Below are 56,466 nucleotides of genomic sequence, written 5' to 3'. Positions count from 1 at the left end.
TGCTCAACCCGCTGGGTGTGCCGCGCCGCATGAACATCGGTCAGATCCTCGAGCTGCACCTCGGCTGGCTGGCCAAGCAGGGCTGGGACCTGGACCTCCACGCCGACAAGAAGTCGGCGGCGTGGAAGGACAGCCTGATCAAGATCCACGCCGACAAGGCCGCCCCGAACACCAAGGTGGCGACGCCGGTGTTCGACGGTGCCAAGGAGGACGAGATCACCGGGCTGCTCGGCGCCACCCTGCCGACCCGTGACGGCGTACGCCTGATCGACCAGACGGGCAAGGCCAACCTGTTCGACGGCCGCTCCGGCGAGCCGTTCCCGGACCCGGTGTCGGTCGGCTACATGTACATCCTCAAGCTGCACCACCTCGTCGACGACAAGATCCACGCACGCAGCACCGGCCCCTACTCGATGATCACGCAGCAGCCCCTGGGCGGTAAGGCCCAGTTCGGCGGCCAGCGGTTCGGCGAGATGGAGGTCTGGGCGATGGAGGCGTACGGCGCCGCCTACGCCCTCCAGGAGCTGCTGACGATCAAGTCCGACGACGTGCCGGGCCGCGTGAAGGTGTACGAGGCGATCGTCAAGGGCGAGAACATCCCCGACTCCGGCATCCCGGAGTCGTTCAAGGTGCTCGTCAAGGAGATGCAGTCGCTCTGCCTCAACGTCGAGGTGCTGTCGCAGGACGGCACCCCGATCGAGATGAAGGACGCCGAGGAAGACGTCTTCCGGGCGGCCGAGGAGCTCGGCATCGACCTCTCCCGTCGCGAGCCCAGCAGCGTCGAAGAAGTCTGATGATGCGTGGTTTCGAGGCTCGTCGCTAGCGCTCCTCACGCCTCGACCACCGATCGGTGGTCGAGGTGTGGGGGCCGCCAGGCCCGAGCCTCGGAACCACCCTCACCAGTCCACAGCCTCACCATCCAGAACTAACGAAGGACAAGCAGCCATCGTGCTCGACGTGAACTTCTTCGACCAGCTTCAGATCGGCCTGGCGACCGCTGACGACATCCGTCAGTGGAGCCACGGCGAGGTCAAGAAGCCGGAGACCATCAACTACCGCACGCTCAAGCCCGAGCGTGACGGCCTCTTCTGCGAGAAGATCTTCGGTCCCACCCGGGACTGGGAGTGCTACTGCGGCAAGTACAAGCGCGTGCGCTTCAAGGGCATCATCTGCGAGCGCTGCGGTGTCGAGGTGACCCGCAGCAAGGTCCGCCGCGAGCGGATGGGCCACATCGAGCTCGCCGCCCCGGTGACCCACATCTGGTACTTCAAGGGCGTGCCGTCGCGGCTGGGCTACCTGCTCGACCTGGCGCCGAAGGACCTGGAGAAGGTCATCTACTTCGCGGCGTACATGATCACCGCCGTCGACGAGGACGCCCGCCACCGCGACCTGTCCTCGCTCGAGAACAAGGTGGGCCTGGAGCGCGAGCGCCTGGAGAAGCGCCGCGACAGCCAGGTCGACGAGCGTGCCAAGAAGCTCGAGGAGGACCTCGCGGCTCTCGAGGCCGAGGGTGCCAAGGCCGACCAGCGCCGCAAGGTCAAGGACGGCGCCGAGCGGGAGATGAAGCAGACCCGTGACCGGGCCCAGCGCGAGCTGGACCGGCTCGAGGAGGTCTGGAGCACGTTCAAGGCGCTCAAGGTCCAGGACCTCATGGGCGACGAGATGCTCTACCGCGAGATGAAGAACTGGTTCGGCAAGTACTTCGAGGGCCACATGGGCGCCACGGCGATCCAGAAGCGCCTCGAGACGTTCGACATCGAGGCCGAGGTCGACAACCTGCGCGAGACCATCGCCACCGGCAAGGGCCAGCGCAAGGTCCGCGCCCTCAAGCGGCTCAAGGTGGTCGACGCGTTCCGCAAGACCAACAACAGCCCGCTGGGCATGGTCCTGGACGCCGTCCCGGTCATCCCGCCGGACCTGCGCCCGATGGTGCAGCTCGACGGTGGCCGCTTCGCGACCTCCGACCTGAACGACCTGTACCGCCGCGTCATCAACCGCAACAACCGCCTCAAGCGGCTGCTCGACCTCGGCGCGCCCGAGATCATCGTCAACAACGAGAAGCGGATGCTCCAGGAGGCCGTCGACTCGCTGTTCGACAACGGCCGTCGCGGTCGTCCCGTCACCGGTCCGGGCAACCGGCCGCTGAAGTCGCTGTCCGACATGCTCAAGGGCAAGCAGGGCCGGTTCCGCCAGAACCTCCTCGGCAAGCGCGTCGACTACTCCGGCCGCTCGGTCATCGTGTCGGGCCCGCAGCTGAAGCTGCACCAGTGCGGTCTGCCGAAGATGATGGCGCTGGAGCTGTTCAAGCCGTTCGTGATGAAGCGCCTGGTCGACCTGTCACACGCGCAGAACATCAAGTCCGCCAAGCGGATGGTGGAGCGCGCGACGTCGGGCACCAGCCGGTACGCCATGGTGTGGGACGTCCTCGAAGAGGTCATCATGGAGCACCCGGTGCTCCTGAACCGTGCGCCCACCCTGCACCGCCTCGGCATCCAGGCCTTCGAGCCGCAGCTGATCGAGGGCAAGGCCATCCAGATCCACCCGCTCGTCTGCGGCGCGTTCAACGCCGACTTCGACGGCGACCAGATGGCGGTGCACCTGCCGCTGTCCGCCGAGGCCCAGGCCGAGGCGCGGATCCTGATGCTGTCGACGAACAACATCCTCAAGCCGTCGGACGGCCGACCGGTGACCATGCCCTCGCAGGACATGATCATCGGCCTGTTCTGGCTGACCACGGACCGCGAGGGCGAGGTCGGCGAGGGCCGGGCGTTCGCGTCGCCGGCCGAGGCGATCATGGCGTTCGACCACGGTGAGATCACCCTGCAGAGCAAGGTGAAGATCCGCTTCGTCGACATCGTGCCGCCGCTGGAGCTCGGGCTCGAGGAGTGGGAGGAGGGTCAGTCGCTGACCCTCGAGACCACCTTGGGCCGCGCCCTGTTCAACGACACGCTGCCCGCCGACTACCCCTTCGTGAACTACGAGGTGGGCAAGAAGGCCCTCGGCACGATCGTCAACGACCTGGCCGAGCGCTACACGAAGGTCGAGGTCGCCGCGTCGCTGGACGCCCTGAAGGACGCCGGCTTCCACTGGGCGACCCGCTCGGGTGTCACGGTGTCGATCGACGACGTGACCACGCCGGACAAGAAGGGCGAGATCCTCTCGGCCTACGAGGACCGGGCCGCCAAGGTCCAGACCCAGTACGAGCGTGGTCTGGTCACCGACGACGAGCGTCGCCAGGACCTCATCGAGATCTGGACGGAGGCCTCCAACAAGGTCGCCGCCGAGATGGAGTCCAACTTCGACAAGACCAACCCGATCTTCATGATGGTGAGCTCGGGTGCCTCCGGAAACATGATGCAGATCCGCCAGGTGGCGGCCATGCGTGGTCTGGTGGCCAACCCGAAGGGCGACATCATCCCGCGGCCGATCAAGGCGAACTTCCGCGAGGGTCTGTCCGTGCTGGAGTACTTCATCTCCACGCACGGCGCCCGCAAGGGTCTCGCCGACACCGCGCTGCGGACCGCCGACTCGGGGTACCTCACGCGTCGTCTGGTCGACGTGTCGCAGGACGTCATCATCCGTGAGGACGACTGCGGCACCGAGCGTGGCCTGGACAAGCGGATCGGCGCACGCGGTGAGGACGGTGTCGTCCGCAAGGACGAGAACGCCGAGACCGCGGCGTACGCCCGCACGGCGGCGATCGACATCACCCACCCGGACACGGGCGAGGTGCTGGTCGCGGCGGGCGACGACCTGGGTGACGTGAAGATCGGCGAGCTGGTCGCGGCCGGCGTCGAGATCGTCAAGGTGCGCTCGGTCCTGTCGTGCGACGCCAAGACCGGCACGTGCGCGAAGTGCTACGGCCGCTCGCTGGCGACGGGCAAGCTCGTCGACATCGGCGAGGCCGTCGGCATCATCGCGGCGCAGTCGATCGGTGAGCCCGGCACCCAGCTGACGATGCGGACGTTCCACACCGGTGGTGTGGCCTCGGCCGAGGACATCACGCAGGGTCTGCCGCGTGTTCAGGAGATCTTCGAGGCGCGGATGCCCAAGGGCCGTGCGCCGATCTCCGAGGCCGCGGGCCGGATCGAGATCGAGGAGACCGACAAGACGCGCAAGGTGCTGCTCACGCCCGACGACGGGTCGGACGTGCAGGAGTACCCCGTGTCGAAGCGGTCGCGCCTGCTGGTGAACGACGGTGACCACGTCGAGGTCGGCCAGAAGCTGATCGTCGGCACCGAGGACCCGCACGACGTGCTGCGCATCCTCGGCGTGCGGACCGCCCAGGAGCACCTGGTGCAGGAGGTCCAGCAGGTCTACCGCAGCCAGGGTGTGTCGATCCACGACAAGCACATCGAGATCATCGTGCGGCAGATGCTGCGCCGGATCACGGTCATCGAGTCCGGCGACACCAACATGCTGCCGTCCGAGCTCATCGACCGCGTCATCTTCGAGAAGGAGAACCGACGTGTGGTGTCCGAGGGCGGCAAGCCCGCCTCCGGTCGCCCGGTGCTGATGGGCATCACCAAGGCGTCGCTGGCCACCGAGTCGTGGCTCTCGGCCGCCTCCTTCCAGGAGACGACCCGGGTGCTCACCGACGCGGCCATCCACGCCCGCTCCGACAGCCTGCGCGGCCTGAAGGAGAACGTCATCATCGGCAAGCTGATCCCGGCCGGCACCGGCCTGGAGCGGTACCGGAACATCCGGGTGGAGCCCACCGAGGAGGCCCGCGCCGCGGCGTACTCCGTCACCGGCTACGACTCCTACGACTACGAGTTCGGCAACGCCAGCCAGCCCGTGGCCCTGGACGATTTCGACTTCGGTCCGTTCCAGAATTAGGCACCCCTCTGCCGAGCCTGTGAGGCAGAGGAAAGGTGACTAGGTCGAGGAGCGTCGGCGCCCCCCGAGCTTGCTCGGGGGGCGCGACGCGTCTCGAGACCCGGTGAGCGATGAAGCAGCCTTTGCCCTCACCGGGTCTCGACACGGCCTCGCCCAGCGGCTCGGCCGGCTCGACCACCATGAACGCCGGCTCGACCACCATGAACGCCGGCTCGACCACCATGAACGCCGGGTCGGCCACCATGGAGACCGGCTCGACCAGCACGGTTCGCGTCCTGGGGGTCGACGGCTGCCCGGGTGGCTGGATCGGCGCGTGGCTGGTCGACGACGCCGTGTCCGTGGTGGTCGCGACGACGATCGCCGAGGTCGTGGCACGGGTCGAGGGGTGCGTGGTGGTCGGCATCGACATGCCGATGGGGCTGCCGGACTCGGGCGACCAGCGAGCCGCGGAGGCGCTGGCGCGCCGGCGGCTGCGGCCGGGGCGCAAGTCCTCGGTGTTCCCGACTCCGATGCGCGTGGCCTGCGAAGCGCCGACGTGGGCGGAGGCGAACGCGCTCAACAAGCAGGCGTGCGGGCGCGGGCTGAGCCACCAGGGGTTCGGGCTGACCCGCAAGATCCTGGAGGTGGACGCCTGGGTGAGGTCGGTGCCCGGCGTGACGGTGGCCGAGGTCCACCCGGAGGTGTCCTTCGCCGCGATCGACCCGTCGTGCGTCGTCGCGTCGAAGAAGACCGCCGCGGGACGGGCGGCCCGGGTCTCGGCGCTGGAGTCGACCGGGATGTCGCTGCCGGCCGTCGTCCGCGGTCCGGGGTACGCCGTCGACGACCTGCTCGACGCCTGTGTCGTCGCGTGGTCCGCCCGGCGGGTGGCCGTCGGGGAGGCCGTGTCGCTCCCGGATCCGCCCGAGGTCTTCTCCGACGGCATCCCGGCTGCCATCCGGGTCTGAACGACCGGCGCCGACAACCAACGGCGGGGACTTCGCGTCCCAGTGACGTGAAGACCCGTACCCTCGCCGCGATCTCGGCGAGCCTCGTCATCGGCGCACTCGGGATGCCGATTCCCGCCTCCGGGGCGTCGATCCCGGAGTGCACGAACGCCGACCTGACGGCGTCCTACCGCGGCGGCGACGCCGCCATGAGCCACGTCTACGGGCGGATCGTGCTGACCAACACCGGCGACCGCACCTGCGTGACAGGCGGGTACGGCGGCCTGTCGTACGTCGGCGGCGGGGACGGCACCCAGGTCGGGGCGGCCGCGGACCGGGAGGCGGGCACGGTGCGCCTGTACGTCCTCCAGCCCGGTGAGCGGGTGCACAGCCGCGTCGTCGAGACGTCGTTCGCGCCGTACCCCAAGGCCAGGTGCCGGCCGCGTCACGTCGACGGCTTCCGGGTGTACATCCCCGACGAGACCGCCTCGCAGTACATCCCGCACCCGACCACCGGCTGCGCCAACGTGAAGGTGCACCTCATTTCGCATCGCCCCTACCGGCGCTGAGACACTGGGCGGGTGACCTCGTCCCCGTTGCGCACCGACGTGCTGGTCGTCGGCGCCGGCCCCGCCGGGTCGGCGGCCGCGGCGTGGGCCGCCCAGGCCGGCCACGACGTGCTGCTGGCCGACGCGGCGGTGTTCCCGCGCGACAAGACCTGCGGCGACGGGCTCACCCCGCGGGCGGTGGCCGAGCTGCAGAAGCTGGGTCTCGAGGACTGGCTGCGCGCGCACACGGTCAACCAGGGCCTGCGGGCCCACGGCTTCGGACAGACCCTGCTGTTGCCTTGGCCGGGTGGCGCCCTGCCCGACTGGGGCTCGGCCGTTACCCGTACCGAGCTGGACGACCACCTGCGCACGACCGCGATCAAGGCGGGCGCCGAGGCGGTGGATGGCGCGCGAGCGGTCGGCGTACGCATGGACGGGTCGCGGGTGGCCGCGGTCGAGTTCGCCCGCGGGTCGCGCGACAGGTCGCGGCAGGGCGAGCGGTTCGAGGTCGCCTGCGACCGGCTGGTCGTGGCGGACGGCGTGCGCTCGCCGCTCGGCAAGCTGCTGGGCCGGGAGTGGCACCGGGAGACGGTCTACGGCGTCGCGGGCCGCTCGTACGCCGACTCCTCGATGTCCGACGACCCGTGGATCAGCTCGCACCTGGAGCTGCGCGACGAGCAGGGCGCGGTGCTGTCGGGGTACGGCTGGATCTTCCCGCTCGGCAACGGCGAGGTGAACGTCGGCGTCGGCACGCTGGCCACCGCCAAGCGACCCGCGGACGTGGCGATCAAGCCGCTGATGGCGTTCTACGCCGAGCAGCGGCGCGCGGACTTCGGGCTGGGCCAGGAGCTGCGGATGCCGACGTCGGCACTGCTGCCCATGGGGGGCGCGGTGTCGGGCGTCGCAGGCGCGAACTGGGCACTGATCGGCGACGCGGCCGCGTGCGTGAACCCGCTCAACGGCGAGGGCATCGACTACGGCCTGGAGACCGGACGGCTCGTCGTGGAGACGATGGCGACGCACCGTGACCTGTCGGCGGTGTGGCCGGCGCTGCTGCGCGAGCACTACGGCGAGGCGTTCTCCATCGCGCGCCGCCTCGCCGGGCTGGTGACGATCCCGCGGCTGCTGCCGACGCTCGGCCCGGCCGGGATGCGGTCGGACTGGCTGATGACGCTGGCCCTGCGCTGGATGGGCAACCTGGTCACCGAGGAGGACCGCGACCGTGCCGCCCGGGTCTGGCGCTGGGCGGGCCGTCGGTCGATCGCCCGCGACGCGCGCCCGCCGTTCGCCTGAGCTGCTCCGAACCACGGGTCATGGAGGGCTGGTACCGGGCGACGGGCGTCGCCACCCGGCTGGCGGTCCGGCTGCTCGACGTACGCCTGCACTACTCCGGCCTGGACAACGTGCCTCGAACGGGGCCGGTGGTGCTGGCGTCCACGCACGTGTCGTACCCGGACTTCCTCTGGATCGGGCTGGCCGCGCACGAGCGGGACCGCTGGGTGCGGTTCCTGACCCGCCACGACGTGTGGGACTCGCCGGCACGGCGGGCGATGGTCGGGATGCGACACGTGCCGGTCGACCGGGAGGCTCCCGCGGCGGCGTACCTGACCGCGCGGCGTCTGCTGCGAGAGGGCGAGGCGGTGGGGATCTTCCCGGAGGCCGGCATCTCGCACGCGTACGCCGTGCGCTCGCTGATGCGCGGACCTGCTGCGCTGGCGCGCGAGACCGGTGCTCCGCTGGTGCCGATGGCGCTGTGGGGCACGCAACGGATCGCGTCCGTGACGCGGCCGCGGCCGGACGGGACCAAGCACTCGCGGACGAGCCTGCGCCGGCACCGGCGGGTGGACGTGACGTTCGGAGCGCCGCTGTCCGTCGCCCCGGGCGAGGACCTGACCGGGGCCACGGTCCGGCTCGGGCACGCCATGACCGACCTCCTGGAGGGTCTGCAACGGCTGCCGGACCACGTGCCGGCACCGGGGGAGCACGCCCCCTGGTACCCCGCGCACCTCGGCGGGCACGCCCCGGACCGGGCCGAGGCGCTGGCCCTGGACAGCGTGCCGCGCTCGGCGGTGCCGCCGTCGTGGGGGCCACCTAGGGTGGCGCCATGACCTCGAACGACCTGAAGGCCCACCTCGTCGAGCGCCTCGGACTCCTGAACGCCTCGGTGCTCCACAAGCTCGACGGACTGTCCGAGTACGACCTGCGCCGGCCGATGACGCCGACGGCCACGAACCTGCTCGGGGTGGTCAAGCACCTGGCGAGCGTGCAGGCGGGCTACTTCGGCGCCACGTTCGGACGGCCCTTCCCGCGCACGGACGAGATGACCTGGTACTCCGACGAGAACGCCGACCCGCAGGACGACCTGTGGGTGAAGGCGGACCAGGCGAGCGAGTGGGTCATCGGCCTCTACCGGGACTCGTGGTCGCACGCGCAGGAGACGTTCGCGGCGCGGGACATCGACGCCGTGGGGACCGTGCAGTGGTGGCGGGAGCCGGAGGTCACCCTCGGACAGGTCGCGGTGCACATGGTCGACGAGACGGCCCGCCACGCGGGGCAGATGGACATCGTGCGGGAGCTGATCGACTCCGCCGTCGGCCGCCGTCCGGGAGACCCCAACATCCTCGACGGCTACGACTGGGCGGCCTACCACGCGCGCGTGGAGGCGGCTGCGCGCGAGGCCGGCTCGTGACGCGGTACGCCATCGTGGCTCCCGCGGCGATCCGCTCCGAGGCGGTCACCCTCGACGAGGACCTCGCCGCCACGGCGGACGGCGTCGTGCCGGTGGCGCCGGTCGAGGCGCTCACCCGGCCCTGAGCGCGGCGCGTGCGGCCGCCGGCGTCCCGGGCGTCGGGAACCATCGGGTGATGACGGCCGACTGCGCGAGGGTCCAGGCTCCGCTGCACGCCCAGTAGACGAGCAGGGCCAGCGGTACGACGCTGCCGGCCACGAGCAGCGAGACGGCCGAGGCCAGCGGCACCAGGTGCTGGGCGGTGGCCACCGCTTGCGGCAGCCCGTCGGTCACCGTGTTGGGCGCCACGACGTACCGCTGGGTCACGAAGGCGAGGCCGGCCGCGAGCAGGGCGAGGCCCGCCGTCACGGCGAGGTGGGCCGGGCCGAGGCCGACGTAGCCGCGGTCGGCGAGCGGAACTCCGAGGAAGGTCGCCGCACCCAGGGACGCGACCAGCGCCGGGGTCATCGCGCCGACCGACGTGCCGGCGGCCACCTGGCTGAGCAGGTGGTAGAGGGCGATCCAGACGGGCACCTGGAGGAGCATCGGCAGGCAGCCGAGGCGGGACTGTCCGTGCTCGGCGGCGATGGCGCGGCGCTCCTCCCGCAGCCGACGGATGCTCTCCAGGTCGGCGCGGTTGCGGTAGCGGTGGGACAGGTCGGCCAGCTGCGGTCGGGCGCGCGCTGCGGCGTGGGCGGACCGGACCCCGTGGACCACCAGCGGGAGGAGGGCGAGGCGGACGGTCATGACGACGGCGACGACGGACAGCGTCCAGGTGAGGCCCGTGGCGGGGTCGGCGCCGAGGGCGGTCAGGGTGGAGTGGAAGGAGGCGACGAGGGCGGCGAGGGCGTGCGACAACGGGTCGAGAACGGACATGCGAGAGCTCCTGGGGTTCGGACGGGGATGGGCTGAGGCGCTCGCGCAGGGGCGAGCGGTCAGGCCTGTCCGGGAGCGCGCCGGCGGATCGGGTGGTGCGTCGGGTCGGTGACCCGTCCCGGACCACGCCGGGGTGCGTGCGTGCGGTCCTCGACGTGCACGGTGGCCCACGCAGGAGCCAGGACGAGGCGTCCGGCGACGCAGACCATGGCGGCGACGGCGGCGGCCAGTGTCGCGACCACCAGCGTGGCCGGCGCATCGGCGCCGACGAGCAGGGTCGGCAGCACCAGGCCGAGGGCACCGGCGCACGACAGCGCGAGCGCGTGCGTCAGCCGGTGCATGCCGAGATCGTACGCCGCTCGGCCGAGGCGTCCTGGAGGACCAGCGCGGTGACCCGGCGCAGCAGGGCGGTCGCCTGCACCACGGCCCGTCCCTGGGTCAGGCCCGACTCCACGGCCTGCCCGAGCAGGCGATGTACCTCCGCGATGTCGGCGTCGTCGCTGGCCCGGCGCAGCGCGACGGCGAGGTGCGTGGCGTCGAGGCCGCCGTCGTCCGCGGTCGGGAGCTCACCGGCGCGGAGGAGGGCCGCGGCGAGGATCCCGAGGACGAGGGTGGCGTGGTACGAGGTACCGAGGACCTGGGTCCGGTCGGGTCCGCCGGTGGGGTCGAGGCCCGGTCCGGGGAGGTACCCGAGGCGCGCGTGCCTCTCGATGACGGTGTCCAGGGCGACGCCGGCGGCGGCCGTCCACGGGAGCCGGAGCATCGGCCACGCCCAGAGCAGCTCGGTGGTGAGGTCGAGGTTCTCGGCGTCCAGGGCGATGCCGAGCAGGGCGTCCAGGTCCTCGGCCAGCTCGACCGGGTCGCGTGGCGAGGTGAGCGGCCACAGCCCCAGGTCGGTGCCGTGCATGACGGCATGGGTCAGGTCGTACACGTCCTGGGTGCTGCACCGCAGCAGGTCGATCGGGCGGGCGAGGCTCGACCCGCGCAGCAGCCTGCGCCAGGCCGTCTCGTCGGGCTGCTCGCGCCGGACGTCGCGGAGCCACTGCCGCTGGAGCTCGGGGACGACGTACGGCGCTGGGCCGGTCGCCTCCTCGGCGAGGGCGAGGTCGAGCAGGACGTCGACCGCGGGGTCGCGGTCCCCGAGGTCGGAGAGCTGGACGTGCGTGAAGGCGAGCTCGAGTGCGCGACCGGGGTCGCGGCAGATACGGGGGGCGAGGTCGGCCGCACGCGCGCGGGGTGCGGTGGCGTCGTACAGGGTCTGCCACTCGGAGGTGTCCGCCTCGGTGCGCGTCGCCCGGAGCAGGAGCAGGGCTTCGCCGACGAGCTTCTCGGGGTCGAGGAGGCCGGGGTACGCGTCGAGGCTGCCGACGGCCTCCGCGGTGAGCGCGAGGCTCGAGGTGACGACGGCGCGGAGCTCGTCGCCGGTGGGAGGAAGGGGGATCCGGTGCGGCACCGTGGGATCAGCCCTCGCGCAGGCCGAGCTCGATGCCGCGGATCTCGGGGCCGGGCCAGCCGCAGGCCAGGTAGTTCCAGGGACCGACCGAGATGGTCAGCTCCTCGTTGGTGCGCAGGGCGGACTCGGCGAACTTGCTGAACACCGTGCCCGCCTTCTCGAGGTTGATGGCGCCGCTGTCGATGAGGGCCGAGACGACCTCTTCGCGCAGCGCGCTACGTGCGATCTCACGCATGGCTGTTCCTTCGGGTTGGGTGGCGTGGCCTGGTGCCACGCGACTGCTGCCGAGGAGGTGGGCTCACGGACGGGTGATACCTCGGGGCGACCGACGTCTCACATGTGCCGGTGTGAACCCGTACCACTCACGGGTGGTCCCTGCGTCGAGCGCGTGGCGCTCGGCGCGGTCGTTCGAGGAGGTTTCGACCACGCGCTGACGCGTGGCTCACGTCCGGCGGTGGAAGGTGGTGGATCCGTTGGGGTGGTGGTGGGTGGCCCAGGCGGGGTCGTGGGCGCGGTGGTGGTGGAAGGGGCAGAGGAGCTTGCCGTCGGCGAGGTTCGTCTTGCCACCGCGGGACCAGGGCTGCTGGTGGTGGTGGGCTTCGCACCAGGCGGCGGGGATGGTGCAGCCGTCGGCGGTGCATTGGCGGTCGCGGAGGGCCATGGCCTTGCGTTGGGGGCCGGTGAAGAGGCGTTTGCTGCGGCCGAGGTCGAGGATCTCTCCCTTGCCGCCGAGGACGACGGGGATGATGCCGGCCTGGCAGGCCAGCCGGCGGGTCTGTTCGGCGGTGAGCCGGTCCCCGGTGGAGGTCTCCGCGGTCCCGGTGCCGGACCGGAGGGTCTCGAGGTCGATCATCACCATGACGGTGGTGGCGGTCCCGCCGTGCTTGGGCAGGGCGTTGGTGGGGAGGTTCTCCAGGAGGGCGCAGAACGCCTCCCCACGACGTCGGGGTGCGGGCAGCTGGTCGACCTCGTCCCCGAGCGCGCCGCCGAGGGGTCCGCGTCGTGGTGCGGTGTAGGACTCCAGGTAGGTACGTAGCCGGTTCAGCACAGGCATGGGCATCCGGGCGTGGAGGTCTCCCGAACCGTCGCCACGGTCGCGGAAGGTGAGCCGGGTGACGGCCCGGGCCCTCCGGTCCTCGGCGAGGAGTCGCTGGTACTCCGCTTCGTCGGCGTCCTCGGGGGCGATGACCTCCAGCAGCCTGGCCCCGAGCCGTCGCAGCTCGGGTGGTCCGAAGTGGGCGGCCTCTCCGATCAGGTAGGCCTCGCCCTTGTCGCGGAGCTCGGGGTCCAGGTTCTTGGGGAGTCGCTCCAGGGCGTCGACGATCTCCCGGGCCTGCGCGACGTTCATGCCGCTGCTGCTCATCGCGGCCGTGATCGCCTCGCCACCGATGCGGGCGATCTTCTCCCGGACCCGGACCTGCCCGATCCCGTCGCGGGTCTCGGCGGCGAGCCAGTGGGCGGTGGACCGGGCGCCGGTCTCGATGGCGATGTCGTCGGAGACGGCCAGGACCCGGAGGCGGTCGGCCTCGGCCTTGGCGATCACCTGCGAGATCGCTGTCAGCCGTGCTTTCCGCTCGGCCACGGTCTGGTAGGTCGGGTCCACGCCGGCGAGGTCGTCGAGGGCGGCGTTGATCGCCGCGATCGGGGTCTCGGACCGGCTGGACATGGATCCATCCAAGCATCGACCACCGACACTCCAACGGCCCGGAAAGCCTTTGTCCACAAGGGATTCCGGGATACTGGCCAACGACTTTCGGGAGGTTGTCTCGGGCGGTGACCACAGCGGTCGACCACCCACGGACCTGCCAGCGGGCACGGCCTTCACCTGGCCACCGCCACCACCTACGGCGACCGGCCACCCCTGTTCGTTCGTCACCACCGCAACGCACGCGGAGCGTGAGCCGACGTCTCGTGACGGGACTTCGTCCCTCCTCGACCAGCGTGGGACTGCGTCCCTCCTCGTCCAGCGGGGGTTACCGGGTCTCGTGGCCCGACTCCTTCCGTCCTCGACCAGCGAGGGCGGTGCGGAGCGCGGCGATCGAGCTGATCGGGTCGACAACGACGTTGAGGACGCGGGCGACGGGTTCGGCGGCGATCAGCAGCGCGAGGGCGATGCCGACGGCGACGGTGAGGAGGACCGACCACCAGGTGGAGCCGGGCATCCAGTCCTCGTAGCCGCGGTACTCGAGGTACCGGACGACGAAGCCGTGGCAGAGGTAGACGACCAGGCTCCAGGCGCCCATCCGGGTCAGGAACGAACGCCGGCGCGGGACCAGGGCGAGAACAGCGAAGGAGCCCACGAGCGCAACGACGATGAGCCGGGCGCGGATCCACATGCCCTCGCCGTCGGAGGCGCCGAGCTCGGCGTACGGCGCACGGAAGTACAGGAACTGCGTGCTCCAGAAGTCGTCGGTGTGGTCGGCGATCCACCAGACGAACAGCACCCCGACGACTCCGACGACCCACGCACGGGGACGTCGCAGCAGGGCCAGGTGCGACGGCTGGAGGTGCAGGCCGATCACGAAGAACGGGAGGAAGCCCATCGCCCGGTTGATGTCGAACAGCTCCTGGTTGGTGAGGCCGCCCAGGAGAGAGATCGCGATCGCCACCACGACCATCAGGGGGTGCCACCGGAAGATCGGCGTCACGAGCCGCCACATCACGACCGCCGCGAGGTACCACATCGGCCAGCGCGGGTTCTGGAACCACTCGAGCCCGGGCGGAGCCTCGTCCAGCAGGACGCGCCAGTGGATCATCAGCCAGCCGATGACGATGTACGGCACCACCAGCGTGGTGACCAGCGCGAGGAGGTGCCGGCGGCTGTACCGGAACGTCCGGGAGAGGTAGCCCGTCACCAGCACGAACGCCGGGATGTGGAAGTAGTAGATGAAGTCGTAGGCGCGGTTCTTCTCGCCACCGTCGGGCACGAGCACCATCAGGTGGCCGACCACCACGATCGTGACCAGCACCATCTTGGCGTTGTCCAGCCACGGGTCGCGCGTCTTGGGCGCAGGAGCCACGGCAGGGCTCACGGCTGGGTTCACGGACGAGGACATCGCGAGAACCATAATCGGGTGCATGCCTCTGCCCCGGCGACAGCGCGTGGCGGCGTACGCCGTCATCGTCCGCGACGAACGGATCCTGCTGTCCCGGCTGGCTGACCGCATCTCGCGCGACGAGCTCTGGACGCTGCCGGGCGGCGGCCTCGACCACGGCGAGGACCCGCGCGACGCCGTCGTGCGCGAGATCAAGGAGGAGACGGGGCTCGACGCCTTCGTCGGGGAGCAGGCCCGCGTGTACTCCGCCCACATGCCGCACGCGAAGCGTGACGGGGGACGTTCGGACTACCACGCGCTGCGGATCGTGTACGACGCGTGGGTGCCGCCGGACGCCCCGGCTCCCCGCGTGCTCGAGGTCGACGGCTCGACGTCGGAGGCCGCCTGGCACCTCCTCTCCGACGTGCTCGACGGCACCGTGCCGACGGTGCCGATGGTCACCCAGGCGCTGGAGGACTGGTCGCCGTTCCGGATGCAGCGGGTGGGCGCCTACGCCCTGATCCGCAAGTGGGACGCCGTCCTCCTGGTGCGCTTCTCCGAGAAGGGCTTCCACACCGGTTCCTGGAGCCTGCCCGGCGGCGGACTCGACCACGGCGAGGCGCCGGCCGCGGCGCTGGTCCGTGAGGTCGAGGAGGAGTGCGGTGTCACCCCGGACGTCGGCGAGCTGCTGCTCGTGCACGACGAGCACTTCAGCGGGACGGCACCCTCGGGCCGGTACGAGGACTTCCATGCCGTCGCCCTGGTCTTCGCCGCCACGGTGCCGGACGACGCCGTACCGCGCGTGGTCGAGGTCGACGGCACGACCGACACCGTTGCCTGGGTGCCCGTCGCCGAGCTGACCGACGGCTCCCACCACGTCCTCGACGTCGTCCACGAGGCCTTGAACGCCGCCGACTAGGCTCATGCGGTGAACCCGCGCCACCGCCGACTGGTCATCCCGGTCGCGCTCGCGGCGCTGCTCCTGATCGTCGTGATCGCCGCTCTCTCGAAGTGAACCCCTGATGCCTGCCCAGCCCCTGCTCCGCGTGCTCACCCAGCTGCGCCAGCAGATCCTCGACCCGGACGCGTTGGTCCGCGCTGTCGCCTCCGGCCGCAGGAGAGGGACCGAGCCGCCACGCTGGCGCCGGGTGGAGCTCCGGTACGTCGACCTGAAGGCCGGCCGCCGGCTGCAGGTCACGGCGTACGACGACCGGCAGGCGCACACCTCCAACCACGATCCCGGCGACGACGCCCGTGACGCCGTGGACGCCCTCCTCGACGAGCCGTTCGGCAACTGGCACGTCGACACCGTCACCCAGTCGCACCAGGTGCGGGTCACCAAGAAGGGCGACGCGCTGTTGCACACCGCGGACCGCGAGGCCGAGGTCGAGGCCGGGCGGGACCACGACCGGGACAAGGGGAGGCTGCTGCCCGAGGACGACCCGGTGTTCGTCGCGCTCGGTCTCTCCGACCACGAGGGCCGGATGAAGCCCAGCCGGCAGGCGAAGTACCGCCAGGTCGAGGAGTTCCTGCGCATCCTCGACGCCTCCATCTCCGACGCCGTCGAGAAGGGCCACCTGCGCCGGCCGACGGCGGACGAGCCGCTGCGGATGGCCGACCTCGGCTGCGGCAACGGGTACCTCACGTTCGCGGCCCAGCGGTACCTCACCCACGTGCGCGACCTGCCCGTCACCGTCATCGGCGTCGACGTGAAGCAGCAGTCGACGGACCGCAACACCGCGCTCGCGACGGGGCTCGGGATGGACGCCGAGTTCGTGGTGAGCGGGATCGCGGACGTCACGCTCGATCCGGCTCCGGACGTCGTGCTGGCCCTCCACGCCTGCGACACCGCGACCGACGACGCGCTGGCCCGCGCCATCGAGTGGGGCGCGCCGCTCGTGCTCGCCGCGCCCTGCTGCCACCACGACATCGCCGCCCAGCTGCGCAAGAACCCGTCGCCCGCGCCGTACGCCATGCTCACCCGCCACGGCATCCTGCGCGAGCGGTTCGCCGACACCCTGACCGACGCGGTGCGCGCGAGCCTGCTGCGGATGCAGGGGTACCGCGTCGACGTGATGCAGTTCGTCGAGAGCAAGCACACCCCGCGCAACACCCTGCTGCGCGCAACCCGGACCGGCGGGCCGGTGACCGGCGGCGGCGTGCGCAAGGAGTACGACGAGCTGGTCGAGACCTGGGCGATCCGCCCGAAGCTGGCCGAGCTGCTGCACGCCGATGCGTGAGCGGTACCTCCTCGGCCTGACCGCGGTGCCCTTCGTGGTCGCTGCCGTCCTGCCCGGGGCGCTGCTCGGGGGCGACGAGGTGAGCCGCTTCCAGGACCCCGACATCATCGAGTCCAGCGCGCTGGCCGTCGTCGACGGCAACCTCGTCACGACCAACGACTCGGGCGACACCGGCCGGGTGTTCACCGTGGACCCGAGCACCGGCGAGACCACCAAGGTCACCCAGTGGTCCGACGACCCCACCGACGTCGAGGCCCTGGCGCCGGCCGGCGACGGCCTGGTCTGGGTCGGTGACATCGGCGACAACACGGCCAGGCGCGAGGCGGTGTCGGTGACGGAGGTCGACGTCGTCGGCGGCCGGCCACCCGGTCCGACGTACGAGCTCGTCTATCCCGAGGGCGCCCGCGACGCCGAGTCGCTGCTGGCCGACCCGGCGACCGGCCGGTTGTACGTCGTCAGCAAGGGCGTCTTCGGCGGCACGGTGTACGCCGCTCCGAGGCGGCTGTCGCCGGACCACGCGAACCGGCTGAAGGAAGTCGGCTCGGTGCTGGCCATCGCCACCGACGCGGCGTTCTTCCCCGACGGCCGGCACGTGATCGTGCGCAACTACACCGAGGCCGCGGTCTACACCTGGCCCGACCTCGTGGAGGTCGGGACTTTCGGGCTGCCGCACCAGGAGCAGGGCGAGGGCATCGCGGTGGCCGACGACGGCACGATCTACGCGTCGTCGGAGGGGCTGCGCTCCCCGGTCCTGCGCATCTCGCTGCCGGCCCAGGTACGGCGGGCGATGGCACCGCCGCCGACCCCGACGGCGACACCCTCCTCGACGACCAGCCCGACTCCCGCGCCCGGCAACCGGGTCGGCAAGGAGCTCCCCGAGGAGACGCCCGGTGAGCGTTCCGCCTGGGGCTGGGTCCTCGGCGGCGTCCTCGGGCTCGGCATCGTGCTGGTGCTCGTGCGCGCGATGCGGCCACGCTGACTCCCCCTCCGGGGCGAAGAGCAGCACCCCCGCGGTTCCCTAGGGTGACGCCATGGTCCGCCTCCGCCGCAGCAGCCCCGACCAGCGCGGCTGGACCCGACGCCGCGCAGGCAAGGGCTTCGTCTACCTCGACGAGTCCGGGAAGCGGCTGCCGGCCGAGGACGCCCAGCGGGTCAAGGACCTGGTGATCCCGCCGGCGTGGCAGGACGTCTGGGTCTGCCCGTGGCCGAACGGCCACCTGCAGGCGGTCGGTACGGACGACGCCGGCCGCCGTCAGTACCTCTACCACCCCGACTGGCGCACCCGCCGCGACGGTGAGAAGTTCCAGAAGATGCTGACGTTCGGCAAGGCGCTGTCGAAGGCGCGCGAGCAGGTGCTGGTCGACCTGGGCGCCGAGGGCATGTCCCAGGAGCGCGCGTGCGCGGTCGCCGTACGCCTGCTCGACCTCGGGTACTTCCGCATCGGCAACGACGTGTACGCCGAGGAGAACAACAGCTTCGGCCTGACCACCCTCGAGCGCAGGCACGTGCGGCGCGAGGGCAGGACGATGGTCTTCGACTTCGTGGGCAAGTCCGGGATCGAGCACCGGATCGAGATCGACGACGTGGGCGCGGTCGAGGCCCTCGAGGTGATGCGCCGGCGGCGGGGCGGCGAGGCCCGCCTGCTGGCCTGGAAGGACGGGCGGCGGTGGCGGCCGGTGGACTCCGACATGGTCAACCAGTACGTCGGACGGACCACCGGCATGGAGGCCACGGCCAAGGACTTCCGCACCTGGCACGCGACGGTCATCGCGGCGGCCGCGCTGGCGTCGGCCGGTGCACCCGCGACCAAGACGGCGCGCAAGAAGGCGGAGGTGGCGGCCATGAAGGAGGTCGCCGAGTTCCTCGGGAACACCCCGGCGCTCGCCCGCTCGTCGTACGTCGATCCCCGCGTGGTCGACGCCTTCGAGGAGGGGAGGACGATCGAGGCGGCGGTGAAGCGCCGCTACAAGACAGCCGACGCGCGCCAGGCATCCTTGGAGCGGGCCGTGCTGCGACTGCTCAAGGAGTGATCTCGATGGACGTGACGGTGGTCCGGGGCGACATCACCACCCAGGACGTGGACGCGGTCGTCAACGCGGCCAACAGCCGGATGCGTGGCGGCGGTGGGGTCGACGGCGCGATCCACCGCGCCGGCGGTCCGGCCGTGCTCGAGGACTGCGTACGCCGCTTCCCCCACGGGCTGGCCACCGGCGACGCCGGCTGGACGACGGCCGGGAACATGCCGGCCGAGTGGGTCATCCACGTGGTCGGCCCCAACTACAACGCGGGGCAGCGGGACCGGTCGCTGCTCACCTCCTGCTACTCGCGCGCACTCGCGGTCGCCGACGAGCTCGGCGCGCGGGGCGTCGCCTTCCCGCTGGTCTCGGCCGGCATCTACGGTTGGCCCAAGGACGACGCGATCGCCGCCGCGGTGGACACGCTGCGCGGGACCGACACCCACGTCGAGGAGGCGCGGCTGGTCGCGTTCGACGCCGCGACGTACGACGCGATCAAGGCCGCCCTGGATGGCTGACCGCCGATCATCCGTCCGGCCGGTGTTCGTGCTCCACGACCACCGCAAGCCGGCGCCGCACTTCGACCTGCGGCTCGAGGAGGACGGCGTCCTCAAGTCGTGGGCGGTGCCCCGCGGCCTGCCGACCGACTCCCGCAGCGACCGTCTCGCGGTGCAGGTCGGCGACCACGAGCTCGACCACGCGACGTACACCGACGACACCAAGTTCATCGCCGACGCCGGCTGGTGGGAGCTCGAGGACCGGACCGCCAAGCGGTTCGTGTTCGTGCTGCACGGGCAGGATGGCGCGCGGCGGTACGCGATGATCACCACCGACCCCGACACCAACGACCGGTTGCTGCACCTGGTGAAGAAGCAGCCCTAGCCCACGCTGGTCGAGCCGTGAGGCCGGCCACGGCCGAGCGCGTCGAGACGCCGTGAGCGTCCCGCGGTCTCGACACGGGCTCGCCCAGGAGGCTCGCCCGGCTCGACCACCACTACGAGTGGTCGACGATCCAGTCGATGCAGGCGGTCAGGGCCTCGACGTCGGAGGGGTCGATGGCGGGGTACATCGCGATGCGCAGCTGGTTGCGGCCGAGCTTGCGGTAGGGCTCGGTGTCCACGATGCCGTTGGCGCGGAGGGTGGCGGCGACGTCGTCGGCGACGATCGAGTCGTCGAAGTCGATGGTGCCGATCACCAGTGAGCGGTGCGACGGCTCGGGGACGTAGGGAGTGGTGTACTCCGTCTTCTCCGCCCAGCCGTACAGGGCGTCGGAGGACGCCGTGGTGCGCTCGACCATGCCGGCCAGGCCGCCCTCGCCGTTCATCCAGTCGAGCTGCTCGGCCATCAGGAACAGCGTCGCGACCGAGGGGGTGTTGTAGGTCTGGTTGAGCCGCGACTGGGTGATCGCGATGTCGAGGTCGAAGAACGCCGGGATGTGCCGGCCCGACTGCTTGACCTGCCCGACCCGCTCGATGGCCGCCGGCGACATGATCGCGACCCAGAGGCCGCCGTCGGAGGCGAAGCACTTCTGCGGTGCGAAGTAGTAGACGTCGGACTCGTTGAGGTCGACGGGCAGGCCGCCCGCGCCGGAGGTGGCGTCGATGAGCACCAGGGCCTGCTCGGCCGTCGTACCCTCCGGGCGCTCGACCGGCGCCATCACCGCGGTCGACGTCTCGTTGTGCGCCCATGCGTAGACGTCGATGCCGTCCTCGGCGACGGCGACGGGGCGCGAGCCCGGGTCGGCCTTGATCACCGACGGGTCCGACAGCCACGGCGCGTCGGTGGCCGCCTTGGCGAACTTCGAGGAGAACTCGCCGAACGACAGGTGCTGGCTCTTCTCGCGGATCAGCCCGAACGTCGCGACGTCCCAGAACGCCGTCGCCCCACCGTTGCCGAGCACGACCTCGTAGTCGGCCGGCATCGAGAACAGGGCGGCCAGCCCGTCGCGCACCCGGCCGACCACCTGGCGCACCGGCGCCTGGCGGTGGGACGTGCCCATCAGCGACGAACCGGTGGCCGCGAGGGCGTCGAGGTGCCCGGTCTGGATCTTGGAGGGGCCGGCGCCGAACCGTCCGTCGGCGGGCTTGAGGTCGGCGGGGATCGTGAGCGTCACGGGCCCTAGTGTGTCAGCCGCCAAGACCCGAATCCCGTGCGAAGGACGTCGATGGACAGTGACGTGATCCTCAGCGTCCCGTTCATGCACCCGGACGCGCAGCGGCTCGTGGAGGAGGTCCAGGCGGAGTACGTCGTGCGGTACGGCGGCCGCGACAACACCCCCATCGACCCGCAGGCGTTCGAGCCGCCGGACGGCCTGTTCCTGGTCGCCTACCGCGACGGGGTCCCGGTCGCGACCGGCGCCTGGAGGCGTCGCGACGACGTGGAGGTGTTCGGCACCCGGCGCACGGCCGAGATCAAGCGGATGTACGTGACGCCGCAGGCCCGGGGAACGGGCCTGGCCCGGCGCATGCTCGCCCGTCTCGAGGACACCGCCGCCGATGTGGGGTCGGAGGCGATGGTCCTCGAGACGGGCACGGCGCAGCCCGAGGCCATGGCGCTCTACGAGAGCTCGGGCTACGCACGCATCGAGAGCTTCGGTCACTACCGGTGGTCACCGAGCAACCGCTGCTACGCGAAGCGGATCGCGCGGATCAGCTCTCCCTGACGCTGGCCTTGGCGTTGCCCAGGTTGATGACGGTGCCGGCGGCGGTCCCGCTCAGGAGCGTGATCCGCAGGGCCGTGACCTTGAGGCCGCGGGCGTCGGACTGGTCGGTGATCCCGGTCTGGATGCTGATCAGCGCGCCCAGCTCCGGAGGCAGCTCCGGCGCCGACCCGAGCGGCAGCGTGTAGGACTGGCCCTGGAAGGTCAGCATGCCCGGGATCGTGCCCTCGGTGTCGCGCTTGACCAGCCCGCCGTGCCGGTTGGTGGCCAGGTTGACCCGTCCCACGATCCCGTCGATGGTCAGCGCCGTGTCGCCGGAGCCGAGCGCGACGTGAGCCACGGAGCCCTCGGTCCACGCGGTGACCTCGCCGAGCTGGTTGACGTCGCCGAAGGCGCGGCCCTGCAGGGCGCCGAGCTGCACGCCCGGGATGTCCACGGCCGCGAGTGCCTTGCTCTTCACCTGGCCACCGGTGCCCTGGCAGGGCAGCTGCTTGGGCACGATGTCGCCGATGTGCGCGGTGCCGCCGACCAGGTCGGCGTCCGCGGCCCAGCCGCTGCCGCCCATCACGGCGTACGGCATGTCGGCGAGGATCCGCGCGTAGCTGCGGCCGATCTTCAGCGAGGAGTCGTCGGCGGTGCCCGGCGTCTGGTCCTGTCCGTAGAGCGTCACGCGCAGCGACAGCGCCATCGCGACCGCCTGCCGGGCGCCGACGCCGGTGCGCGAGGCGCCGAGCTCGAGCCGGCCGAGGCCGGGGATCTCGATCGCGCCGCTGTTCTGCTGGAGCAGGTCGACCACCTGGTCCAGGGTCGGCGCGACCTGTCCGTTGACCAGGTCCAGCAGCTGCTGGAGCGGCTCGTCGAGCGGCGTACCGGTCGGCGGGACCACCAGGTTGATGTCGAGCACGCCCGAGTCGGTGGCGGCGTGCAGCTGGCCGTCGGTGGTCGCCCATGCGCGGGCGGTCGTCGTGAGGCCGGTGATGGTCAGGCTCGGCGTCGGGACCTGCGAGTCCTGCAGGCCGAGGACGACGTTGGCCACGGTCGAGGTGCTCTCGGTGCCGGCGGCGATGCCCTGCTTCTTGTGCTTGAAGGTGTGGCTGGCGCTGGTGATCGCCCCGAGCCTGATGAGCGGGTTGTTGTTGGGCGCGTCGACCGCGAGCACCTGGTTGGTCTTGGTGCGGCCGGCCTGGCGCGTGCACCCGATCCAGCTCGGTGCGGTGCGGCCGGACCGGAGCTCTCCGGAGGCCGCCTTGACCTTGGTGCCGTAGGCGAAGGACGTGAACGCGAAGTCGGTCGGACGACCGGCTGCCTGGGCGGCGGGTGCTCCCGACACCGCCGCCAGTGCCGTGGCGATGGCCGTGGTCGTGAGCAGAGCCACGAGCCGGCCGGCTGATCTCCGGACTGATGCCTTGTCAGATTTCATGGGGGGTTCCCTCCCGAGGCCGTCAACAAAACAGAACATCTCGTCAACGACCCGGTAACTCACCCGTTACGGAGGTCTAGTCGTGCTACCCGCGCACGTCGAGCACCGTGCGCACGCCGGTGGCCGCACGGAGGTCGCCGACGGCCTCGTTGACCTCGTCCAGCGGACGGCGGGAGGTCACCATCGCCTCCAGGTCGAGCCGGCCGTGTCGCCACAGGTCGAGGATCCGCGGGAAGTCGCGGTGCGGGTCGGCCGAGCCGAGGTAGCAGCCGATCAGCTTCTTCTCGTAGAAGGCGTGGGGGAGGGCACGGAGGGACACCGCGTCCTCGGTCGAGGGGATGCCGACCATCACGGTCGTGCCGCCGTTGCGGGTCGCCTTGAGAAGGGTCCCGACCACGTCGCCGCGGCCGACCGCGTCGAAGGTGTAGTCGGCGCCCCGGCCCTCGGTCAGGTCGCGCGCGGCCTCCTCGACCTTGTGCTCGGCCGGGTCGAGGACGTGCGTGGCGCCGAAGCGGGTGGCCTGCTCGCGGCGCTCGGTGCTGGGGTCGACGCCGAGGATCGTGGTCGCCCCGGCGATGCGGGCGCCCTGGACGATCGACAGCCCGACGGCGCCGAGCCCGCTGACCACGACCGAGGCGCCGACGGGCACCGCGGCGGTGTTGAGCACGGCGCCGATGCCGGTCTGCACGGCGCAGCCGACGACGGCGGCGAGGTGGGTCGGTACGTCGGCGGGGATCCGGACCGCCGCTGCGGCGGGCACCACGGTGCGCTCGGAGAACGCCGCCAGCACCAGCCCGCGGCGTACCGGCTGCCCGCGCCAGGACAGGCGGGTCGATCCGTCCGGGTACGCGCCGCCGACGAGGCCCGAGTACGTCTGGCACAGCGTGCGCTGGCCGCGCACGCACCAGTAGCACCGGCCGCACGAGGGCGCCATCGTCAGCACCACGGGGTCGCCGGGTGCCAGGTCCGTGACACCCGCCCCGACCTCGGCCACCACTCCGGCGGCCTCGTGACCGAGCACGACCGGAAGCCCGGTGCGCAGGGAGCCGTCGAGGTAGTGCACGTCGGAGTGGCACACCCCGCAGTGGTGCACGTCCACGGCCACCTCGCCCGCGCGCGGCGGGTCGAGCTGGACCTCGTCCACGACGAGGTCGGCGCCGACCTCGGTGAGCAGGGCCGCCCGGATCGTCGTCGTGGTCACGGGGCCATCTTGGCGTCGCGGGCCGGCGAGCAGTCCGGCGGGTTGAGGCAGATGCCTCATGCGCTGTCCCGCCGTACGGGGCCATGGTCGAGGCATCGATCCGATCCGTCGAGCCGAGGAGGCCGCGATGCCGCAGGTCATGGACGTCCACGAGAACAGGCGGTCGCCCCGTGTGGCGGCACAGGGTGCGTCGGTGCTGCCTCCCGGCGCCGACGAACGCATCGCCGGCAGCGGCGTGATGGGGCTGGCGTTCGAGTCGGGCGACTACTTCTCGTTGCGCTGCATGACCCCGAGCTTCGGTGACCCGTACACCGCGGTGTGGCACCGCAACCCCGACGAGGAGTGGGTCGTCTACACGACGACAGCGCCGGAGCTCAGCTGCGAGCGGTACATCGGCGCGGCCTGCGCCCATCCGTCCGTGCGCACCCCGATCGACGTGGAGTGGCTCGACGACTGGACCTTGCGTGTCTCGGTCCCCGGCATCCTCGAGTGGACGGTCGCCCTCACGACGACCCCGCTGACGCGGGCGATGAGCGCCGCGGGACGGCTGATGCCGCACGGGATGTGGGTCAACCGTGCCGTCCTGGCGTGGATGGGGCGGATGGCCGGACCGGCGCTCGGCGTGGGCAAGGTACGGCTCTCGGGAGTGATGCCGAACCGGCAACGCTTCACGGCGGCTCCCGTCGAGATCTGGAAGGTCGTGGAGAGCCGGGCGACCATCCTGGACCGGGACGCGGGGGCGCCGAAGCCCCTGCCCCGGCAGACCCGTCTCGGCGGCTTCTGGCTGCCGCAGAGGGGGATCTTCATGTGCGGGTTCGGGCACTTCGAGAACTTCGACCCCGAGCGCCACGTCTCGGCGGCCGCGCACAACAGGGAGCTCCTCACCCGGACCGTGTGAGTCGGGCTTCCTGTGTCCGTGCGGGACCGTGAGGATGGGTCCATGTCAGCCGGGGCGTCCGGAACGCGCCGTACCGAGCTCCTGGCCGCTCTGTCGATCGCCATCGACCTCGGCCTGGGTCAGCCCGCCGAGCACGTCCTCCGGTCGTCGGTCATCGCGACGCGACTGGCCGACCGGCTCGGGCTCAGCCCCCAGCAGCGCGACACCGCCTTCTACACGACGCTGGTGATGTGGATCGGCTGTCACGCCGAGTCGCACGAGTACGTGCGCTGGTTCGGTGACGACATCGCCGTCAAGCAGGCGGCGTACCTCGTCGACTGGAACGGCGTGCCCTACATGCGGTTCCTCATGGGCAACGTCGCGCACGGCTCGCCGCTGCCGCAGCGCCTGAGGGTCATCGCCCAGCTGATGGGCAACCCGAAGAAGCACCTGGGCGACCTCGTCCACTCCCACTGTGCGTCGGCATCCCTGCTGGCCGGGGAGATGGGACTGCCGGCGGAGGTGCAGACCGCGCTGCGCGCCACGTTCGAGCGGTACGACGGCCAGGGCGGACCCGCCGGGATCGCGGGCGATGCCATCCCCGTCGAGATGCGAGTCGCGCAGCTGGCCGACCTCGTCGAGGTGCACGACCGCACCTACGGCCCGGGCGGCGCGGAGCACCTGGTGCGCTCACGAAGCGGCGGGCAGTTCGACCCGGCCGTGGCGGCCGCCTTCCTGGCGGACCCCGAGGGTGTCCTCGAGCCGCCCGCGGGTGGCGACTACTGGCGCGCCGTGGTCGAGGCCGCGCCCGACCACCACCAGCCGTTGAGCGAGCCCGATCTCGACCGGGTGCTCGTGGCCATGGGCGACTTCGCCGACCTGAAGTGCCCCTTCACGCTCGGGCACTCCCGGGCCGTCGCCGATCTCGCCGCCCGCGCGGCCGCGGCCCTGGGTCTCGACGAGGTCGATGCCGTCCGGCGCGCGGGACACGTCCACGACATCGGGCGCATCGGCATCTCGAGCCGGATCTGGGAGCAGGTCGGTCCGCTCGGCGCCGAGCAGTGGGAGCGCGTCCGCCTGCACCCGTACCTCAGCGGGCGGATCATCGAGCGGGTGGCCGGCCTCGCCGACGTCGCCAGGCTGGTCGCCAACCACCACGAGCAGCCGAACGGGTCGGGGTACCCCAAGGGTCTCCCCGCCGCCGCGCTGCCCCTCGCCGACCGCGTCCTGGCCGCCGCCGTCGCCTACGAGTCGGCGCTCGAGCCGCGACCGTACCGAGCGGCGTACGGCGCCGAGGAGGCTGCCGCGCGGCTGCGCGAGCGCGCCACCTCCGGTCGGCTCGACGCCGCGTCGGTCGCCGCCGTGCTCGAGGTGGCCGGTCACCGACCCCTCAAGGCGGCCCGCACCGACGGGCTGACGCCCCGCGAGGCCGAGATCCTGGTCCACGTGGCCCGGGGCGACTCGAACCGGGCGATCGCCGAGCGGCTCACGCTGTCGGAGAAGACCGTCCGCAACCACGTCGAGCGGATCTACACCAAGATCGCCGTGAACAACCGGATCGGCGCCAGCCTGTACGCCCTCGAGCACGGGCTGGTCGCACGCGGGAGCTGACCCGTCCCGGTCGGTCCGGCTCAGGAAGCGGCCCAGGCCGGGCTCCAGCCGGCGACCGAGTCGGCCGGCCGCGACGACGGGCCGACGTACACCGCCGAGGGCCGGATCAGCCGGCCGGTGCGCTTCTGCTCGAGGATGTGCGCCGACCAGCCGCCGGTGCGGGCGCACGTGAACATCGACGTGAACATGTTCGCGGGTACCTCGGCGAAGTCGAGCACGATGGCGGCCCAGAACTCGACGTTGGTCTCGAGCACCCGGTCCGGCCGTCGCTCGCGCAGCTCGGCCAGCGCGGCCTGCTCCAGCGCCTCGGCGATCTCGTACCTCGGCGCACCGAGCTCGCGGGCCGTGCGGCGCAGGACCCGGGCTCGGGGGTCCTCGGCGCGGTAGACGCGGTGGCCGAACCCCATCAGCCGCTCGCCCTTGTCGAGCAGCTCCTTGACGTACGACGTGGCGTCGCCGCCGCGCCGCTCCACCTCCTCGATCATGCCGAGCACGCGCGACGGGGCCCCACCGTGCAGCGGTCCGCTCATCGCGCCGATGGCCCCGGAGAACGCCGCGGCGACGTCGGCGCCGGTGGAGGTGATGACCCGTGCGGTGAACGTCGAGGCGTTCATGCCGTGCTCGGCCGCGGAGCTCCAGTAGGCGTCGATCGCCTTGACGTGCTTGGGGTCCGGCTCGCCCTTCCAGCGGATCAGGAACCGCTCGGCGAGCGTGTGTCCCTGGTCGACCTCCCGCTGGGAGACGATCGGCAGGCCGAGCCCCCGGGCGGCCTGGGCGGCGTACGAGAGCACCATCACCGCGACCCTCGACAGGTCGAGGCGGGCCTGCTCGTCGGAGATGTCGTAGGTCTGCCTCATGCCGAGCATCGGCGCGAGCATGGCCACGGCGGCCTGCACGTCCGCGCGGATGTCGCCGGTGTGGATCGGGATGTTGTAGGGCTCGGCGGGCGGCAGGCCGGGCTCGTAGGAGCCGTCGATCAGCAGGCCCCACACCTTCTCGAACGGCACCCGGCCGACCAGCTCCTCGATGTCCACGCCGCGGTAGCGCAGCGCCGATCCCTCCTTGTCGGGCTCGGCGATCTCGGTCTCGAAGGCCACGACGCCCTCGAGGCCGTGGTGGACGGTGGCGTCGGTATCCGGCATGGCCGCATTCTCTACCCAGGAAAACGGGGTGCGGCAGAGGGACCCGGTCGCCAGGCTGGTGGCTCGTGGACACCCAGCTGCGCGAGATCACCGCCGACGACGAACCGTCGGTGGCGGCGTACGTCGCCGTCGACGACGCCGCGCGCCTCGCCGACGGGCCGTGGTGGCCGCAGCTGACGGTCTTCCGGCAGACCATGGAGATGCGGCACGGCTTCGACGGGGAGCCCGGCCGGTACTTCCTCGTGGAGTCCGGTGGTGAGGCAGTGGGCAGGCTCGCCGTGCACCTGCCGATGCGCGACAACCTCGACCTCTCCTGGATCGAGCTCGCCGTCCACCCGGACCACCGCCGCCGCGGCATCGGCAGTGCCGCCATGGACCAGGCGTACGACCTCCTCCGGGACCTGGGGCGGAGCAAGGTGGGCTGGTTCGGGTGGGACGGGGAGCAGACCAGTGGCTTCGCGGCCGCGCGCGGCTCGGAGACCAAGTCCGTGGCCGTGTGCCGGCGCCAGCACCTTCACGAGCTCGAGCCCGGGCTGGCCGACGCCCTGTACGCCGAGGCGCTGCCGCACGCCGCCGCGTACGAGCTGGTCCGGGTCGCCGGTCGGATGCCCGACGAGCTGATGACGCCGTTCCTCGCGGCGGTCGCCGCGATCAACGACGCCCCGCGCGATGCGCTGGAGTACGAGGACGAGGTGTTCTCGCCCGAGCGCACGCGCGAGTTCGAGGACGCCCAGGAGGCGGGCGGCCACCGCCTCTACCGGGTCCTCGCCCGGGTGCGCGGCGCCGACGAGTTCGGCGGCGTCACCTCGGTGTCGGTCGACGGGGAGACCTCGACGCACGGGCACCAGCTCGACACGTCGGTCGTCCGAGCGCACCGCGGCCACCGGCTCGGCCTGCTGCTGAAGTCGGACATGATGCGCTGGATGGCCGAGGAGGAGCCGCGGCTGGAGTACCTCGACACCTTCAACGCCGAGTCCAACGACCACATGGTCGGGGTCAACGAGCGGCTCGGGTACCGCGTGATGGCGCGCGAGCTGCAGTACCAGGACTCGCTGGCCTGACCTCGACCGACGGACGGCCACTAGCGTGGCCAGCGTGAGCGACGACGTCGCGGACCTGCGCCGCGAGTATTCCGACCGCGGCCTGGACGAGTCCGACCTCGCGGCCGACCCGATGACGATGTTCGCCGGCTGGTTCGCCGACGTCCAGGCGGCCGGGTTGTACGAGCCGAACGCGATGGTCGTCTCGACGGTCTCCGCCGATGGCCGGCCCTCGAGCCGGATGGTGCTGCTGAAGGGCTTCTCCGACGAGGGCTTCGTGTTCTTCACCAACCAGGCCTCGCGCAAGGGCGTCGAGCTCGCGACCGAACCGCGCTGCGCCCTGCTCTTCCCGTGGCACCCGTTGGAGCGGCAGGTCCGGGTCGAGGGGACCGCGAGCGTGCTGCCCGAGGCCGACGTGGCGGCGTACTTCTCGACGCGTCCGCGCGGCTCCCGGCTCGGCGCGCACGCCTCCCACCAGTCGCGGGTGGTGGCGTCGCGGGCGGAGCTCGAGGCGGCGTACGACGAGGCGGAGCGGACGTACCCGGACGAGGTTCCGGTGCCGGGGGAGTGGGGTGGTTACCGCGTGCGCCCGGAGGCCGTGGAGTTCTGGCAGGGCCGGCCGGGCCGGATGCACGACCGGCTCGTCTATCGCCGGGCCGAGCCCGACGGGTGGCGCATCGAGCGCCTGGCCCCCTGACTTTCCGCTAACTTCGCGCCATGGCGCTGCTGGAACGGGGGCCTGCGCTGCAGGCGGCGGCCGACTACCTGGCCGACGCGACCCGGGGGGACGGCCGGCTGGTGTTCGTGGCCGGCGAGGCGGGCGTGGGCAAGACGACGTTCGTGGACGCCGTGGTCGCCTCCGCCGACCGCGCCGTCGACGTCGCGCAGGGCGCCTGCGACGGCTCGGCGACGCCCGCACCGCTCGGGCCCCTGCGCGAGATGCTGCCCGACCTCCCGGCCGACGTGTGGCCCCAGGACGCGGCCCAGGACGTCGATCGGCACGACGTGTTCACCCGGCTGTCCGAGGCCCTGCGCGATCCCGTCCGCCCGTTCCTGCTGGTGGTCGAGGACGCGCACTGGGCCGACGGCGCGACGCTCGACCTCATCCGGCACCTGGCCCGTCGGGTGCACCGGCTGCGCGCGCTCGTGCTGGTCACCTACCGGTCGGAGGAGGTGACCGGCCAGCACCCGCTGCGCGTGCTGCTCGGTGACCTGGCCAGCTCGCCCGGCATCCGCCGGATCGACCTCGGACCGCTGACCCTGGACGCCGTACGGCGCCTGGTCGAGGCCGCGCCCGACGGCACGGTCGACGCCGAGGAGCTGTACCGCCAGACGGGCGGCAACCCGTTCTACGTCACCGAGGTGCTGGCCGCGGGCGGCGACGCCGTCCCGCGGACCGTGCACGACGCCGTGCTCTCCCGCACCGCGCGGCTGTCGGACGCGGCGCGCGAGAGCCTCGACGTCGTCGCGCTGGGTGGGCCGCGCGCCGAGCTGGCGCTGGTCACGGCCGTGGCTCCCGGCTGCGAGGCGGCGCTCGACGAGGCACTGGGCGCGGGCGTGCTCCAGCTCCAAGGGGACACGCTGATGTTCCGCCACGAGCTCGCGCGGCTCGCGGTCGTCGACGAGGTGCCGCGGCTGCGGGCCCTCGGCCTCCACCGCCGGATCCTCGAGGCGCTGGAGGCCACGCCGGGCGCGGACCCGGCGCGGATGGCTCACCAGGCCGAGGCCGGCGGGCGCGGCGAGGTGGCCGCCCGGCACGCCCGGGTGGCGGGGGAGCGGGCCGCGGCGCTGGGCGCGCACAAGGAGGCGGTCCAGCAGTACGAGCGGGTGCTGCGGCACTCCCCGGACGCGACGCCGGCCGAGCGGGCCGCGCTGCTGGCGCTGCTGGCCTACGAGCTGTACGTCACCAGTCACATCGACGACGCGCTCGCGGCCCGCCGGGAGTCGCTGGAGATCTGGCGGGAGCTCGGGGACGTGGACGCGGTCGGGGACAGCCAGCGTTGGCTGTCGCGGCTCAGCTGGTTCGCCGGGTTCAACGACGACGCCGAGAGGTACGGCGCGGCCGCGACCGAGACGCTGGGCGGCCGAGGTACGTGGGCCGAGGCGATGGCGCTGAGCAACCGCGGTCAGCTGTGCATGCTCGCCGGTGACCTGGAGGGCACGCGCGAGTGGGCCGGCCGGGCGCTGGCGGTGCTGGACGCGCTGCCACCCGGGCGCGACGTCGAGGACGTCCGCGTGCACGCGCTCAACAACCTCGGCACGGCCGAGAACGAGGCGGGTCACACCGAGCTCGGCCTGCGGCTGCTGAACGAGAGCCTGGATCGCAGCATCGCCGGCGACTTCCACGAGCACGCCGCGCGCGCCTTCACCAACCTCGTCTCCTCGACGGTGCGCCAGCACCGGCACGCCCAGGCGGAGGAGTACCTCAAGCAGGGCTTGGAGTACTGCCTCGAACGCGACCTGGACGCCTGGGACTTCTACATGCGCAGCTGGCGCAGCCGGAACCTCCTGGAGCAGGGAAAGCTCGACGAGGCGGTGGCGGAGGCCGAGCGGGTGATCGGCAACCTGCGCGGCTTCGCGGTCAGCCGGATCGGGGTGCTCACGGTCGTGGCGCGGGCCCGGGGCTGGTCCGGCCGCGGGGATGCCGAGCGACCACTGCGCGAGGCCATGGAGCTGGCGATGGGGACGCGCGAGGCACAGCGGGTGTCGGTCGCGTACTCCGCGGCCTGTGAGCTGGCGTGGATCCGCGGCGCCGAGGACGAGGCGACGGCTCTTGCTGTCGAGGCCTGGGAGCTCGTCCGTCCCGACAGCAACCCGTGGACCCATGGAGAGGTCACCACCTGGGTGCCCGCCGACCTGGCGGCCGAGGCCGACCTCGACGGCACGCCGTACCTGGCCGAGGTCGCCGGCGACTGGGCGACCGCCGCCCGGGAGTGGGAGGAGCTGGGCAGCCCGTTCGCCCGGGCGCTGGCCCTGGCCCGGGGAGGTACGAGGGACGGCCTCGCCGACGCGGCGCTGGCCTTCGACGAGCTCGGCGCGGATGCCGCCGCGGCCCGTGCGCGTGCCCTGTCGCGCGCCCGGGGCTGGACGCCCCCGCGCAGCCGCCGCGCCGACACCCGTGCCCACCCCGACGGCCTGACCCGCCGCGAGGCCGAGGTGCTGGACCTCCTCCGCGAGGGGCTGTCCGACGCCGAGATGGCCGAGCGACTCGTCCTCTCCCGCCGTACCGTCGAGCACCACGTCGCGAGCATCCTCGGCAAGCTCGGCGTCTCCTCTCGTCGCGACGTCTGAGGGGATAGTCCCTGACGTTTGGGCCCCGTACCGTGCTTCGGAAGGGCCCAAACGTCAGGGACTATCCCGGCGACGTGACGAATGTCAGTTGTGAGTGAGTGCTCACTCAGTTACTGTCGAGGGCATGCCACCCCGTGCTGCCCCGCTCGCCGCGGAGGACCGGCGTACCGCGATCCTCGACGCGCTGATCCCGCTGCTGGTCGAGAAGGGCGGCGACGTCACGACCAAGGAGATCGCCCAGGCGGCGGGCATCGCCGAGGGCACGATCTTCCGGGTCTTCCCCGACAAGGCGAGCCTGCTGTTCGCCGCGGCCGAGGAGGCGATCAACCCCGCCGGGGGCCAGGAGGCCTTCGACGAGGCGCTGGCCGGGATCACCGACCTCCGGATGAGCATCGTGGTCGCGGCCGGCCGGATCCTGGAGCGGATGCGGCTGACCATGTCGGTGATGGGCGCCGTCCGCCCGTACCTCGCCGCGATGTACCACGACGCCTCCGCCGAGAAGAAGAAGCAGATCCCGCACGGACCCCCGGAGTTCATGCTCAAGGCCCAGCGTGACCTGCACGACCGGCTCACCGGCCTCTTCGAGCCGTACGCCGACCAGCTCGCCGTCGACCCCGCCACGGCCGCCCTCGCACTCCGCGCCCTGACCTTCGGCGCCGCCCGTCCCGAGTGGGGCATGGCGCCGGCGCTCACCCCTGACGAGATCGCCGACCTCGTCCTCGACGGCATCCGCGCCCCCGGCCGTCCCAGCCGTCGCACCGCTCGGGAGAAGTGACCATGTTGATCCGACTCGCCCGTACCTACCTGGCGCCCTACAAGCGGCCGCTGGCCGTCGTCGTGGTGCTGCAGTTCATCGGCACGCTCGGTGCGCTGTACCTGCCCAAGCTGAACGCCGACATCATCGACAAGGGCGTCATCACCGGCGACACCGGCTACATCGTCCACACCGGGGCGCTGATGCTCGGCGTCGCGTTCGTCCAGATCATCTGCTCGGTCGGAGCCGTCTGGTTCGGTGCGAAGACGGCGATGGGCTTCGGGCGCGACGTGCGGTCGGCGATCTTCCACCGCGTGGGGTCGTTCTCCCAGCGCGAGGTGCAGGACTTCGGCGCACCCAGCCTGATCACGCGTGAGACCAACGACGTGCAACAGGTGCAGATGCTCGTGCTGATGTCCTGCACGCTGATGGTGATGGCGCCGATCATGATGGTCGGCGGCATCGTGATGGCGATGCACGTCGACTTCGGCCTGTCCTGGCTGATCGTCGTGACCGTGCCGGTGCTGGCGGCCGCCATGGCCCTGATCATCACCCGGATGGTCCCGAGCTTCCGGTTGATGCAGACCCGCATCGACGAGGTCAACCGGCTGCTCCGCGAGCAGATCTCCGGCGTCCGCGTCGTCCGCGCCTTCGTGCGCGAGGAGCGCGAGACCGAGCGGTTCGCGACCGCCAACGGCGAGCTGACCGACGTGGCCACCCGGGCCGGCCGCTACCTGGCCGCCATGTTCCCGACGGTCATGCTCGTCGCGAACATCGCCTCGGTCGCGGTGCTGTGGTTCGGCGGCCACCGCGTCGACTCCGGCCAGATGGAGGTCGGCGCCCTCACGGCGTACCTCGCCTACCTCATGCAGATCGTCATGTCGGTGATGATGGGCACCTTCATGATGATGATGCTGCCGCGCTCGGCGGTGTGCGCGGACCGGGTCATGGAGGTGCTCGACACCGAGACCTCGGTCGCCCGGGCGACGGAGCCCGTCACGGACCTCCCGTACCGCGGCCTGCTCGAGCTCGATCACGTCGAGCTCACCTACCCCGGCGCGGACGCACCGGTGCTGCGCGACCTGTCGTTCCGGGCCGAGCCCGGGCAGACGGTGGCCGTCATCGGCTCGACGGGCGCGGGTAAGAGCACGCTGGTGAACCTGGTGCCCCGCCTCTTCGACGTCACCGGCGGCGAGCTGCGCGTCGACGGCGTCGACGTACGCCGCCTCGAACCCGACCGGCTGTGGTCCGTCATCGGGCTGGTGCCCCAGCGGGCGTACCTCTTCTCCGGCACCGTCCGGTCCAACCTGCTGCACGGCAAGCCCGACGCGACCGAGGACGAGCTGTGGGACGCCCTGGAGATCGCGCAGGCAGCCGACTTCGTGCGCGAGATGCCCGAGGGCCTCGACGCGCCGATCGCCCAGGGCGGCACGAACGTCAGCGGCGGGCAGCGGCAGCGGCTCGCCATCGCGAGGGCGGTCGTCAAGCGACCCGAGATCTACCTGTTCGACGACTCGTTCTCGGCACTCGACCTGGCCACCGACGCGCGGCTGCGTGCCGCGCTGAGGCCGGTGACCCGGGACGCGACGGTGCTGATCGTCGCCCAGCGCGTCTCCACGATCCGTGACGCCGACCAGATCCTGGTGCTGGAGGACGGTCTGGTCGTCGGCCGCGGCACCCACGGCGAGCTGCTCGAGACCTGCGAGACCTACCGGGAGATCGTCGCGTCCCAGCTGAGCGCGGAAGAGGCGGCCGCATGAGCGAGCAGAAGAGCGGCACGCTCAAGGAGACCGAGCGGATCACCCAGGGGCCGGGCCCCGGCCGCGGCCCGATGGGCGGCGGCATGGTCGGCCAGAAGGCGAGCACGTTCGGGCCGTCGGCCAAGCGGCTGGTCCGCCGGATGGCGCCGGAGAAGACCAAGGCGTCGGCGGTGATCGCCCTCGCGGTGCTGAGCGTCGCGCTGATGTCGATCGGCCCGCGCATCCTGGGCCGGGCCACCGACCTGATCTTCGCCGGCATCCTCGGCCGCAAGATCCCCGAGGGAGTCACGAGGGAGCAGGCGGCCGAGGCGCTGCGCGAGCGGGGCGACGTGCGCCAGGCCGACCTGATCCAGAACATGAAGGACCTGGTGCCCGGCCAGGGAGTGGACTTCACCGCCGTCGGGCACGTGCTGATGCTGGTGCTCGCGGTGTACGTCGCCGGGTCGCTGCTCGCGTGGCTCCAGGGGTACCTCCTCAACGACGTCGTGCAGGGCACCGTCCGCCGGATGCGCTCGGACGTCGAGGACAAGGTCAACTCCCTGCCGCTCAGCTACTTCGACAAGCAGCCGCGCGGCGAGCTCCTCAGCCGCGTCACCAACGACATCGACAACATCAGCCAGTCGCTGCAGCAGACGATGAGCCAGCTCTTCACCTCGCTGCTCACGGTCGTCTTCGTCGTGGTGATGATGTTCTCGATCTCCTGGGAGCTGGCGCTGGTCGCCCTCGTCACGGTGCCGATCACGATGGTCGTGACCGGCGCGGTGATGAAGCGCAGCCAGGGCATGTTCATCGACCAGTGGCGTCGCACCGGCAAGCTCAACGCCCACATCGAGGAGACCTTCTCCGGCCACGCCCTGGTCAAGGTGTTCGGCCGGCAGGAGGAGGTCGAGCGCACCTTCGCCGAGGAGAACGACAAGCTGTACGACGCGTCGTTCGGCGCGCAGTTCGTCAGCGGCCTGATCATGCCGACGATGATGTTCATCGGGAACCTCAACTACGTCGTCATCGCGGTCCTCGGTGGACTCAAGGTCGCCAACGGGTCCATCTCGCTGGGCGACATCCAGGCGTTCATCCAGTACTCCCGCCAGTTCACCCAGCCGCTGACCCAGGTCGCGTCGATGGCCAACCTGCTGCAGTCCGGCGTGGCCTCGGCCGAGCGCGTCTTCGAGCTCCTGGACGCCGACGAGCAGTCGCCCGAGGAGCGCGGCGCCCTCGTGCCCGAGGCCGCTCGGCACGGCGAGGTCCGCTTCGAGCACGTGTCGTTCTCCTACGACCCCGACAAGCCGCTCATCGAGGACCTGTCGCTGGTCGCGGCCCCCGGTCAGACCGTCGCCATCGTCGGACCGACCGGCGCCGGCAAGACCACGCTGGTCAACCTCGTCATGCGGTTCTACGAGGTGTCGTCCGGACGGATCACCCTCGACGGCGTGGACATCGCATCGGTGCCACGGGGCGAGCTGCGCGGTGAGATCGGCATGGTGCTCCAGGACACCTGGCTGTTCGAGGGGAGCATCCGCGACAACATCGCCTACGGCAACCCGGGGGCCACCGACCAGCAGATCCTCGAGGCCGCGCGCGCGACGTTCGTGGACCGCTTCGTGCACTCGCTGCCCGACGGCTACGACACCCACGTCGACGAGGAGGGGTCCAACCTGTCCGCCGGCGAGCGCCAGCTGGTCACGATCGCCCGCGCGTTCCTGTCCGACCCCGACCTGCTGATCCTCGACGAGGCCACCTCGTCGGTCGACACCCGCACCGAGCTGCTGCTCCAGCAGGCGATGGCCGCGCTGCGCAGCGACCGGACGTCGTTCGTCATCGCGCACCGGCTCAGCACCATCCGGGACGCCGACCTCATCCTGGTGATGGAGGACGGCTCGATCGTCGAGCAGGGGACGCACGACTCCCTGCTGGCGTCCGGCGGCGCGTACGCCCGGCTGTACCAGGCGCAGTTCAGCGCCGCCGTCCCGGAAGCGGTCGGCTGACGGGACGCGCCGGGAAAGAGGTTGAGCCCTCCTTGTCCGGCCCGATACCGTCGTCGTACACGGGAAAGGAGGTGGTCCGAAGTTGAATACTTTCAGGACGCGTGAGGTGGCTGCGGTCTAGCAGCAACCGGCCAGCTTCGTGCTCACCGAAGTGCTGCTGGCAATCCCAACGCAGACACCCGACCCGCAGGTGATCCAACCCACGTCCGGTTGGAGGGGCGCTCGGTAACGAGCTCCACACCTGCGGGTCGTCTGCGTGTGGAGGCGGAGCGGGAATGGATCCCAGGACCGATTAGTTGTGATCGGCAACTGTTGATATCGTCAACCAGTACGCCGACCACGAATCGAGATGTCTGTCTTGTCAGCCACGACCACCCCCCTCAGCTCCGCGGAGACCGCCGGGAAGATGACGCACCGCGAGGTGCTCGAGGCCCTGACCGGCCTCCTCCTGGCGATGTTCGTCGCGATGCTCTCCAGCACCGTGGTGTCGAACGCGCTGCCGGCGATCGTCAGCGACCTCCACGGCAGCCAGACCGGCTACACCTGGGTGGTCGTCGCGACGCTGCTGACCATGACGGCGAGCACGCCGATCTGGGGCAAGCTCGCGGACCTCTTCAGCAAGAAGCTGCTGGTCCAGGTGGCGCTGGTGATCTTCTCGGTCGGCTCGGTCGTGGCCGGCTTCGCGCCGTCCATGGGCGTGCTGATCGGCGCGCGAGCCTTCCAGGGCCTCGGCGTCGGCGGCCTGACGGCGCTGGTCCAGGTCGTCATCGCGAGCATGGTGACGCCGCGCGAGCGCGGGCGCTACTCCGGCTACATCGGCGCCACGTTCGCCCTGGCCACCGTCTCCGGCCCGCTCATCGGCGGCCTCATCGTCGACACCCCGGGACTCGGCTGGCGCTGGTGCTTCTTCGTCGGCCTCCCGGTGGCCGCGGCCGCGTTCGCGGTGCTGCAGAAGACGCTGCACCTGCCCGTCGTACGCCGCGAGGTGCACATCGACTACCTCGGCGCGACCCTCATCGTCGGCGGCGTGAGCGTGCTCCTCGTGTGGGTCTCCCTGGCCGGCAACAGCTTCGCCTGGATGTCCGCCACCAGCATCGCGCTCGTGGTCGGCGGCCTGCTCGTGCTGGCCTTCGCGATCTACGTCGAGGCGCGCGTGGCCGTCGAGCCGGTGATCCCGCTGCGCCTCTTCCAGGACCGCACCACCACTCTGTCGACCGCGGCCTCGATCCTCATCGGCGTGGCGATGTTCGGGTCGACGGTCTACCTCAGCCAGTACTTCCAGCTCTCGCGCGGCATGAGCCCGACCCAGGCCGGCCTGATGTCGATGAACATGGTCCTCGGCCTGGCCCTCTCGAGCATGCTCACCGGCCGGATCATCAGCCGCACCGGCACCTGGAAGCGGTTCCTGGTCGGCGGCATGGTGACCGTGATCGTCGGCCTCTCGCTGCTGGCCACCATGGACGGCACCACCTCGCTGTGGCACATCGGCGTCTACATGGCGATCCTCGGCATCGGCCTGGGCGCGACCATGCAGAACCTCGTCCTCGCGGTCCAGAACAACACCGCCCAGTCCGACATGGGCGTCGCGAGCTCCGTGGTGGCGTTCTTCCGCAGCATGGGTGGCTCGATCGGCGTCTCGGCCCTCGGCGCGGTGCTCAGCCACCAGGTGGCGACGTCCCTCGGCGGCGGACACCAGAGCCACTCGATCCCCGACCTCGACACCCTGCCGGCGCCGCTGCGCGCGGCCGTCGAGGCGGCATTCGGTGAGGCGACCGGCCACATCTTCATGGTCGCGGTGCCGTTCGCTGTGGCAGCGTTCGTGTGCGTGCTGTTCATCCGCGAGGTTCCGCTGCGCACGACCATCCAGCGCGCCGACGAAATTCCGAGCGCTCCGGTGGGCGAGCTTGCGAGCCCGGCGGAGGATAGCGAGGAGATTGAGGAGGCTCGGCGTTCGGGCGCGGAGCGACCGGGCGCGAGCCGTCTCGAAATCAAGCCCGGGTCCACCACCCAGGTCGGCCCCGAGCAGGTGCCCTCGCGATGACCCGCCAGCGGGCAGAGATCCTCGGCGACCTCGAGCACGAGGTCGCCGTGATGGTCCGGCGCATCCGCCGCGTCATCGCCGACCGGGCGCGAGCCGTGCACCCCGACCTGGCCCCGGCGTCGTACCTCATGCTCGCCTTCGTGGCCGAGCGCGGTCCGCTGCGCGCCTCCGAGATCGCCGAGCAGTTCACGATCGACAAGGGCGCGATCAGCCGCCAGGTCACCCACCTCACCGACCTCGGCCTGCTGGCGCGGGTGAGCGATCCCGAGGACGGGCGCGCGATGCTCGTCTCGGTCAGCGAGGAGGGCCGGGAGCGGCTGGCCGAGGTGGCGGGGCAACGCCGGGAGTGGCTCGACGAGCGGCTGGGCGACTGGTCCGAGCGTGACCTGGCCGGGTTCGTCGCCGCCCTCGGTCGCTACAACCGGGCCCTTGACGCCGCCGACCTGCCGGCGCGCGAGCTCACCCGCTCGAGCTGACGGTCAGCGGATCCAGACGGCGGTGTCCGGCGGCAGCTTGCCGTCGACCAGCCGGCCGCTGTTGAGCAGGACCTTGCCCCGGGGCAGCGAGACCGGGCGCTTGCCGGCGTTGAGCACCACCGTGATCGGCCCGCGCTCGAACGCGAGCACCGTCTTGGCGCGGTCGAGGATCTCGACGTCGCGCGGGGCGGTGGCGGCGAAGGTACGGCGCACCTTGAGCGCCTTGCGGTAGAGCTCCAGCGTCGACCCGCGCTTGCCGGTCTGGGCCTCGACAGTGAGGTCCTTCCACCCGGCGGGCATCGGGAGCCACGGCTGGGTGCGGCCGCCGAACCCGAACGGCGCCCGGGTGCCGCTCCACGGCATCGGCACGCGGCAGTGGTCGCGCCAGAACTCGCCGGTGCGGAACCACGCGGGGTCCTGTCGCAGCTCCTCGGGGACGTCGACGCTCTCCAGGCCGAGCTCCTCGCCCTGGTAGAGGTACGACGACCCGGGCAGCGCGAGCATCGCCAGCGTGGCGGCACGGGCGCGCGCCACGCCGACCCGGCCGCCGCCGTAGCGGGTCGCGTGCCGCACCACGTCGTGGTTCGAGAGCACCCACGTGGGGTTCGCGCCGACCGGGTCGAGGGTGGCGAAGGTACGGCGGATGCAGTCGGCCATGTCCGCGGCGTCCCACGTGGCCAGCAGCCAGGCGAAGTTGAAGGCCTGCTGGAGCTCGTCGGGACGGACGTACGCCGCGGTGCGCTCGGGCGTCTGGGTCCACGCCTCGGCGACGGCCATCCGGTCGCCGTCGTACTCGGCCAGGACCTGGTGCCAGTCGCGGTACACGTCGTGCACCTCGGGCTGGTCCCACATCGGCTCGTCCTTGGTGTCGGTCTCCAGCAGCGACTCGACGTGCCGCGAGCTGGGGTGGTCGGACTTCTCGTCGCGCAGCGACTCGTGCTTGAACAGCCCGTGGGCCACGTCGACCCGGAAGCCGTCCACGCCGCGGTCCAGCCAGAAGCGGAGCACGTCGACGAACATCTGCCGCACCTCGGGGTTGCGCCAGTTCAGGTCGGGCTGGGTCTTGTCGAAGAGGTGGAGGTACCACTGGGTCGATCCGGCGGGGCCGTCCTCGATCCGCTCCCAGGCGATGCCGCCGAACACGGAGCCCCAGTTGTTCGGGGGCTGCTGGCCGCCGCGGCCCTTGCCCGTGCGGAAGAGGTACCGCTCGCGCTCCGGGCTGCCGGGCTCCGAGGCCAGCGCCTTCTGGAACCACTCGTGCTCGTCGGAGGTGTGGTTGGGCACGAGGTCGACGATCACCTTGAGGCCGAGCGCGTGCGCCTTGCGCAGGAGCGCGTCGGCGTCCGCGAGGTCGCCGAAGCGCGGGTCGACGTCGACGTAGTCGCTGACGTCGTACCCGGCGTCGTGCTGCGGGCTCGGGTAGAACGGCGTGATCCAGAGCGCGTCCACGCCGAGGTCGGCGAGGTACGGGAGGCGCTTCGTGATGCCCTTCAGGTCGCCCATGCCGTCGCCGTTCGCGTCGGCGAAGGAGCGGACGTAGACCTGGTAGACGACGGCGTCCCGCCACCAGGGCACGTCGATTGGATCGTTCAAAGCCACGGGCGTCATCCTAGGGCGCGACTCGTCTGAGGAGCCAAGCCGGCGAACCGGCTACCGGAACTCGGTCGGGTCGACCTGGACCCAGACGTGCTCGGCGGTGGCGACGACGCGGCCGTCGACGTCGTACAGCGTCGAGGCGGTGAACGACTTGCGGCCCTCGCGGCCGCGGAAGTGGCCGACGACCACGTGCTCCTCGCCGACGACGGGAAGGGCGTCGATGCGCGCCGTCATCCGGCCCAGGACCGAGGGGTACGCCGCGAGGTCGCCCGACCAGCCGCCGGGGCAGTCGAGCGCCGCCCAGGTGCAGGGGATCGAGGCACGGCGCTGCTCGTCCTCGTAGGTGTGCCAGTCCTCGGCGGTGCTCGCGTGCGGCGTCCAGACCGCGGCCACACGGGTCGTGCCGTCGAGGTCGTCGACCGGGCCGGGGAAGATCCGCAGCCCGTCACCCTCGGCGCGGTCGGGACCGCAGGTGAAGCAGGTCGGGAAGGGGTGGGAGTGCCAGCCGGCGTACGACGCCTCGGCCGCTCGGGCCGTCGCCGCGTCGACCGCCTCCACCTCGGTCAGCGGCGTCTCGGACCGGCGGGCGTCGGCCACCGGGCCCTCGTCGTCGGCCGCGGTGGTGACTCCGTCGGTCTCGGTGGCCGGTACCTCCCGGTCCAGCGGCGGCGGCCGGCGCAGGGTCACCCTGATGGGCGGCCACGGCTGGCCGTGGTCGTGCGGGTGCTCGTGGACGAGCTCGGCCATCGCGCCGGACGTCCAGCCGCCGTTGCCGGACGACGGGGGTCCGCAGAACCGGGCGGGGACGAGCAGGTCGGTCATCTGTTGGGGTCCCCGGGGAATCGTGAGCGGGAGGAGCGAAGCGGGGGGAGCGAGCGATTCGCTGGGGTAATCATCTTCGGATCCTCTCGTACCTGGCCAGCGCCTCGACCCGCTCCTCCGCGTGGTCGACGATCGGGTCGACCGGCTCGTGCGGGTCGGCGGCGTCGCGCAGCTCGGGGACCCAGCGGCGGATGTACGCGCCGTCGGGGTCGAACTTCTTGCCCTGGGTGACCGGGTTGAAGACGCGGAAGTACGGCGCGGCGTCGGTGCCGCAGCCGGCCGTCCACTGCCAGCCGTGCTGGTTGGAGGCGAGGTCGCCGTCGACCAGCCAGTGCAGGAAGTGCCGCGCGCCGTGCTGCCACTCGACGTGCAGGTCCTTGACCAGGAAGCTGGCGACGATCATCCGGACCCGGTTGTGCATCCAGCCGGTCGCGCGGAGCTGGCGCATCCCGGCGTCGACGATGGGGAATCCGGTGCGGCCCTCGCGCCAGGCGGCGAGCTGGTCGCCGGGCACGTCGTAGTCCATCCGGGCGAACTCGGGCTTGAGGTAGTCCCGCGCCGAGTCGGGCCGGTGGAACAGGACGTCGGCGTAGAACTCGCGCCAGGCCAGCTCCTGCCGGTAGGTCTGGGCGCCCTTCCCGCGCATGCCCTCGAGGTCCTTGAGCAGCGTGCGCGGGTGGATCTCGCCCCACTTGAGGTGCACCGACATGTGCGAGGTGGCGTCGAGGTCGGGCCGGTCGCGCTCGCGGTCGTAGGCCTCGAGCTTGTCGCGCCGGTAGTCCCGCCAGCGCCGCTGCGCCGCCTCCTCGCCGGCGTCGGGCAGGTCGAGGCCGTCGGGCAGGTCCTCGGCCGGTACGCCGTCGGAGTCGGCGGTCAGCCAGCCCACCTCGCCGAGGTCGCCGGCCGGGTCGCGCCAGCCGTGCTCCTGCCAGGCGCGGAAGAAGGGTGTGTACACCTGGTACGGCGTGCCGTCGCCCTTGGTCACCCGGCCCGGCGCCACGGCGTACGGCGATCCCGTGCGGACCAGCTCGATGTCGTGGTCGGCCAGCGCCGCGTCGACCTTCTCGTCGCGGGCACTGCCGTAGGGGCCGTAGTCGGCGGCGACGTGCACCTGGTCGGCGCCGGCCTCGCGGGCCGCGCGGACGACCTCGGTGACCGGGTCGCCGGTGCGGACGACCAGGCCGATGCGTCGGTCGAGGTCCTTCAGCGACTCGCCGAGGTAGTGCCGGCGGGACGGACCGCTGGGCCCCCAGAGGGCGGGGTCCACGACGAACAGCGGGAGCACCTCGCCGTCGCGGGCCGCCGCCTCGAGCAGTGCCGGGTTGTCCGAGAGGCGCAGGTCGCGCCGGAACCACATGACTGCGGGCATCTCTCCACTCTGCCAGGGCCTTCCCCCATGCGTCAGAATGAGCCGGTGAGCGACCTGATCGACACCACGGAGATGTACCTCCGGACCATCTACGAGCTGGTCGAGGAGGACATCGTCCCGCTGCGTGCCCGCATCGCCGAGCGGCTGCACCAGAGCGGGCCGACCGTGTCGCAGACCGTCGCCCGGATGGAGCGGGACGGCCTGGTCACCGTCGAGGGCGACCGCCACCTCGAGCTGACCGAGGAGGGCATGCGCCTGGCCACCCGCGTGATGCGCAAGCACCGGCTCGCCGAGCGCCTGCTCACCGACGTGATCGGGCTGGACTGGGAGCTGGTCCACGCCGAGGCCTGCCGCTGGGAGCACGTGATGTCCGAGACCGTCGAGCGCCGGCTGGTCGACCTGCTGGGCCACCCCACCGAGTCGCCGTACGGCAACCCCATCCCCGGCCTCGACGAGCTCGGTGAGGCCGGCGAGACGCTGGAGTTCATGGACGGCATGGTGTCGCTCGCCGACGTGACCGGCACCGAGTCCGACCCGGCCTCGGTGCGCGTCCGCCGCATCTCCGAGGAGCTCCAGAAGGACGAGCTCCTGATGTCGACCCTCCGCCGCATCGGCGCGCTTCCCGACAAGGTCGTCGGCGTCACCGCCACCGACCTCGGCGTCCTCGTCGGCTCCGGCGGCGAGACCGCCGAGATCGACCTGGAAGCCGCCGCGCACATCTTCGTGGGGAAGCAGTAGCCAACCGCCGGTCGAGGAGGGACGAAGTCCCGTCACGAGACCCGGCGAGATGACCGCGAACCCCGTCAACGGGTCTCGTGACAGGCGCTGGCGCGCCTTCCTCGACCAGCGGGCGTCAGCCGGCGAGCTCCGTCAGGAACTCCGTGCAGCCCGCCTCGACCTTGTACGTCGCCAGCTCGTCGCCGCGGGTACCGCCCCGGTTGACGATGACGACCGGGGTGCCGGCCTTGGCCGCGCGGCGCACGAACCGGAAGCCGCTCATCACCGTCAGCGACGTGCCGACGCAGAGCAGTGCTCCGCCCGACGACTCGAGGGCGTCCACGGCCTCGTAGCAGCGCGACACCCGGGCCTTGGGGACGTTCTCACCGAAGAACACCACGTCCGGCTTGAGCGGGCCGCCGCACGAGCACGCCGGCACCACGAACCCCGCGGTGTCCTCGAGCTCGACGTCGCCGTCCGGCCGGGCAGTCGCACCGGAGTGGGTGGCGATCCACGAGGGGTTCAGGGAAGCCATCTGCGCCTGGAGCGACGCCCGGGAGGTGACCGACCGGCACGACAGGCAGACCACGTCCGCGATCCGGCCGTGCAGGGCGACCATGCGCCGCGAGCCGGCGCGCTCGTGCAGGCCGTCGACGTTCTGGGTGATCAGCAGCTCCGGGTCTAGGGCCGCGAGCGCGACGTGCCCGGCGTTCGGCTCGGCACCTCGCATCCGGGACCAGCCGAGGTGCGAGCGGCCCCAGTACCGCTGCTGGGCGGCCGGTCCGGACACGAACTCCTGGTACGTCATCGGCATCCGCGCCGGTGCGCCCGGCCCGCGGTAGTCGGGGATGCCCGAGTCGGTCGAGAGCCCGGCGCCGGTCAGCACCACGAGTGGCCGGTCGCGCAGGAGCGCCAGCGCCGCGTCGTACGACGAGCGGGTCGAGATGAGCGTCACGTGCCGTACCTCAGCCGGGCGCGAGCCCGCGCCTTCTCGGCCTCGACCTCGCGGTTCTTCGGCGGCGCGGTCGTCACCCAGTCCTCGAGCAGGTGCCGGGTGATGTGCGCGATCTCGTGCACCGCGTGGTTGAACGCCTCCTCGTTGACCTGCGACGGCTTCGTCGTGCCGCTGACCTTGCGGACGAACTGCAGGGACGCGGCGTAGACCTCGTCCTTGGTCGCCGGCGGCTCGAAGTTGTTCAGCGGTCGGATGTTGCGGCACATGTCCCCGAGAGTACGGCGCCCCTCGCCGCGGTCAGAGCGCGAAGCTCGACACGCTGCTCGCGGTGCTCAGCAGGACCCGGCCGTCGGGCAGCGGCACGAGCCGGACGCGGGAGATGTCGTCGCGGTACGGCAGCGGCACGTTCGTCGTGCTCATCGTCGAGTCGTCGACGTGCAGGACCGAGACGTACGCCGTGCCGTCGTACCCCGACGCGACGACGGTCAGTGCCGTCCGGGAGTCCGGCAGCCAGGTGAACTGGCGCGGGTCGTACTCGGCCTGCGCCATGGTGCCCGGGCCGTAGTCGACGGTGTCGAGCTCGCGCGGCGCCGTGACGTCGTGCACGTCGAACAGCGACGCCTTCGCGCCGGAGACGATGCCGGTCTCCTGGTCGGCGGCCGACCCGATGCCGATCATCCGGTGGTCGCCGAGGGGGTGCAGGTAGGAGGAGTACCCCGGGATCTTCAGCACGCCGAGCAGCCGCGGCGCGGCCGGGTCGGTCAGGTCGATCGCGTAGAACGGGTCGGTCTGCCGGAAGGTGACCATCACGGCCAGCCCGTCGAACCACCGCATCGCCTTGACCTGCTCGCCGACGCCGAGCCCGTCGACGCGCCCGCGCTCGACCAGGTCGCTGCCCGACCGCGACAGGGTGACGACCGCGTTGCCCAGGTCGGCCCTGGTCGTCGGCCCGACGGCGATCCGCAGCACGCCGCCGCTCTCGTCCATCGACCAGCGGTCCGCGATCGTGCCGGCGACGGAGCCCGAGGCGGCGTACGTCGTCGCGGTGCCGTCGAGGTCGAAGTCGTAGAGATAGGTGGTGCCGTCGTCCCCGGCGGATCCATCCGGGGACGACGGAGTCGGGAGCCGGGGGACGTCCCAGCAGCAGGCCTGCCAGCCGAGGCGGTACGCCGAGCTGGCCAGGTACAGGTGGTCGAGCGACATGTAGACGGTCTCGCTGGGCGTGGTCACCGCGGTCACGTCCGTGTCCTGCGGCGACGCCACGTCGAACCCGACGACGGCGACCGTGCCGAGACCCGCGTCGTGCGACGGGATGGAGACGTCGCCGCAGTCGGCGGCCCGCGAGGTCGTGACCACGCCGTCGGCGTCCTCGGTGGTCACGTGCGGCAGCCAGTCGTCGATCGTGCTCGCCCGGACGACGTCCTGGTTGCGGCGCAGAGCCGCCTCCTCGCTGGCCCTTCCACTGGGCAGCATGCCCGGCTCCACGAAGTCCAGCTGCGGCAGGGCGACCGAGATCACCAGGCGCACGACGTCGCCGTGCTGGCGGGCGGTGACGTACGCCGAGTCGTAGGTCGACGTGCGCACGACCGACGGCACCGACGGGTCGGTGATGTCGACGACCTCGACACGTGTGCCCTGGCCGATGCGGTCCTGCGCGATGCCGCTCGCGTGGCCGACCACCACGACCCGGTCCCCGGCGAGGAGCAGCTCGGGGTAGTCGAAGCCCGGCAACGACAGCGACCCGAGGAGCACGGGCTCGCTGCCGGCCACGTCGTACACCACGAGGTCACCGCCCGGTCCGATGCGCACCAGCCGGCGGCCGTCGGTCTTGACGATGTCCGGCTCGTCGACACCGGTCTCCTGGACGTTGGTCCCGGTGCCGCTCGCGTTCGCGGCCGAGGGGACCGGCGCAGCAGCCGGTGCGGTGAGCGTCCTCGCGTCGCCGGGTGCCGCCGCCGAGTCCTCGAGCGTGTAGATGCGGGTGATGTCCCAGCCCCACGGGGTGACGCGGTCGACGCCGTGGTCGACGTACCAGCGCAGCAGCGCGTCGCACGACTCCGCGGGCCGCAGGTCGGCGTTCACCAGCCGCAACGGAGTGCCGCCGCCGACCCGCTCGGGGGAGCCGGATCCCGTCGCGCTGCCCACGACGAACGCCGCGCCGACGGCGGCGACGGTGAGGGCGGTACGCGGGACGACGTGCATGTGATCTCCGACGCGGCCGCGGACGCCGCGGTTCCCGGGCCACGGCGGGGCTGCCACGATGAGGCATGCCCGACGCCCGTTCGAACGCCCGTGACCTGGACCTGGTTCTCTTCGGTGCGACGGGGTTCACCGGCGCGCTCACCGCCGACTACCTCGCCGAGCACAGGCCCCAGGGCCTGCGGTGGGGCCTCGCGGGCCGCAGCATCGACAAGCTCGAGAGGGAGCGCGACCGGCTGGGCCTGCCCGACCTGGAGCTCGTCGTCGCGGACTCGGGCGACCCGGCGTCGCTGGCCGACCTGGCGCGGCGTACCAAGGTCGTGGTCACCACGGTCGGGCCGTACGTCGACCGCGGCGAGGCGCTCGCCGGCGCCTGCGCCGACGCGGGCACCGACTACTGCGACATCACCGGCGAGGGGGAGTTCGTCGACCGGGTGTACGTCGCGCACCACGCCACCGCCGTGTCCACCGGCGCGCGGCTCGTGCACTGCTGCGGGTTCGACTCGATCCCGCACGACCTCGGCGCTCTGTACACCGTCGAGCAGCTGCCCCGAGACGTCCCGATCACCGTCCGTGGCGTCGTACGGGCGGGGGGCCTGCCGTCGGGAGGAACGTTCGAGACCGCGCTGACCGGCATGTCCCGGGTGCGACAGATCCGGGCCGCCGCGGCGGCCCGACGCCGGCTGGAGAAGCGTCCGGCGGACCGGTCCTCGCGGGCGATCGCGGGCAGACCCGGGAAGGACCCGGTGCTCGGGTACTGGCTGCTCCCGCTGCCGACCATCGACCCGGCCATCGTCGCGCGCAGCGGCGCGGCCCTCGCGGAGTACGGCCCGGAGTTCCGCTACTCCCACTACGCCGGCATGAAGACGCTCCCGTACGCCGTCGGCGGCGCGGCCGTCGTCGCCGGCCTCGGGATGGCCTCGCAGCTGAAGCCGGCCCGCGACTTCCTGATGAAGCGGTACCCCGCCGGCGACGGCCCCGACGAGGCCCGACGCGAGAAGTCCTGGTTCTCCGTCGACTTCGTCGGCGAGGGTGGCGGCGAACGCGTCCACACCCGCGTGTCCGGCGGCGACCCCGGGTACAGCGAGACCGCGATGATGCTGGCCGAGTCGGCCCTGTCGCTGGCGTTCGACACCGACAACCCCGACGTCGCCGGCCAGGTGACGACGGCTCAGGCGATGGGCGCGAACCTGACGCGCCGCGTGCGGGCGGGCGGGCTGACGTTCACGACGGTCAGCGCTCCTCGTCGATGAGGTAGCCCTCCCCGTCGCGGACCAGGACCAGGGTGACGTCCTCGTCCTCGGGCGAGCGGTCCACGGGGTCCCACGTGATGGTGTAGGCGACCGTCATGGCCCGTGGGTCGGCGACGACGTCGCTCAGCGTGGCGTCCTCGATGGTGTCCCAGTACCCCGCGTAGCTGCCTTCGTCGCCGTCGCAGCAGTCCTGCTGGAAGCGGGGGCTCAGCTGCGTCCAGGCGTCGGCAGGGTCGGCGAGGGCCGTCGCGATGTACCTCTGCACGAATCGCCGCATGGCGCCGGCCGGGTTGCCCGGCGCCGGGGGTGTCGCCGTCGTGGAGGCACTGGACGTCGCCGGTGCGCTGGACGACGGCGGGGCGGTGGACGACGGGCTCGGGGTCCGGCTGGCGGAGGACGACGGGGACCGCTGGGACGTCGGCTCGTCGGAGGCGGTGTCGTCGCCGGCGTTCGGCGCCGGGTCGGGGCGCAGCAGCGACCAGACGAGGACCGCGGCCACGAGCACGGCCCCGACGGCGAGCAGCACCGGGAGCAGCCGCCCCCGACGTACCGGCTCGGGAGCCACCGGAGGCACCGGCTCCAGGAGCGTGGTCGTCGCGGCCGCCGGAGGTGCCTCACGGGAGGTGGGCGGTGCCGCCGGCGGGCCGTCGGCGAGGTACGAGTGCACCCGGCTCATCGGCCACCGGTCCGACGGGTCGGTGGCCATGGTGTGCTCGAGCAGGTCGGCGGGCCAGCCAGATCCGGGCAGGCGTGGCGGGTCCTCGTGCACGATCCGGTACATCGCCGACATCACGTTGTCCGACTCGTAGGGCTGGCGTCCGGAGAGCGCCTGGTACAGCGTGGCGCCGAGGGACCAGACGTCGCTCGCTTCGGTGGCCGGGCGGCCGGCAGCCACCTCGGGTGCCAGGTAGGCGGGGGAGCCGGCGACCATCCCCGACGCCGTGATGGTCGAGTCGCGAGCCCGGGCGATGCCGAAGTCGGTGAGCTTGGCGGTGCCGTCGGCCGTGACCAGGATGTTCGACGGCTTCACGTCGCGGTGCACGATGCCGGCCTCGTGCGCGGCTGCCAGCGCCTCGGTCACCTGGGCGAGCAGGCGGGCGGCCTCCTCGGGCCGCAGCCCACCGTCGTCGGCGACGAGCGACGCGAGGTCCGCGCCGACCACGTGCTCCATGACCAGCCATTGCTCCTCGCCCTCGCTGACGAAGTCGAAGACCGCGACCACGTGCGGATGGTTGAGCCGCGCCGCCAGGTTGGCCTCGCGCTGGGCGCGCACCAGGCCCGGGGTGTCGCCGCCCGGGAAGTGCCCGATGCGCTTGAGGGCCACCTCGCGCCCGAGTACCTGATCCCGTGCCAGCCAGACCGCACCCATCCCGCCCTGACCGATCTGGCGGACCAGGGCGTAGCGATCGCCGATGACGCGGTGGGTCTCGGGTGACTCAGGCGACTCGGGCGACTCAGGAGGCTCGGGCGTCGGGTCCATCGCCGTCCACCCTCGCGCAGGATCCCTGGTCTCGAACCACCTCACCGGGTGGACCGGGCGGGGCCCGGGATCCTGGCGAGCCGAGAGCGGGGCGAGACCTCAGGCGCCCGTCGCGAGGGAGACCGTTCCCTCGAACTCGCCCGACGTGCGGCCGCCGACGCCGGTGGCTGCGTCGGCCAGTCGCTTGACGGTGAACGTGCCTCGAGCGCCGGCGAACCGCCCCGTCGAACGTTGCGGGTCGATGACGGCGACTTCGGTGATGAGGACGGTCCCGGGCTGGACGAGCGACGAGGACCCGGTGTGGGTGGCCACGAGGCGGTCGCCGTTCGCCGCGATGAACGTGTAGGTGCCGACTCCCGTCACGGGGCGGGACCCGAAGTCGACGGTGGCCTCGATGACCGAGGTGAACTGTCCGAGGAGCGTCGCCTGTCCGTCGGCCTCGAAACGGTCGAACACGACAGGTGGAGCAACCGGGACCCGACTGATGTGCACACCTTCGAGCGTGCCCCGGAACGGCAGCGAGCGTGGCGCTTCCGCGTGGGGGGCGCCGTTGGCCGAGGCCGACGTGGCTCCCGCCTGCGAACCCAGGAAGCCCGCCAGTACGACGAGAACCGTGATCGCGAACCGGTGCCTCAGGCTTGTCATCATCTTCGTGCCTCCTGGTCGACGTGGAGACGAGCCCCTGCGGCCCGACCCGTCGGGAGGAGGTTCCGACACAGGCGTTTCAGTTCCGTTACAGGACCCGGGTGGCGGTGGCCACCGCCTCGGCAGCGGCTTCGTCCAGTGCGAGGCCGCTGCCTGCCTCGAGGGCGACCTGCAACCGCTCCGCGGGCAACACCCGGCGAAGCGCCGTCATGGTCGCCTCTCGTACGGCCGCCTCGGCGGGCTGGATCGTGCTGCCTCCTTCACGGCGTAACGACTCGCCCGCCCCGAGGAGCCGCGCAGCACGCACGCTGTCGTCGCGCGCGGCCGCCACGAGAGCGAGACCTTCGCAGCACCAGCCCGCAGTCTCGGGGAAGCCGAGGGTGCGGGCGTGGCCGAGTGCTTCGGTGAGGTGCTCGGCCGCCTCCTCCAGCCGGTGCTCGAGAGCGGCCGCGATGCCGAGTCGCGCCAGCACGATGGCGATCACCTCCGGGTCTCCTGCGGTCCGAGCCAGCTCGAGCGCTCGGCTGCCGACCTCGCGAACCTCGGCGTACCGCCCGCCGTGGAGCAGGCCCTCGGTGAGGATGAACAGCGCCACCGCTTCCAGCCGGACGTCACCCGCGGAGCGCGCGACGCCCATCGACTCGTCGCAGTAGCCGGTGGCGCCGTCGAAGTCGCCGGCTCGCGCCGAGAGCGTCGTCAGGACGTTCAGCGAGACGGTGAGCGCGCGAGGTGGCCCCACCGCGCGTCCGAGCGCGACTCCCTCGACCGCGAACGACTCGGCTCGGGTGAAGTCGCCGAGCAGCCGCGCAAACAGCGCGGCCCCGGCGAGCGCCATGGAGCGCGGTGGTCCTGGGGCCGCCGCGGGAAGGCCCAGCGCCTGCTCGAGCCACTCGAGTCCCTGACGCCGCTGGCCCCGGACGAGCCAGTAGCGCCACAGGCGGGCGGCCAGGGGCACGGCGAGGTAGGAGCCGCCCGCCAGCGTCCAGCGCATCGCGGAGTGCAGGTTCTCGCGTTCCGCGTCCAGCAGGTCGAGTGCCTCCGCCTTGCCCTCCCGGCCCTCCGTGCGTGCGTGCTCGGCGACCTCGAGGAAGTACTCGGCGTGGGACCGCCGCACCAGGTCGGCACGGCCAGAGGTGGCGAGACGTTCCGCTGCGTACTCACGAACCGTCTGGAGCAGCCCGTAGCGCGCGCGACCCGACGCCGCCACGACGACGACGAGCGAGGAGTCGACGAGCCGGCTGACCAGCTCGTCGGCTCGCGCGAGATCGTCCGGCAGGCAGACCGCGGCCACCGCGTCGAGGGTGAATCCTCCGGCGAAGACCGAGAGGCCGGCCAGCAGCTCACGCTCCTCCTCCTCGAGCAGCTCGTAGCTCCAGTCGAAGGTGGCCCGGAGCGTCTGATGGCGAGGCGAGGCCGACTGGTGCCGCGAGCGCAGCAAGCGGAAGCGGTCGTCGAGTCGGTCGGCGATGTCGTCGACCGACAGCGACTTCGACCTCGCGGCGGCCAGCTCGATCGCGAGCGGCAGCCCGTCGAGCTCGCGGCAGATCCTGGCGACGATCCTCATGTGCGTCGCCGTCGGCGCGACATCGCGTCGTACCGCTCGCCCTCGCTCGAGGAAGATGCGCACCGAGGCGAACTCCGTCACCTGGTCACCCGGGAGATCGTCGGCCGGCGTGGGGAGTGGCTCGACGGCGTAGTCGATCTCGCCCGGTACGCCGAGAGGTACCCGACTCGTGGCCAGCACCTGCACGAAGGGAGACGAGCGGAGCACGGCGTGCACGAGCTCCGCGCTGGCCGTCACGACGTGCTCGCAGTTGTCCAGGATGATCAGCAGCTCCGCGTCGCGACAGTGCTCGACCAGGGTGTCCACCGCCGAGACGTCCGGTCGTTCGCGGACGCCCAACGCCTGGCAGACGGCGTTCCCCGTGGACGCCGCACCGTCGCTCGCCGTCAGGTCGACGAACCACACGCCACCGGTCCAGGACCCTGCCTGGCGGATCCCCACCTCGAGGGCGAGTCGTGTCTTGCCGGCGCCGCCGATCCCGCTCAGCGTGACCAGACGATGGCTCCTCAGGAGCTCGGCGAGGTCGGTGAGCTCACGATCGCGGCCGAGCAGGCTGGTCATGGGTGCCGGGAGGCTGTGGCGCTGCACCGGCGGCGAGACGGGGGCGAGATCGTGGCGCAGGACGGCCCGCTCGAGGGCTTGCAGCTCCTCGCTCGGATCGAGGCCCAGGCCCTCGGCCAGGACCGCGCGGGCGCGTTGGTACGCCGCGAGGGCGTCTGCCTGGCGCTGGGAGTGGTGCAGTGCGGACACGAGCTGACGCCACAGGCGCTCGCGCAGCGGCTCCTCGGCGACGAGGCGCTCCAGCTCCGGGACCACTGCGGAGTGACGGCCGAGCAGCAGGTCCGCATCGATCCGCTCCTCCAGCGCCGCGATCCTCAGCTCGTCCAGCCGACCGGCCTCCCGTGCGAGAACGCCACCGTCGCGAACGTCCGCGAAGGCCGGGCCGCGCCACAACGCCAGTGCCGCCGTCAGGCGATCGGCCGCCATCCCGGCAGCACCCCGCGCCAGGGCGTCGCGCCCTTCGGCGTACAGCCGCTCGAACCGCCACGCATCGACCTGCTCGGGCTCGATGTCGAGCGCGTACCCGGGGGGCCTGGCCAGGAGGGATGAGTCCCCGAGCGTCGAGCGGAGGCGGGAGACGTACACGCGGAGCGTGCCCTCAGCCCCGGACGGAGCCTCGCCGTGCCAGAGCTCGTCGATCAGCCGGTCGCTCGAGACCGTCCGCCCCGGCTCGACGAGCAGCAGTGACAGCAGGCAACGTTGTCGTCGCCCGCCGAGCTCCACCGGCTGTCCGGACCTGGATACCCCCACCGGGCCCAGCACCTGGAACGATTCGGTCGAGCGGGCCACAGCGCTCATCCTCAGGTGCACCCGCCGCACCGACAAGCCATGACCGGCGACGTCGGTGACATCTCAGGGGTGCCCCAGGCCAGAGTCGAACTGGCGACCTTTCGCTTAGGAGGCGGCTGCTCTATCCACTGAGCTACTGGGGCGTGCTCCGATCTTGACAGGTTCGCGGCCCCGGTTCCGAACCACCGGCGCGGGGAGCCGCCCGGTCGGTCGTGGCCGTCCTGGTGGTGCTGGTCGTGGTCGCGGTCGCCGAGGTCGCCCTGGCCGTCCGGCGCCGCGCGCGTTTGGCCGATCGATGACAGGGAGGGACCATAGGGGGCGCGTCGTGCGCACGACGCCTGCTTCTTCCCCTGATCCCGAGGTCGAGACTTGCCCGACGACGACGCCCCTCGCGGCGCCAGCGCGGCATCCGGCGACCCCGCTCCTCGCGGCCGGCACAGCGCGAAGCCGGCACCGCCGGAGGAGAACGGCGCCAAGCCGAAGCGGCGGGGGAAGGTCAAGAAGCGCCACACCGTGGGCCGCGTGCTGCTGGTCACCGCCGTGGTGCTGGGCCTGGTGACGGGACTGTCGACGCTGTACCTGTACCGCCACTACAACGGCAACCTCGACGTCATCGACGTCGAGAAGCAGATCGTCGACCGACCGGAGAAGAAGCAGGTCGAGGGTCCGAAGGAGCCGCTCAACATCCTGGTGATGGGCTCCGACGACCGCGACGCGCCGGGCAACAACATCGACAACCTGACCGGCGGCGGCAAGCGGTCCGACACCACGATCCTGCTGCACCTCTCGGCGGACCGGAGGCGCGCCTACGGCATCAGCATCCCGCGCGACTCGCTGGTCAACCGGCCCGAGTGCCTCGACGACGACCTCAACCCCATCCCGGGCGGCACCGACGTGATGTGGAACGAGGCGTTCTCCGTCGGCGGCCCGGCCTGCACGGTCCACCAGGTCGAGAAGCTCACCGGCATCCGGGTGGACCACTTCATCGTGGTCGACTTCGCCGGGTTCCGCGGCATGGTCGACGCCATCGGTGGCGTCCAGGTCTGCATCCCCGAGCCCGGCATCCAGGACGCCGCGCACGGGATCAACATCCCGGCCGGCACCCGCAAGCTGGTCGGCTACCAGGCCCTCAACTACGTGCGCGAGCGCTACGTGCTCGGCAACGGCTCCGACATCGGCCGGATGAAGCGCCAGCAGGCCTTCATCGCCGCGATGGCCCACCAGGTGCTCAGCGCCAACACGCTGGCCAGGCCCGACCGGCTGCTCAAGTTCCTCGACGCCTCCACCAAGTCCCTGCAGCTCGACCCGGGCCTGGGCAGCCTGGTGAAGATCGCCAAGCTCGGCGTGGAGTTCCAGGGCATCGGCCTCGACAACATCCAGTTCATCACCGTGCCCTGGCAGTACGCCCCCGACGACCCGAACCGGATCCGCTGGCTGCCCGAGGCCAAGCAGGTCTGGCAGGCGATCATCAACGACAAGCCGCTGGCGCCCAAGTTCCTCAACGACGCCATCACCGCCGAGCACCTGCCCGGCTCGCCCACGGCCTCGCCGACGGGCTCCCCGACCGGCTCGCCGACTGGCTCGCCGTCCGGTACGCCGTCCGGCACCCCGTCCGGGACCCCGAGCTCACCGACGACGTCGGAGCCCACCACCTCGCCGAGCACGCAGTCCTCGGCGGAGGCCGCCGAGCAGGCCCGCGAGAACGGCCTCTGTGCATGAGCGAGACCCCGGGCGAGAAGACCCCGCGGGACGAGGTCGAGCGCAAGCGCCGGCTGGCCGAGGTGTTCGGCGACGTGCTTCCCGACACCACCTCCGACGAGCGCGAGCAGCAGTCAGACGCCGCGGACGAGTCCGCCCGCGACTCCTGGTACCGCGACCAGGTGCCTCCGCACCACGGGGAGCGGTAGTCGGTCAGACCGACCGGTTGTTCTGCGCGGCCAGCAGGTCGCGGATCTCCTCCAGGAGGGCGACGTCCGCCGGGGTCCCCTTGTCCTCGGCGGGGAAGAAGCGCTCCTTGGCCTTGGTGTAGGGCAAGACGATCAGGTAGTAGACCACGGCCGCGATGAGGAGGAACGCGACGACAGCGTTCAAGAAGGCGCCGAAGCTCTGCGCCTCCGTGCTGAAGTAGCTCGACGCGCTGTCGGGCATCAGGCCCGTCAACCACTCGACGAACTTGGTCACCACAGCGGCGAAGGCCGCTGCCATGATGAACGCTGTGGCCAGCTCGATGAGATTGCCTCGCAGGATGAAGTTCTTGAACCCGGTCATGACGGGGACGCTAGCCGGAAAAGGTGAAGGTCAGGAACCCCGTCACCGCGGCCTGGGCCAGGGACTCGGTCACGCCCTGGGGTACGGCGACCACCACGAGCCGACCGGGCAGGGCGCCGGCCGCGTCCTGGTCGTCGGTCTCCGGCAGGGCGACCACCCGCGCGCCGGTGGCGACGAACGTGGCGCGGCCGCCCTGGGGGTCGGCCGCGACGAGGTCGATCGTGTCGCCCACCCGCAGCAGCCCCGCCGTGCCGGCGTCGGGCAGCCGGACGGGCATCGTGACGTCGCCGGGGTACGTCGCGGCGAGGGGTGGTCCGACCAGCCGGACGTCGGTCAGCGGCTCGCCCTCGCGCACCGGCGCCGCCAGCGTGCGGCCCAGCGGGTGCGTGGCCAGACCCGCGGGTGCCGTGCCGGAGGCGAACTCGACGCGGCGCAGGTCGCGGGCCGTCAGCGTCGTGCCGCCCGGCAGGTCGCGGGCCGCGGTCAGGACCAGCTGGACCTCCGGAGCGGGCGGCCGCACCTGGTGCAGCGCCGCGACCACGGCGGCGGCGGCGAGGAGCGCGGCGAGCGGGCGGCGTCGCGACAGCAGCGCTCGGCGTACGGCTCGCCACCGACGGCGGAGCTGCTCACGCACGGCCATCCGAGGACGGTAGGCCCGGAGCGGGGAGCGTGCGGGCGGCTCTCCACAAGGGCGCCCGACCGGTGACTCAGGCGGGGGCGGCGGCCTTGGTGTCGCTCGAGGACGTCGTGGTCTCGGTCTTGGTCTCGGACTTCGACCCGACCTTGGTCTCCGTCTTGGTGTCGCTCTTCGTGTCCGAGGTGGAGGCGCTCGCGGACGTGGAGGCATCGCGGCTGTCGTTGCGGTAGAAGCCGGAGCCCTTGAAGACCACGCCCACCGCGTTGAAGAGCTTGCGCAGGCGGCCGCTGCACTCCGGGCACTCGGTCAGTGCGTCGTCGGAGAAGCTCTGGAACTGCTCGAAGGCGTGCCCGCACTCGGTGCAGGCGTACTGGTAGGTCGGCACGGTTCCCCTCACACATGTGGCTGGCACTCGCCGCTGGCGACTGCCAATGGTACGGCACACTGAGAACCACCATGAGCGACCCCGAATTCCCCTCGCGCACCTGGTGGCAGCGGTTCCGGGGTTGGCCGGGGGCGGGTCGGTGGGCGACGTACGTCGCGCTCACGCTCGTCCTCGTCCTGGTGGCCGTCCTGGTCGCGGGGGTGGTGCTGGTGCGCCGGCCGTTCCCGCAGGTCGACGGCACGATCGAGGTGCCGGGTCTCGGCGCCGCGGTCGAGGTGGTGCGCGACGACCACGGCATCCCGCAGCTGTACGGCG

General features: G+C 71.8%; 52 protein-coding genes and 1 tRNA gene (2 of these 53 cut by a window edge). 30 read left to right on the top strand and 23 right to left on the bottom strand.

The features are described from left to right. The 8 genes from rpoB to ISU07_RS24460 all read left to right on the top strand — a co-directional run. A protein-coding gene (gene rpoB, locus ISU07_RS10900; RefSeq protein ID WP_228521678.1) for a DNA-directed RNA polymerase subunit beta crosses the window boundary here: on the top strand, window positions 1–794 show its 3' end. The gene continues 2,698 nt to the left of window position 1, outside the view; the window shows 794 of its 3,492 coding nt (coding positions 2,699–3,492); the start codon falls outside the window, past its left edge; the stop codon is at window positions 792–794. Between the two features lie 154 nt (window positions 795–948). Continuing rightward, window positions 949–4,839, top strand: a complete 3,891-nt coding sequence (locus tag ISU07_RS10895) for a DNA-directed RNA polymerase subunit beta' (RefSeq protein ID WP_194706813.1) — start codon at window positions 949–951, stop codon at window positions 4,837–4,839. Window positions 4,840–4,949: 110 nt separating this feature from the next. Beyond that, a complete protein-coding gene (locus ISU07_RS10890) occupies window positions 4,950–5,783 on the top strand; it encodes a DUF429 domain-containing protein (RefSeq protein WP_194706812.1) in 834 nt (277 codons plus the stop codon). A gap of 47 nt (window positions 5,784–5,830) precedes the next feature. Next, complete coding sequence (locus tag ISU07_RS10885) at window positions 5,831–6,331, top strand: DUF4232 domain-containing protein (protein WP_194706811.1); 501 nt, start codon at window positions 5,831–5,833, stop codon at window positions 6,329–6,331. A 12-nt stretch (window positions 6,332–6,343) separates the two neighbouring features. Beyond that, a complete protein-coding gene (locus ISU07_RS10880) occupies window positions 6,344–7,603 on the top strand; it encodes a geranylgeranyl reductase family protein (RefSeq protein ID WP_194706810.1) in 1,260 nt (419 codons plus the stop codon). 20 nt (window positions 7,604–7,623) lie between these two features. Then, window positions 7,624–8,418 (top strand): lysophospholipid acyltransferase family protein, encoded by a 795-nt coding sequence (locus ISU07_RS10875; protein ID WP_194706809.1) that lies wholly within the window; start codon window positions 7,624–7,626, stop codon window positions 8,416–8,418. Continuing rightward, the gene (locus ISU07_RS10870; protein WP_194706808.1) at window positions 8,415–8,999 is read left to right on the top strand and encodes a DinB family protein; all 585 of its coding nucleotides are present in this window, start codon (window positions 8,415–8,417) and stop codon (window positions 8,997–8,999) included. Before ISU07_RS10875 ends, ISU07_RS10870 begins: the two co-directional genes overlap by 4 nt. Next, the gene (locus ISU07_RS24460) at window positions 8,996–9,124 is read left to right on the top strand and encodes a hypothetical protein (protein WP_267238918.1); all 129 of its coding nucleotides are present in this window, start codon (window positions 8,996–8,998) and stop codon (window positions 9,122–9,124) included. Before ISU07_RS10870 ends, ISU07_RS24460 begins: the two co-directional genes overlap by 4 nt. Here the strand turns inward: ISU07_RS24460 and yidC are convergent. From yidC to ISU07_RS10840, 6 genes are all read right to left on the bottom strand, one after another. Beyond that, window positions 9,111–9,914: a membrane protein insertase YidC gene (gene yidC, locus ISU07_RS10865; protein WP_194706807.1), complete on the bottom strand. Its 804-nt coding sequence runs from the start codon at window positions 9,912–9,914 to the stop codon at window positions 9,111–9,113. The genes ISU07_RS24460 and yidC overlap by 14 nt on opposite strands. Before the next feature lie 59 nt (window positions 9,915–9,973). Beyond that, complete coding sequence (locus tag ISU07_RS10860; RefSeq protein WP_194706806.1) at window positions 9,974–10,255, bottom strand: hypothetical protein; 282 nt, start codon at window positions 10,253–10,255, stop codon at window positions 9,974–9,976. Then, window positions 10,243–11,367: a DUF6895 family protein gene (locus tag ISU07_RS10855; protein WP_194706805.1), complete on the bottom strand. Its 1,125-nt coding sequence runs from the start codon at window positions 11,365–11,367 to the stop codon at window positions 10,243–10,245. Before ISU07_RS10855 ends, ISU07_RS10860 begins: the two co-directional genes overlap by 13 nt. Before the next feature lie 7 nt (window positions 11,368–11,374). After that, window positions 11,375–11,602, bottom strand: coding sequence for a hypothetical protein (locus tag ISU07_RS10850; protein WP_194706804.1), 228 nt, complete (start codon window positions 11,600–11,602; stop codon window positions 11,375–11,377). 207 nt (window positions 11,603–11,809) lie between these two features. Continuing rightward, window positions 11,810–13,033 (bottom strand): HNH endonuclease signature motif containing protein, encoded by a 1,224-nt coding sequence (locus tag ISU07_RS10845; RefSeq protein WP_194706803.1) that lies wholly within the window; start codon window positions 13,031–13,033, stop codon window positions 11,810–11,812. Window positions 13,034–13,340: 307 nt separating this feature from the next. Continuing rightward, a complete protein-coding gene (locus ISU07_RS10840) occupies window positions 13,341–14,423 on the bottom strand; it encodes an acyltransferase family protein (RefSeq protein WP_194706802.1) in 1,083 nt (360 codons plus the stop codon). A 22-nt stretch (window positions 14,424–14,445) separates the two neighbouring features. Here ISU07_RS10840 and ISU07_RS10835 point away from each other — a divergent pair, with 22 nt between their 5' ends. The 6 genes from ISU07_RS10835 (at window position 14,446) to ISU07_RS10810 (ending at window position 19,539) form a co-directional block, all read left to right on the top strand. Next, complete coding sequence (locus ISU07_RS10835; RefSeq protein WP_194706801.1) at window positions 14,446–15,321, top strand: NUDIX hydrolase; 876 nt, start codon at window positions 14,446–14,448, stop codon at window positions 15,319–15,321. 103 nt (window positions 15,322–15,424) lie between these two features. Next, on the top strand, window positions 15,425–16,642 hold the full coding sequence (locus tag ISU07_RS10830) for a class I SAM-dependent methyltransferase (protein ID WP_194706800.1): 1,218 nt from the start codon (window positions 15,425–15,427) through the stop codon (window positions 16,640–16,642). Next, entirely contained in the window at window positions 16,635–17,621 is a 987-nt protein-coding gene (locus ISU07_RS10825; protein ID WP_194706799.1) for a YncE family protein, read from the top strand. Before ISU07_RS10830 ends, ISU07_RS10825 begins: the two co-directional genes overlap by 8 nt. A gap of 52 nt (window positions 17,622–17,673) precedes the next feature. After that, entirely contained in the window at window positions 17,674–18,672 is a 999-nt protein-coding gene (locus ISU07_RS10820; RefSeq protein ID WP_194706798.1) for a DNA topoisomerase IB, read from the top strand. A 5-nt stretch (window positions 18,673–18,677) separates the two neighbouring features. Further along, the gene (locus ISU07_RS10815) at window positions 18,678–19,175 is read left to right on the top strand and encodes an O-acetyl-ADP-ribose deacetylase (protein ID WP_194706797.1); all 498 of its coding nucleotides are present in this window, start codon (window positions 18,678–18,680) and stop codon (window positions 19,173–19,175) included. After that, on the top strand, window positions 19,168–19,539 hold the full coding sequence (locus tag ISU07_RS10810; RefSeq protein ID WP_194706796.1) for a DNA polymerase ligase N-terminal domain-containing protein: 372 nt from the start codon (window positions 19,168–19,170) through the stop codon (window positions 19,537–19,539). Before ISU07_RS10815 ends, ISU07_RS10810 begins: the two co-directional genes overlap by 8 nt. A 112-nt stretch (window positions 19,540–19,651) precedes the next feature. On the opposite strand, the gene serC is transcribed toward ISU07_RS10810, so the two are convergent. Then, entirely contained in the window at window positions 19,652–20,770 is a 1,119-nt protein-coding gene (gene serC, locus ISU07_RS10805) for a phosphoserine transaminase (protein ID WP_194706795.1), read from the bottom strand. Window positions 20,771–20,821: 51 nt separating this feature from the next. Here serC and ISU07_RS10800 point away from each other — a divergent pair, with 51 nt between their 5' ends. After that, window positions 20,822–21,319 carry a GNAT family N-acetyltransferase gene (locus ISU07_RS10800; RefSeq protein ID WP_194706794.1) on the top strand — a complete coding sequence of 166 codons (498 nt, stop codon included), beginning with the start codon at window positions 20,822–20,824 and terminating at the stop codon, window positions 21,317–21,319. On the opposite strand, the gene ISU07_RS10795 is transcribed toward ISU07_RS10800, so the two are convergent. Both ISU07_RS10795 and ISU07_RS10790 read right to left on the bottom strand, forming a co-directional pair. Next, window positions 21,306–22,736: a choice-of-anchor P family protein gene (locus ISU07_RS10795; protein WP_194706793.1), complete on the bottom strand. Its 1,431-nt coding sequence runs from the start codon at window positions 22,734–22,736 to the stop codon at window positions 21,306–21,308. The genes ISU07_RS10800 and ISU07_RS10795 overlap by 14 nt on opposite strands. An 85-nt stretch (window positions 22,737–22,821) precedes the next feature. After that, window positions 22,822–23,937, bottom strand: coding sequence for a Zn-dependent alcohol dehydrogenase (locus tag ISU07_RS10790; RefSeq protein WP_194706792.1), 1,116 nt, complete (start codon window positions 23,935–23,937; stop codon window positions 22,822–22,824). A gap of 127 nt (window positions 23,938–24,064) precedes the next feature. Here ISU07_RS10790 and ISU07_RS10785 point away from each other — a divergent pair, with 127 nt between their 5' ends. Next, complete coding sequence (locus ISU07_RS10785; protein WP_228521676.1) at window positions 24,065–24,835, top strand: hypothetical protein; 771 nt, start codon at window positions 24,065–24,067, stop codon at window positions 24,833–24,835. A gap of 42 nt (window positions 24,836–24,877) precedes the next feature. Continuing rightward, a complete protein-coding gene (locus tag ISU07_RS10780; protein WP_194706791.1) occupies window positions 24,878–26,425 on the top strand; it encodes an HD domain-containing phosphohydrolase in 1,548 nt (515 codons plus the stop codon). 20 nt (window positions 26,426–26,445) lie between these two features. On the opposite strand, the gene ISU07_RS10775 is transcribed toward ISU07_RS10780, so the two are convergent. Beyond that, a complete protein-coding gene (locus ISU07_RS10775) occupies window positions 26,446–27,567 on the bottom strand; it encodes a citrate synthase 2 (RefSeq protein WP_194706790.1) in 1,122 nt (373 codons plus the stop codon). A 65-nt stretch (window positions 27,568–27,632) separates the two neighbouring features. On the opposite strand from ISU07_RS10775, the gene ISU07_RS10770 reads away from it, so the two are divergent. The 8 genes from ISU07_RS10770 to ISU07_RS10735 all read left to right on the top strand — a co-directional run bounded on the left by ISU07_RS10770 (window position 27,633) and on the right by ISU07_RS10735 (window position 38,911). Next, a complete protein-coding gene (locus ISU07_RS10770; RefSeq protein WP_194706789.1) occupies window positions 27,633–28,628 on the top strand; it encodes a GNAT family N-acetyltransferase in 996 nt (331 codons plus the stop codon). Between the two features lie 34 nt (window positions 28,629–28,662). Then, window positions 28,663–29,304, top strand: a complete 642-nt coding sequence (pdxH, locus tag ISU07_RS10765; RefSeq protein ID WP_323742549.1) for a pyridoxamine 5'-phosphate oxidase — start codon at window positions 28,663–28,665, stop codon at window positions 29,302–29,304. Window positions 29,305–29,324: 20 nt separating this feature from the next. After that, window positions 29,325–31,898, top strand: a complete 2,574-nt coding sequence (locus ISU07_RS10760) for an ATP-binding protein (RefSeq protein WP_194706788.1) — start codon at window positions 29,325–29,327, stop codon at window positions 31,896–31,898. A 124-nt stretch (window positions 31,899–32,022) separates the two neighbouring features. Further along, a complete protein-coding gene (locus ISU07_RS10755; protein ID WP_194706787.1) occupies window positions 32,023–32,673 on the top strand; it encodes a TetR/AcrR family transcriptional regulator in 651 nt (216 codons plus the stop codon). Between the two features lie 2 nt (window positions 32,674–32,675). After that, on the top strand, window positions 32,676–34,412 hold the full coding sequence (locus ISU07_RS10750) for an ABC transporter ATP-binding protein (RefSeq protein ID WP_194706786.1): 1,737 nt from the start codon (window positions 32,676–32,678) through the stop codon (window positions 34,410–34,412). Then, window positions 34,409–36,394 (top strand): ABC transporter ATP-binding protein, encoded by a 1,986-nt coding sequence (locus ISU07_RS10745; protein WP_323742548.1) that lies wholly within the window; start codon window positions 34,409–34,411, stop codon window positions 36,392–36,394. The genes ISU07_RS10750 and ISU07_RS10745 overlap by 4 nt, the downstream gene beginning before the upstream one ends. 349 nt (window positions 36,395–36,743) lie before the next feature. Further along, window positions 36,744–38,435 (top strand): MDR family MFS transporter, encoded by a 1,692-nt coding sequence (locus ISU07_RS10740; protein WP_407671410.1) that lies wholly within the window; start codon window positions 36,744–36,746, stop codon window positions 38,433–38,435. Further along, window positions 38,432–38,911 (top strand): MarR family winged helix-turn-helix transcriptional regulator, encoded by a 480-nt coding sequence (locus ISU07_RS10735; RefSeq protein WP_194706785.1) that lies wholly within the window; start codon window positions 38,432–38,434, stop codon window positions 38,909–38,911. The genes ISU07_RS10740 and ISU07_RS10735 overlap by 4 nt, the downstream gene beginning before the upstream one ends. 3 nt (window positions 38,912–38,914) lie before the next feature. Here ISU07_RS10735 and ISU07_RS10730 read toward each other — a convergent pair whose 3' ends face one another. From ISU07_RS10730 to ISU07_RS10720, 3 genes are all read right to left on the bottom strand, one after another. Continuing rightward, window positions 38,915–40,519 carry a glycoside hydrolase family 13 protein gene (locus tag ISU07_RS10730; RefSeq protein WP_194706784.1) on the bottom strand — a complete coding sequence of 535 codons (1,605 nt, stop codon included), beginning with the start codon at window positions 40,517–40,519 and terminating at the stop codon, window positions 38,915–38,917. Between the two features lie 42 nt (window positions 40,520–40,561). Continuing rightward, a complete protein-coding gene (locus ISU07_RS10725; protein WP_194706783.1) occupies window positions 40,562–41,329 on the bottom strand; it encodes a hypothetical protein in 768 nt (255 codons plus the stop codon). Between the two features lie 70 nt (window positions 41,330–41,399). Beyond that, window positions 41,400–42,698 (bottom strand): cryptochrome/photolyase family protein, encoded by a 1,299-nt coding sequence (locus ISU07_RS10720; RefSeq protein WP_194706782.1) that lies wholly within the window; start codon window positions 42,696–42,698, stop codon window positions 41,400–41,402. A gap of 45 nt (window positions 42,699–42,743) precedes the next feature. On the opposite strand from ISU07_RS10720, the gene ISU07_RS10715 reads away from it, so the two are divergent. Beyond that, window positions 42,744–43,436 carry a metal-dependent transcriptional regulator gene (locus ISU07_RS10715; RefSeq protein WP_194706781.1) on the top strand — a complete coding sequence of 231 codons (693 nt, stop codon included), beginning with the start codon at window positions 42,744–42,746 and terminating at the stop codon, window positions 43,434–43,436. 115 nt (window positions 43,437–43,551) lie between these two features. Here ISU07_RS10715 and ISU07_RS10710 read toward each other — a convergent pair whose 3' ends face one another. The 3 genes from ISU07_RS10710 to ISU07_RS10700 are packed head-to-tail and all read right to left on the bottom strand — an operon-like array spanning window position 43,552 to window position 46,572. After that, on the bottom strand, window positions 43,552–44,370 hold the full coding sequence (locus tag ISU07_RS10710) for a Sir2 family NAD-dependent protein deacetylase (RefSeq protein WP_194706780.1): 819 nt from the start codon (window positions 44,368–44,370) through the stop codon (window positions 43,552–43,554). Beyond that, entirely contained in the window at window positions 44,367–44,636 is a 270-nt protein-coding gene (locus ISU07_RS10705; RefSeq protein ID WP_194706779.1) for a DUF2277 domain-containing protein, read from the bottom strand. The genes ISU07_RS10710 and ISU07_RS10705 overlap by 4 nt, the downstream gene beginning before the upstream one ends. A 31-nt stretch (window positions 44,637–44,667) precedes the next feature. Beyond that, the gene (locus ISU07_RS10700) at window positions 44,668–46,572 is read right to left on the bottom strand and encodes a beta-propeller domain-containing protein (protein WP_194706778.1); all 1,905 of its coding nucleotides are present in this window, start codon (window positions 46,570–46,572) and stop codon (window positions 44,668–44,670) included. 65 nt (window positions 46,573–46,637) lie between these two features. On the opposite strand from ISU07_RS10700, the gene ISU07_RS10695 reads away from it, so the two are divergent. Then, the gene (locus ISU07_RS10695; RefSeq protein WP_194706777.1) at window positions 46,638–47,822 is read left to right on the top strand and encodes a saccharopine dehydrogenase family protein; all 1,185 of its coding nucleotides are present in this window, start codon (window positions 46,638–46,640) and stop codon (window positions 47,820–47,822) included. Here the strand turns inward: ISU07_RS10695 and ISU07_RS10690 are convergent. The 4 genes from ISU07_RS10690 to ISU07_RS10675 all read right to left on the bottom strand — a co-directional run bounded on the left by ISU07_RS10690 (window position 47,803) and on the right by ISU07_RS10675 (window position 53,004). Further along, window positions 47,803–49,302, bottom strand: coding sequence for a serine/threonine-protein kinase (locus ISU07_RS10690; protein WP_194706776.1), 1,500 nt, complete (start codon window positions 49,300–49,302; stop codon window positions 47,803–47,805). The two genes, ISU07_RS10695 and ISU07_RS10690, sit on opposite strands and share 20 nt — an antisense overlap. 99 nt (window positions 49,303–49,401) lie before the next feature. After that, window positions 49,402–49,947: a hypothetical protein gene (locus tag ISU07_RS10685; protein ID WP_194706775.1), complete on the bottom strand. Its 546-nt coding sequence runs from the start codon at window positions 49,945–49,947 to the stop codon at window positions 49,402–49,404. Between the two features lie 88 nt (window positions 49,948–50,035). Next, window positions 50,036–52,861, bottom strand: coding sequence for a BTAD domain-containing putative transcriptional regulator (locus tag ISU07_RS10680; RefSeq protein ID WP_194706774.1), 2,826 nt, complete (start codon window positions 52,859–52,861; stop codon window positions 50,036–50,038). A gap of 70 nt (window positions 52,862–52,931) precedes the next feature. Further along, a tRNA-Arg gene (locus tag ISU07_RS10675) sits at window positions 52,932–53,004 on the bottom strand. A gap of 226 nt (window positions 53,005–53,230) precedes the next feature. Here ISU07_RS10675 and ISU07_RS10670 point away from each other — a divergent pair. Then, the gene (locus ISU07_RS10670; protein WP_228521673.1) at window positions 53,231–54,580 is read left to right on the top strand and encodes an LCP family glycopolymer transferase; all 1,350 of its coding nucleotides are present in this window, start codon (window positions 53,231–53,233) and stop codon (window positions 54,578–54,580) included. Further along, window positions 54,577–54,768 (top strand): hypothetical protein, encoded by a 192-nt coding sequence (locus ISU07_RS10665; protein ID WP_194706773.1) that lies wholly within the window; start codon window positions 54,577–54,579, stop codon window positions 54,766–54,768. The genes ISU07_RS10670 and ISU07_RS10665 overlap by 4 nt, the downstream gene beginning before the upstream one ends. A gap of 4 nt (window positions 54,769–54,772) precedes the next feature. On the opposite strand, the gene ISU07_RS10660 is transcribed toward ISU07_RS10665, so the two are convergent. The 3 genes from ISU07_RS10660 to ISU07_RS10650 all read right to left on the bottom strand — a co-directional run bounded on the left by ISU07_RS10660 (window position 54,773) and on the right by ISU07_RS10650 (window position 56,151). Next, entirely contained in the window at window positions 54,773–55,129 is a 357-nt protein-coding gene (locus tag ISU07_RS10660; RefSeq protein WP_194706772.1) for an MscL family protein, read from the bottom strand. A 10-nt stretch (window positions 55,130–55,139) separates the two neighbouring features. Next, window positions 55,140–55,769: an SAF domain-containing protein gene (locus tag ISU07_RS10655; RefSeq protein ID WP_194706771.1), complete on the bottom strand. Its 630-nt coding sequence runs from the start codon at window positions 55,767–55,769 to the stop codon at window positions 55,140–55,142. Between the two features lie 67 nt (window positions 55,770–55,836). Next, window positions 55,837–56,151, bottom strand: coding sequence for an FmdB family zinc ribbon protein (locus tag ISU07_RS10650; protein ID WP_194706770.1), 315 nt, complete (start codon window positions 56,149–56,151; stop codon window positions 55,837–55,839). Between the two features lie 71 nt (window positions 56,152–56,222). Between ISU07_RS10650 and ISU07_RS10645 the strand changes: the two genes are divergently transcribed. Beyond that, on the top strand, window positions 56,223–56,466 hold the 5' portion of the coding sequence (locus ISU07_RS10645) for a penicillin acylase family protein (protein ID WP_194706769.1). The gene runs 2,363 nt beyond the window's last position; the window shows 244 of its 2,607 coding nt (coding positions 1–244); its start codon is at window positions 56,223–56,225; its stop codon lies beyond the right edge, outside the window.

The sequence above is a fragment of the Nocardioides islandensis genome (assembly GCF_015352455.1).
GTDB lineage: Bacteria > Actinomycetota > Actinomycetes > Propionibacteriales > Nocardioidaceae > Nocardioides > Nocardioides islandensis.
This window is presented reverse-complemented; position numbering and strand designations above follow the sequence as displayed.

Bases quoted from the DNA above. Each gene is read 5' to 3' on its own strand.
- ISU07_RS10785 (WP_228521676.1), top strand. From the start codon at position 24,065: ATGCCGCAGGTCATGGACGTCCACGAGAACAGGCGGTCGCCCCGTGTG.
- ISU07_RS10720 (WP_194706782.1), bottom strand. From the start codon at position 42,698: ATGCCCGCAGTCATGTGGTTCCGGCGCGACCTGCGCCTCTCGGACAAC.
- ISU07_RS10795 (WP_194706793.1), bottom strand. From the start codon at position 22,736: ATGAAATCTGACAAGGCATCAGTCCGGAGATCAGCCGGCCGGCTCGTG.
- ISU07_RS10700 (WP_194706778.1), bottom strand. From the start codon at position 46,572: ATGCACGTCGTCCCGCGTACCGCCCTCACCGTCGCCGCCGTCGGCGCG.
- ISU07_RS10735 (WP_194706785.1), top strand. From the start codon at position 38,432: ATGACCCGCCAGCGGGCAGAGATCCTCGGCGACCTCGAGCACGAGGTC.
- ISU07_RS10835 (WP_194706801.1), top strand. From the start codon at position 14,446: ATGCCTCTGCCCCGGCGACAGCGCGTGGCGGCGTACGCCGTCATCGTC.
- ISU07_RS10665 (WP_194706773.1), top strand. From the start codon at position 54,577: ATGAGCGAGACCCCGGGCGAGAAGACCCCGCGGGACGAGGTCGAGCGC.
- ISU07_RS10860 (WP_194706806.1), bottom strand. From the start codon at position 10,255: ATGCACCGGCTGACGCACGCGCTCGCGCTGTCGTGCGCCGGTGCCCTC.
- ISU07_RS10740 (WP_407671410.1), top strand. From the start codon at position 36,744: ATGTCTGTCTTGTCAGCCACGACCACCCCCCTCAGCTCCGCGGAGACC.
- ISU07_RS10755 (WP_194706787.1), top strand. From the start codon at position 32,023: ATGCCACCCCGTGCTGCCCCGCTCGCCGCGGAGGACCGGCGTACCGCG.
- ISU07_RS10725 (WP_194706783.1), bottom strand. From the start codon at position 41,329: ATGACCGACCTGCTCGTCCCCGCCCGGTTCTGCGGACCCCCGTCGTCC.
- ISU07_RS10820 (WP_194706798.1), top strand. From the start codon at position 17,674: ATGGTCCGCCTCCGCCGCAGCAGCCCCGACCAGCGCGGCTGGACCCGA.
- ISU07_RS10830 (WP_194706800.1), top strand. From the start codon at position 15,425: ATGCCTGCCCAGCCCCTGCTCCGCGTGCTCACCCAGCTGCGCCAGCAG.
- ISU07_RS10780 (WP_194706791.1), top strand. From the start codon at position 24,878: ATGTCAGCCGGGGCGTCCGGAACGCGCCGTACCGAGCTCCTGGCCGCT.
- ISU07_RS10875 (WP_194706809.1), top strand. From the start codon at position 7,624: ATGGAGGGCTGGTACCGGGCGACGGGCGTCGCCACCCGGCTGGCGGTC.
- ISU07_RS10870 (WP_194706808.1), top strand. From the start codon at position 8,415: ATGACCTCGAACGACCTGAAGGCCCACCTCGTCGAGCGCCTCGGACTC.
- ISU07_RS10695 (WP_194706777.1), top strand. From the start codon at position 46,638: ATGCCCGACGCCCGTTCGAACGCCCGTGACCTGGACCTGGTTCTCTTC.
- yidC (WP_194706807.1), bottom strand. From the start codon at position 9,914: ATGTCCGTTCTCGACCCGTTGTCGCACGCCCTCGCCGCCCTCGTCGCC.
- ISU07_RS10685 (WP_194706775.1), bottom strand. From the start codon at position 49,947: ATGACAAGCCTGAGGCACCGGTTCGCGATCACGGTTCTCGTCGTACTG.
- ISU07_RS10655 (WP_194706771.1), bottom strand. From the start codon at position 55,769: ATGGCCGTGCGTGAGCAGCTCCGCCGTCGGTGGCGAGCCGTACGCCGA.
- ISU07_RS10730 (WP_194706784.1), bottom strand. From the start codon at position 40,519: ATGACGCCCGTGGCTTTGAACGATCCAATCGACGTGCCCTGGTGGCGG.
- ISU07_RS10705 (WP_194706779.1), bottom strand. From the start codon at position 44,636: ATGTGCCGCAACATCCGACCGCTGAACAACTTCGAGCCGCCGGCGACC.
- ISU07_RS10690 (WP_194706776.1), bottom strand. From the start codon at position 49,302: ATGGACCCGACGCCCGAGCCTCCTGAGTCGCCCGAGTCGCCTGAGTCA.
- ISU07_RS10810 (WP_194706796.1), top strand. From the start codon at position 19,168: ATGGCTGACCGCCGATCATCCGTCCGGCCGGTGTTCGTGCTCCACGAC.
- ISU07_RS10800 (WP_194706794.1), top strand. From the start codon at position 20,822: ATGGACAGTGACGTGATCCTCAGCGTCCCGTTCATGCACCCGGACGCG.
- ISU07_RS10850 (WP_194706804.1), bottom strand. From the start codon at position 11,602: ATGCGTGAGATCGCACGTAGCGCGCTGCGCGAAGAGGTCGTCTCGGCC.
- ISU07_RS10825 (WP_194706799.1), top strand. From the start codon at position 16,635: ATGCGTGAGCGGTACCTCCTCGGCCTGACCGCGGTGCCCTTCGTGGTC.
- ISU07_RS10815 (WP_194706797.1), top strand. From the start codon at position 18,678: ATGGACGTGACGGTGGTCCGGGGCGACATCACCACCCAGGACGTGGAC.
- ISU07_RS10840 (WP_194706802.1), bottom strand. From the start codon at position 14,423: ATGTCCTCGTCCGTGAACCCAGCCGTGAGCCCTGCCGTGGCTCCTGCG.
- ISU07_RS10745 (WP_323742548.1), top strand. From the start codon at position 34,409: ATGAGCGAGCAGAAGAGCGGCACGCTCAAGGAGACCGAGCGGATCACC.
- ISU07_RS10660 (WP_194706772.1), bottom strand. From the start codon at position 55,129: ATGACCGGGTTCAAGAACTTCATCCTGCGAGGCAATCTCATCGAGCTG.
- ISU07_RS10760 (WP_194706788.1), top strand. From the start codon at position 29,325: ATGGCGCTGCTGGAACGGGGGCCTGCGCTGCAGGCGGCGGCCGACTAC.
- ISU07_RS10890 (WP_194706812.1), top strand. From the start codon at position 4,950: ATGAAGCAGCCTTTGCCCTCACCGGGTCTCGACACGGCCTCGCCCAGC.
- ISU07_RS10750 (WP_194706786.1), top strand. From the start codon at position 32,676: ATGTTGATCCGACTCGCCCGTACCTACCTGGCGCCCTACAAGCGGCCG.
- ISU07_RS10775 (WP_194706790.1), bottom strand. From the start codon at position 27,567: ATGCCGGATACCGACGCCACCGTCCACCACGGCCTCGAGGGCGTCGTG.
- ISU07_RS10845 (WP_194706803.1), bottom strand. From the start codon at position 13,033: ATGTCCAGCCGGTCCGAGACCCCGATCGCGGCGATCAACGCCGCCCTC.